Source organism: Methanothermobacter defluvii, from assembly GCF_003385755.1.
In the GTDB taxonomy this organism is placed as follows: domain Archaea; phylum Methanobacteriota; class Methanobacteria; order Methanobacteriales; family Methanothermobacteraceae; genus Methanothermobacter; species Methanothermobacter thermautotrophicus.
The window spans coordinates 97,501-153,900 of the sequence record NZ_QREL01000001.1; the positions used below are offsets into that span (position 1 = coordinate 97,501).

Here is a 56,400-nt window from a genome sequence, read left to right on the forward strand (position 1 = left end):
CCTCCACAAAGCCCCGTATAAGCACAATTACAGGGATTATCTCAAGCCTTCCAAGCCACATGCTCAGGATGAGGGCCATCTTCGGGACCACGGGTAAATTGAAGCTGGTTATACCCATGCTGAGCCCCACGTTTCCCTGGGCAGAGGCGGCCTCAAAGAGTGAATTTAGGGGGTCATAACCGTAGACCACAAGGACCGACCATGTGAAAAATAGAAGGACAAAGTAGAGGCTTATATAGGAACCCGCCTCCCTTATCTCGGTGTCACTCACAGACTTCCCTGATATCTTCCTCGGTATAACTGATCCCTCAGGGGCGAGTATTCGCATGATCTCCCAGTAAACCCCCTTGAGGACGGTTATCACCCTTATTATCTTGACGGCCCCCGTGGTTGAACCGGCAGCCATTCCTATGAGCATACAGGTTATGAGCACAACCTTGAAGTATGCCGGCCATGCCGCCATCTGGGGGGTTGAACTTATGCTTGAACCGGTACAGCTCAGTGCCGATATAACATGGTAGATGGACTCCAGGGGGGCAACACCCCCGACGTAGACTGCAAGGATGGTGAAGATGCTTATAAAGACCACGGTGGCCTGTAACTGTATATCATGAAGCACACTGAAAAACCTGCCCTTTATGAGCTGATAGTGGACAAGGAAACTCGTACCTCCCAGTATCATGAGGAGCATGGTTACAAGGTAAACGGCGGTGCTGTGATAGTATCCTATGTTCATGTTCTTGATTGACATCCCACCGGTGGACAGATTTGTCAGGGTATTGTTGATGGCGTCAAAGAGGGGCATCCCTGTGAGGCCGTAGAGGACGATCCCGAGAACGGTGTAGGTTATGTAGATCCACCAGATGGTCTTAACTGTATTTGCTATGCTGGGCTTTATTCTTTCATCCCTGGCCTCGGACTTGTAGAGACGCGATGCAGCGGTACCGGGCCTTATGAGTATTCCTATAACAACTATGACCACACCAAGGCCCCCTATCCACTGCTCAAGGCTTCTTAAAAACAGTATGGATTTAGGGAGGGATTCTACACTGGAGAATATGGTGAGCCCGCTTCCTGTCCATGCAGACATGTTCTCAAAGAATGCGTTTGTAAAGTCAATGTTGAGGGCCGATATCATTATGAGGCTCCCGATGAGCCCTGCCCATAGCCATGCCAGGCATGCAACCATCATCCCGTGCTTGAGGCGCACTGAACATTCCTCGGGCATGTACCTCTTCAGAACGGTTCCTGCGCCCAGAGAAATGAATGCAGGTATAATGAAACTCTGCAGGTTGCCCTCACCGTAGATGATGGCAACGAAGACTGGCAGTGCAACAACAAAACCCACTCCCTGCATTATCGTGCCAAGATACTTGCCCACTGTAAAAAGGTCCCGCTTTCCGATGTATCTCATAAGTACCAATATATGAATGGGGACATTGCAATATAAATTTTTAGAGCGGCAGTTTATGGGTGGATCGTATTTGAGTAGTGTCAGGACATTGCAATATAAATTTTTAGAGCGGCCGCTGGAATAATGCAGTATTGGTATCTGACGGATACTGTCTGAGCTGTCTCTATGCTGCTGTTTATGGGGGAATATCTAATCAGGGTTTAAAAGCAGCTGGTGTTATTATGGAAGAAAATAGCTTAAGAGCGGACCTGCATCCTACCGCTGAACCTGAACCAAAAAAATAAATTTCGATGAGTAGAAGAGTCTACTCCAGGTACATAACTTAAATCTATTCTACAACTTCAGCGAAAGCAAACTTGCGCCTGGTTGCACTTATCCTTATCTTGACCTCGTCGCCTACACCTGCACCAGGTACAAAAACAACAAAACCTTCGACACGGGCTATTCCATCACCATCTCTGCCAAGGTCTTCAATTTTAACTTCGTACTCCTCACCCACATTCACCGGTGTGGAGTATGTTTCCTTTCTATAGTAGTTATCTCCAAACAATTCATCACATCCTTAAGTAGGGACACACAAGAATCATGCAATTAATTCAAACCAAATTCAAACCAGAATCAGTAAGAATAATCAAATGACCATCATGCATCCCATACATAAACTTAAGCATCATAGTATATAAATGTATGTGGAGCCATTAACTACTATCACCGGGTGGTTTATTTGATCGGACTGATAGCAGATTCACATGATAATCTTGAGGCAATAGGGAGGGCGGTTGATTACCTCAACCGGGAATCTGTTGACCTTGTTATACATGCAGGGGACCTCATATCCCCCTTCACAGCCCCAGAATTCGGGAAGCTTGAAATGAAGTTCGAGGCGATATTCGGAAACAACGACGGGGAAAGGGATGGTCTGAGAAAGGCCTACAGTCACCTGACAGAGCTTTCCGACTTCAAATCTCTTCGATTTGACGGCCTCAGGATAGCCGTTATCCATGGCCACGAGCCGGAAATCCTTGAATGTGTGGTTGAGTCCGGGAGGTATGACCTTGTTGTGACAGGGCACACACATAAGAGGAAATTTTCAGATTCAGGTACTGTGACCGTAAATCCCGGCGAACTGTGCGGTTATCTCTCAGGTGAGAGGACACTGGCCCTCCTTGACACGGACACCATGAAATGTGAGTTTGTAAGTCTATGAGCGGCAGAAAACGGTTCAGAGCCATGCTGCTTTAAGGAGCAATTTCAGGAATCAGGTGTATGTTGGTTTAAATGAAACATAAAGGATCAATTTTAATAGTAATAGGAGTTGTGGCCCTTGCAGCGATGATACTGATAATAGGGCCCGGCGAGATTGAGGAGGCCCTCAGAAAGGCGGACCCAGTGTATGTGCTCATGGCTGTGGTCCTGGAGTTCATCATACTCGCCCTTTTCACCCTTCGCTGGTCAATAACAACAAGGGCGGTCTCAATAGATGTTGGCAAGAGGCACCTCTTCCCGATGCTCCTTGTGGGCATGGCCATAAACAACCTCACACCGAGTGCAAGGGGAGGAGGGGAACCTGTGAGGGCCTACATGCTTGGAAAGTATTCCAGGGCATCCATGGAGTCAGCCTTTGCAACCGTGATAGCTGACAGGGGCCTTGACACATTCCCCTTCATATTCCTGGCAGTACTCACCATAATAGGCATCGTGTTATATTTTGATCTCTCCCGGTGGATACTGGCTGCCCTGATAGCCTCTGTGGTCATCATTGTGGCGGCGTTCTTCCTTGCCCTGTATGTGTCCGTTGACAGGGATGCTGGTGAGAGGATAACAGGATGGATACTTGGGATTGTAAAGAGGTTCTACAGGAAGAACCATGAAAGGCTTGAGAGGAGAGTAAGGAGTGCTCTCCATGAATTCCAGAGTACTATGAGGATGATGCTGGCAGAAAAGAATGTCCTGGTTTATGGCATACCCATATCATTCCTCCTCTGGATCCTTGAGATCATAAGGGTTTACCTGATCTTCGCAGCCTTCGGAACAGACATATCACTGCTGGTAATCGCCGAGGTTTTCATACTCGCCACCCTTATAGGGATGATACCACTGCTCCCGGGAGGTCTTGGCGCTGTTGACGGCATAATGATTGTTTTCTACTCATATGCGGGTGTCTCACCATCTGTAAGTGCAGCTGCAACGGTGGTCGAGAGGCTCATATCCTTCTGGATGATCTCGGCCATGGGTGTGGCGGTCATACCCTACTTTGGATCATCTGTTTCAGAGAAGCTTATGGATAAACTGTGAACTGATATGGTTAAATTGAAATTATGGAAAATGATTTATTGTGCGATGATGAAAATTATACCCAGATGACCTTAAGGTTAGGGGGATAAAAATGCTTGAAAAGGTTTTTTTGACCGAAAAGGTTCATGATGAAAAATTGTATGAAAAACTGGTGGATGAGATACGCTCATCACCAGATTACCTCAATCTTATACTGGAATCTTCCGATCCATGGATCCTCCAGGATATAAATGGCTTCATACTTGACCTGAGCCAGTCCTTCGCGGATATGATCGGATATGAACCCGATAAATTGAGGGGCAGGTATCTTCCAAGCCTCCGGGCAGTACCACTGATACAGAAATCAAGGCTGAGGATTCTGCTTGACAGAATGGCAGAAGAGCCGCGTGAGTGCAGCGGTCTCTTTGAGTTCCTTGATTCAGATGGAAGGATGGTGCCACTTGAACTCAATCTCAGACCCCTTGAGATTTCCGGCCAGTTATTCGTGCTTTTAACTGCAAGGGACGCATCAGAAAGGCTCAGGGAGGTTGGAGAACTTGAGCAGAGAATAGATGAACTCAAAAACACGATAAACGGTCTTTACAGGCAGATCGACAGGAACCTCCAGCTGATCACCAGCATAGTTAACCTTCAGTTTCCATACATAAAGGACGAGGACGACTATGAACTTCTGAGGGACACCCAGAACCGTCTGAAGTCCATAAGGAAGGCCTATGAGAAACTGATATATGAGGGATCCTCTGACACCATAAACTTCGGGGCCTACGCCAGGAGCATTGTGTCAGGTATCCTGAGCACATACTCCCCTGAGCCGGGGAGAGTAAGGCTTGAGATGTACTTTGAGGATGTGGATATGGGCCTGGACCTTGCAGTACCATTCGGGATGATACTATCAGAACTCCTATCCAACAGCTTCAGGCATGCATTCACCGAAGACCAGGACGGCAGAATAAGGGCAGTTTTCATGGATAAGGGTGATCATTACATGCTTGAGGTGAGAGACAATGGAAGGGGCTTCCCTGAGGGCGTAGACTTCGAGGGCGCAGATTCACTTGGACTGCAGCTTGTTAAAAACCTCATCAATCAGATAGAGGCAAAGGTCGACTATACGCTATCCCCGGGCACCTGCTTCAAGGTGAGGGTCCTGAAGCCCTGATCATCACCGGTTACTGGAACATTAGCTTGATGGGGTCAGGCACTCTATCTCCTTAAAAAGGACGTTGACCACTAGTTACAGGGACATTAGCTTGATGGGGTCTTCGTGTCTGAGATGGGTATATAAATAATTTCTCTGGGCACCTGTAATAACCATATGATCTATCACCCGGTGTATACCTCTCTTATCATCCATAGGGGCCCTCAGATTCATGGTTTTACAGTTATTTCTAAGCTGAATTGAAAGTAGAAAAATATATTAAACATTCTCCCAGTAAATCAACTAGGTGATAGTTATGGAGATAAATGGTGTTGAAATAGAAGACACATTTGCAGAGGCCTTTGGCATAAAGGTTTCAAGGGTTCTTGTAACCGCAGCAACAAAAAAACTTGCCAAAATAGCAGCAACCGAGGCAACAGGTTACGGTACCTCAGTTATAGGGTGCCCCGCAGAGGCTGGCATCGACTGCTATGTTCCACCTGAGGAGACACCTGACGGAAGACCAGGGTACATTATAATGATATGCAACCCATCCAAGAAGAGCCTTGACCATGAGCTACTTGAAAGGATAGGGATGGGCATCCTCACAGCACCAACCACAGCCGTCTTCGATGCACTGGATGATGAGGATGAGAAGCTCAACATAGGATTCAAACTCAAATTCTTCGGTGACGGCTACGAAAAGGAACTTGAAATTGATGGAAGAAAGATCCACTCAATCCCAATAATGTCAGGGGACTTCCTGATTGAAAGTGAGTTCGGAATAAAGGATGGAGTGGCCGGCGGAAACTTCTTCATAATGGGCGACAGCCAGTCATCAGCGCTCCTGGCTGCACAGGCAGCTGTTGATGCCATAGCCGCAGTTGAAGGTACTGTAACACCCTTCCCTGGTGGAGTGGTTGCTTCAGGATCAAAGGTCGGTTCAAACAAGTACAAATTCCTCAATGCATCAACCAATGAGAAGATGTGTGTGACCCTCAAGGACGAGGTTGAGGACACCCAGATACCTGAAAACGTCAACGGGGTCTACGAGATAGTCATAGACGGTGTTGATGAAGAGGCTGTAAGGGAGGCCATGAAGGAGGGTATAAAGGCTGCCTGCACGGTTCCAGGTATAATAAAGATAAGTGCAGGAAACTACGGCGGCAACCTCGGGGCCTACAAGATAAAACTCCATGACCTGTTCTGATTGTTTTAATCAGATCCATATTTTTTGGACATCTGCCCTGGTACTCCAGGGATTAACCTTTTTATTCTATGCAGAATTTTTCCATCATCTCACTTTCAACTATTTCCCATATCTCGTCCTCGGTGAGGTTAACACCGAGCAGTATGCCCCTTTTCCTGAGATCCTCTTCAATTTTCCTTATAATCCTGACGTCGGCTGCAGCCACTGTGTGGGAGTGTATGTTCCGGGATATGCTGTAGAGGGCCTTCAGAGACCTTCGGGCGTCCGGGGTTTCCAGTTCCTCCATACACCTTTTCAGATCATCCATGTTCCTTATGTTGAGGTTCCTTGTAACGACCTGTTTAACCCCCGGGAGGTAGTGCTTTGAGTCAAGGATACGGCCACCCCTCTGGATTATTATTTCCTTGTCATCCATGTTTCCGAGGTCATGCTTCAGCAGCATCTCAACAACGCGGCCTGACTCCTGTATTATTGATTTGATTTCACTGAGCTTGAGGTTGACTCCTATCAGGAAACCCTCCTTTTTGAGTTCCCTTTCCACCAGCTCAAGGCTCTTTGAGTCAGGCCCTGAAATTCTGTGGGAGTGTATCCCACCACCTGAAAGGGTGTAGAGCCTGTCAAGGGATTCAAGTTTACGGGGTTCACTCCTGAGGGTCTTTATGAAACTGCCGATTTCTTCCATGGAGCTAACCCCCACATTCCTTCTGAGGGGTTCTGAGAATCCCGGGAGATAGTACTCTATATCCTCAATGGTGCAGCCATGATTTATTATGATCTCAGCCTCTCTCCTGATGTCATCGACCCCGTGGTTTTCAACGATGCTCATCTCAGGCTTTATTATTATTTCAACGAGACGACCGTGTTTCCTTGCAACATCCTTTATCTCCTCATCATTGAGGTTCACACCCAGCAGTATCCCCTCTGATTTGAGTTCATCGATAACAGCGTCTATGCTCTCCCTGTCAGGCCCGGATATCCAGTGGGAATGTATGCCGCTGACGGATTCATAGATCCTTTTAAGGGAGCTCTTCCTGGCCGGGTCCCTCTCAAGGATCTTCAGGAACCTTTCAAGTTCCCCGCCCTCAGATACACCAATCTTCCTCACCAGGGGCTCCTTGAATTCAGGGAGGTGGTATTCTATGTCCTCCAGTGTGCAGCCATGTTTCAGTATTATTCTGGCCTCCCTTCCAATGTCGTCAACATCATGCTTAACGGTTATCTTCACCATTGTTGGTTCCATGGCTGCGAAGTAGATGTCCTCTCCTCCACTGATTTCGGGTGAGATGACCCGGTTGGCCCCTGCACGGTACAGCCTTTTGATGTTCTCCCTCTTGCTGGCTCTTGTCACGATCCATATGTCGGGGTTAAGCTCTCTGCAGGTGAGTGTTATGAAGAGGTTGTCGACGTCGTCGCCTGTTGTTATTATAACCCCCCTGGCCCTTTTTATCCCGGCCGCCCTGAGGGTCTCCTCATCTGCGGCGCTCTCGGGTATCGCAAGGACATTGGGATCATCCCATAGTTCCTTTTCAACTATCTCACGGTCCTTCTCAATTATTATGCTCTTCTGGTTCCTTTTCTGGAGCTCCTTAAAAACAGCAGATCCAACACGGCCAAAACCACAGAGAATGAAGTGGTTGTTCATTGACTGCATCAACCTGCGTATCCGGGCGCCTGATATGGTATCCTGCAGGGTCATTGTAACCACCGAAACGGTTAAGCTGAAAACGTATGCAATCAGCCCCACACCACCTAGGGCCAGTGTCACGGAGAATATCTTCTGGGGTATGGTAAGAGGGATTATATCCCCGTAACCAACGGTTGCAATGGTTATAATGGTGAAGTAGACTGCGTTGTAGAAGTCAAGGCCCATTATGTAGATTGAACCCAGTATGCCATATACTATGAGGGCTGTCAGGGCTGCGAGGGCGTAGTATATGATTGAGATGGGAACGTACTGGATACTCTCCATTGGATTCCTTTGAGGTGGCATGGGAAACCTCGCTCTGGTATTGATATATTAATAATCTGCAGACAACAATATAAATTAGGAGTATTCCATCCGCACGGGTCACGAAAATCTGCGCCGGTGTACTGAATGACTGGAGTATTGATAAGCAAGCTTCAATAAATTTGAGGCTATCCTGAACACGGAGAGGGGGTTCTCTCTGCCGGGTAAGGAGGCTTCAATAAACTCAGGAAGCCTGACTGATCCTGTGCGGTGGAGGATATCCATCTTTGATCCCTGGTCAGGAGGATGTCAGATGAAACCGGTTGATATGGCTGCAGCAGACATTAACGCGGAATACCTGGGTGTTCCAAGACTATCCCTCATGGAGAACGCAGGGAGAGCTGTGGCAGAGGAGATAGGGAATGCGGTGGATGAGGGGAGGGTTGCTATATTCTGTGGTTCAGGAGGAAACGGAGGAGACGGATTCGTGGCGGCAAGGCACCTCCTTAACATGGGCTTTGACGTGGAGGTCCAGCTACTCAGTCACCCTGAAAGGATAGGCTCAGAGGAGGCCCTCGTAAACTGGAAGGTCCTTGGGGCAATGCAGCCCCATCCAGGCGGATTCAGGGTGGAGGTGGTCAGGGATTCATCTGAAATCAATCCACCGGATGCTGATGTTGTGGTTGACGCCATACTGGGTACGGGTGTACGGGGGTCTCTTAGAGAACCATCGAGGTCAGCCATTGAAATCATAAACAGGTCAGATGCCTTCAGGGTATCTGTGGATATACCGAGCGGTCTGAACCCTGAAACCGGCTCAGTCGATGACATCGCTGTGTCTGCAGACCTGACGGTGACCTTTCACCGGATGAAGGACGGTCTTAATGTTGCGGATCCTGCAGTCACAGGGGAGATCGTTGTGAGGGACATAGGCATACCCCCTGCGGCTGAGGTATTCATGGGCCCGGGTGATCTCCTGAGGATGCCCTCAAGGAGTCCTGGAAGTCATAAGGGCGAAAATGGAAGGGTTCTTATCATAGGGGGAAGCAGACAGTACTCTGGGGCACCGGCAATAGCAGCAAAGGCAGCACTGAGGGCGGGAGCCGATATCGTAATGGTGGCAGCTCCGGAGAGTGCCGCCAGGGCCATCAGGTCACTCTCACCTGACATCATAGTCCGGGAACTCGATGGGGGCTACATTGGAATGGAATCCCTTGATGAAATCCTTGAACTTGCAGAAAAGTCTGATTCAGTTCTCATGGGCTGTGGTGCAGGCAGGGAGACGTCAACGGCCAGGACGTTCCTGAGGGTCATTGAGGACCTCCATGAAATGGAAAAGCCACTCATACTCGATGCGGATGCACTCAGGCTCATGGATTACTCTGATGTCAGTGAATACAGGGAACTGACCGTGACACCCCACATGGCCGAGTTCCGCAGCTTCTTTAAGCTGAAATCCATGATATTTGATGACTTCAGGGAACGTGTATCTGCCTTCCAGTCAATCTCATCCAGGATAATGGGGACGGTCCTCCTCAAGGGGAGAATTGACATGATATTCCAGGGGGACAGGTCACGTCTCAACAAAACAGGGTGCCCTGGAATGACCGTTGGGGGTACTGGGGACGCCCTTGCAGGTTTAACAGCTGGTTTGCGTTCACTGGGCCTTTCATCCTTTGATTCCGCTTCACTGGCAGCGTTCATAAATGGGATGGCAGGTGAGCTGGCGATGGAGAAGTATGGCAATGGCTTCACAGCATCTGATATGCTTGATATGATCCCCCCTGTGATGGATATGGGGTTCTATGGTTTTTGATGCCTGCTATGGTCCCTGTGATGTCACTCCCTTCTCAAATTTAAAAATAATTAGCAGGGTTAGATCAGCCCAATTATATTGCCCAGGAGGAGAATCCCGACCCCGGTTATCCCCCCGAAACCCGCCACAAGAACCGTGAGGGGGTTGAGGGGAATGTTTATGAAGGGCAGTATGTTCACAGCAAGCAGAAGGATGAGGCCTGCCACCATGTTCCCTGCAACTGTGAGGACCCTCTTACCTAAACCCATAAGTATCCTCAGGGATGCCAGGCCCCCTGCAACAATGAAGGTGGCGATTACGATGAGTATGAGGAATGAGAGACCTTCCATCAGCTCTCCTTCCTGCAAACCCTGCTGTATATGGCAGCCTGGAGGGCATAGTTTTTGACCATCCCGGCCATCTCCCTCTGATCAAGGGTCTTATCCTCAAAGGATACTATTTCCTCACTGTATAGGCTGTAGGGTGACTTCCTTCCAGTGACACGCATGCTACCCCTGTGTAGTTTAACCCTGACTGTACCGGTGACACGCCTCTGCATGTGGTTTACTGCCATGTCAAGGTCCTCACGGAGGGGGTCATGCCACAGACCACTGTACACCAGTTCAGCATAGGTGCTGCTTATTATGTCGGCAAACCTGAGTTCACTCCTTGTGAGTGTAAGCTGCTCCAGGCCCCTGTGGGCCTCCAGGAGCAGGAAGGCCGCCGGTGTCTCATAGACCTCCCGGCTCTTCATACCTATTATACGGTCCTCCATTATGTCGACCCTACCAATGCCATGTTTTCCTGCCACCTCATTTGCAAGGCCTATGATTTCAAGGGGCTCCAGTTCCTCACCATTCAATGCAACCGGAACACCGTGGCGGAACTCAACTTCAAGGGTCTCAGGGTCCTCCGGGGTCTCATGGATGGGTCTTGTCCATTCAAAGGCATCCTCAGGTGGCTCAACCATTGGGTCCTCCAGGATGTCTCCCTCTATTGCACGGCCCCAGAGGTTCTCATCTATACTGTAGAGCTTGTCTGAGGGGAGTGGTATCCCACAGGATCTGGCGTATTCCATCTCCTCTGTCCTTGTGAGGTTAAGGTCCCTTATTGGGGCGATGACATCCAGGTCCGTTGTTGACCTTATAACAGCCTCGAAACGGAACTGGTCGTTACCCTTACCGGTGCATCCATGGGCTATTGCAGATGCACCCTCCTTCTCGGCCACTTCGACTATCTTTTTAGCTATCAGAGGCCTTGCAAGGGCAGTGCTGAGGGGGTAACCCTCGTAAACCGCATTGGCCTTTATGGCTGGAAATATGTAGTCCTCTGCGAACTCCCTCCGTGCATCTATTGTGTAGTGTTTGTAGTTTCCGAGTTTCTCGGCAACCATGGCGGGTCTTTCAATTTCATTCCGCGGCTGACCAACATCCACACAGGCAGTTATGACCTCCATGTTATACTTTTCCTCAAGGAGTTTGATACACACTGATGTGTCAAGGCCTCCACTGAAAGCAAGAACCACTTTATCCACAGCAATCACCTTCAACTTATAAATGGAATCATTCTGATACGCTCATGTTTTTATTACAACACTATAGATATTAATACGGGATAAGTTATAAGTGTATGTCCCATCTGCCGCTGGTTATACGGATTTTCCTGGAAGTGTGCCAGCAATTCAGGTGACCCTGATGTTTGTAAGTGAGGATTCAGTTGAGGTTTCACTGATACATGATGGTTCGGGAGGGGATATCACCAGGAACCCCTCATTAAAGCCTTATATACATGATAGGTATCCTCGGGTCATTGCAGAATACTCCCTCAAGGGGACTGTAATGCTTAGCCTGGGCTCTGGAAGGCCATCTGTCATGGTTGTGGCCGGTGTCCATGGAAACGAGATACCCCCACAGTTAGCGGCCATGCGCCTTCTGGAGCACCTCGCATCATCTGATATCTCTGGAAAGGTTCATGTTATACCCATCGCCGCCCCCTGGGCCACCATGAAGAACATTCGCTGGTGCAGGGGCCGTGACCTTAACCGTTCAGCCGGCACACCCGGCTCGGTTACAAATGCCATATTCAGGAGAGCACTTGAACTCGGGGTTGATGCCCTGGCTGACTTTCATTCAACTGCACCCGGGAGCAGACCCGGTGTTGAGGGAGTTTTCTGCTCAGAGGAACCTGAACCAGAGAGTGTTGAGATAGCCCGCCACATAACTTCAAGGACCTCATCCAGGGTCCTGTGTTATGAGAGGGCTTCCTCCAGTTACATGGGCGCCCTGGAGGACGAATGCAACCTTGCAGGCATACCATCTGTCACATGTGAGGTTGTATCTGAGAATGGAACTGTCAGGGAGGGCAGTTATGAGAGGTCCCTCCTCCAGATGAAGTTATTCCTGGAGTACATGGGAATCCTGGTGGAGGGGGTGCCTGGCTGTCTTTGAGGTTAATTGATGTGTGGGGTCCGGGGGATGTTGCATTCTGATGGATTGAGGTTCATTAACTGTATGGAGGTCCTGTGATTGTCATCTTACAGGAAACATGCTCTTATTTCAATTATAATGGCCATCCCAGTATTTCCGGCTGTTTTCCCGGTGGCACTGGCGCTTATAGGGGCCATGATACCTGATATGGACCATGAGGTTAAATCTGGGAGTGTTTCAACGATATTCCTCCTTGGACTTGTGATATTCCTGGTGTTCTACATCCTGGGGCTTCCGTACCTTGCTGGAATAGCCCTGATGGACCTGGCCCTGATATTTTACCTTTCAGGGCACAGGGGATTCACACATTCTCTTATCGGGGCGCTTATACTCTCAGCATGTCTGACGGTCTTTGTACTGGCATCGTTCTTCCTTCTGAGGTCACTGGGTCTTGATGGAAGGGCTTCTCTTGTGGTTATACTGACGGTCCTTGGATTCATAATTCTGAACAGGTTGCTGATTCTGCCCTTTGTGCTGGTGACACTCCTGGGGGTTTTCCTCACGGACTTCCCTGTCATGAACCTTTACACGATAATGGGACCACTGCTCCTGGGCTTCATAAGTCATGATATGCTTGACTCCTTCACACCCTCCGGGGTGCGCTTCATGAGGCCACTATCAGGGAGGACATTCCGCAGGGGCTTCGGGGTCCTGATGCTTGTTTTATGGGCGATTCTGGCGGTTTATTCTCTTTCAGGTGTTTAATCACGGGATCCCAGATTTTTATTACGATTTATATAGAAAACTTTATATTATCATAAATAATCATGTTAATTATTGATACCAAAGTGAAGGGAGCTATAAAATGTTTATCACGAGGATTCTGTACGGCATCGCCTACTTCCTGGTCCTGATATATGAAATACTCAAGGCAACGGTTGACGTGGCAGCAAGAACCCTGAATGGAAATGTAAAGCCTGTAATAGTTGAGATAGAGACGGAACTCACAAGGCCAGTGTCCCAGACAATACTCGCAAACAGCATAACACTCACACCGGGAACCCTTTCCATTGACCTGGATTCTGAAAACAGGATCCTGAAGGTTGCAGCCATCTACCCGCGGGAAAGGGAGGACATAATCCCCTTTGAGCCCTACATAAAGGGGATGCTTGAATAGGTGGTTCCCATGGATATACTGATGATCGCAGAGTACACGCTTCTCGCATCCCTTGCAGTATTCAGCATTGCAGCCGTGAGGATAGCAACACGCAGAAGTATAGGGATGGGTCTTGTGGGGATCTCAGGTCTGAGCATAGCCATTGCAACCATACTCATACTCATAAACAGGATGTACGGTGTCGGGTTCTGCCGTGACATAGCCTACGCCCTGGTCCTTCTTGGACCTGTTGGTACAATAGCATTTGCAAGGGTTCTGAGGGGTTGATAGAATGTATCTGGTAATCCTGAAATCAGCGGTTCTCTTCATATCATCCATACTTGTGATACTCGCAGCCCTGGGGATACTCAGGTTCAGGGATGACATCGAGCGTGTCCTGTATGCCAGGATCCATATCCTGGGGATAGCCGACGTGGCATGCATACTCGCCCTCCTTGCACTTGGCGAGCCACTTCTCGCAGCCACCTACTTCATACTGGTGCCCTTCGTGTCCCATGCAATAGCCAACGCCCACCACTATGGGGAGGGAGATTAGATGATTGAATACGTGATAATGATCATAGCCATACTCGGAGCTGTACTGGCCCTTGTCCAGAGGGACCTCCTCAAGGCAGCCATACTCACAGGGGTCCCGGGGGCAGCAATAGCCGCCCTCTACCAGTTACTCCTTGCACCGGACGTCGCCCTGACACAGGCAATAGTCGGGTCAGCGATAATACCGGTATTCTTTGCCCTTGCAGCCTACAAGACAATGAGAATGGAGGAAGAATGATGATATCCCTACAGCTGGCATCACTTCTGACGGCAGGAAGCCTCATGGTCATAGGCGCCGTTGCAGTGATCTTCATAGACAATCTCATAAAGAAGGTTATAGCCCTCTCCTTCATAGCCGACGGTGTTAACCTCTTCCTTGTGACCCTCGGATATAAACCGGGGGGCATAGTCTACATCTACCTGCCAGGAATGTCAGGGTCATGGTTTGCCCAGAACGCAGCCTACCCCCTCCCCTTTGCACTGGTGCTCACCAGCATAGTCATAGGGGCCAGCACCCTGGCTGTCATGCTCGGCATAATAATAATACTGTACCATAAACACGGCACCATCAGCGCATCGAAGGTGCTTGAAGAGTGATAAAATGAGGAATCTAACAGGTGAGGAACTATGAATCCACTCATACCGGTCATGGTGGTTTTACCGATTCTATGCGCACTTCTCCTGAACCTCCTGCATGGAAGGGACAGGACTGTACGGGCACTGGCAGTTGCAGTGGCGGTCCTTCTTCCCATAATACCCCTACTTGCAGGTTACGGTGTCCATTACTTTGGAGGATACGCGCCTCTATCTGAAAATTCAACAATTGCAGCGGGTCTGCCGGGTTCCATAAAATCGTCCTATCTGTACTCATTCCACCCGGCGATAACCTATGTGTTTGGAAGCGCCCAGAGGATATTTCTCCTGATACTCTCAGTGGTAACATTCCTGGCGGTTCTAACCTCACTCAATGAGGTCAGAAGGCCATCCGGGGTCTATGCATTCCTGATGTTCATGGGGACCGCCGCTGTCACAGCAATAGTCCTCACGGACGACATATTCAACCTTTATGTCTTCTTTGAGATAGCGGCCCTGGCACAGGTGGGTGTGGTCCTGTGTTCGGGGGTGGAGCGTAACTATGAAACCGCCCTCAAGTACATGATGATAGGGGGTGTTGCGGCCCCCATGCTGCTGCTGGGTGTGGCCATCCTCCTGGCTCTGACAGGTAACGTGAACATATCTGACATCGTATATTCCATGAGGAGCGGTCTCGTTAACCCGGGAAGCCCGCTGTTCCTCCTGGCATCAGCACTGCTCATCTTCGGATGGCTTTATGGGACAGGATTGCCACCGTTCCACACAATAAAATCTGCCATCTACAGCAAGGCCCTCCCCCACGGATCCGCACTCCTCCAGGCCTTCTCTGTCTTCACATTCACGGCCCTGGCCATTGTGATACTCAGAATGTTCTACCATGTCCCCCTCGTCAGGTGGGTCATGGTGTTCTTCTCCCTGGCGGGGATGGTCCTCGGTATAAGCATGGCACTCATGCAGACCGATCTGAGGAGGATGATAGGTTTCCTTGCAGTGGGGGAACTGGGATACATAGGGATAGGTCTTGGACTCGGAACAGCCGCCAGCATATCAGCCGGACTATTCCAGGCAGTAAACGAGGCCCTGATAACAGCATGCATATTCCTGGGCTTTGGAACCATATTCTACATGACGGGTAAAACAGACCCGGAGGGCATGGGGGGCCTACTGGCATATAAGCCAGGACTCGCGGGCCTTGTGATGCTGTCAGGGTTCATAATGGCAGGTGTGCCCCCATTCAACGTATTCCAGAGCAAACTCCGTCTGATCCAGGCAGCGATCCAGGCAGGGTTCCCTGAGCTCGGCATCCTCATGATACTCCTCAGCATAGTAACCTTCATGACATTCATGAGGGCATTCTATTCGGTTTACCTCAAACCGGAGCCTAGGGGGATGGAACTTGAATCCAGGTCCGTGCCCAGGTCAACGGTCTTCTCAATGGTGGTGCTCATCATAATCTGCACCGTCCTAGGAATCGCACCATGGCTTGCAACCTCACAGTTCACGGCACTCATACAGGGTCTTATAATATGAGAGGGGATGGAATGAACTTCTATGATGAGATAATCAACAGGATAAGGAAGGTCACAGAAGAGAGGGGAGACGGTGAGAGCAACATCTCAGTCTCAGCCGCCCTAACAGCCGAGATAACGTTTATATCAGCGGTCCTCATAGCCGCGGTGATGCTCAGGAAGCTGAACTTCATCCTGATGGTCATCGCGGTTCTCTTACTTGCAGCGGTTCTGCTGACATCCTTTCCGCTGTCGGCGAGGCTCAGGACCGAGCAGGGGGATGGTTTCAGTACAATGATGTTCTACGTACTCCTGACACTGGGGATACTTGTATCCATATTCTACTGGGGTGGTGCCGGTGTCTGAATCACTGAGGGGCCTCATGGCCACCGTGGCACTGGGACTCTTTGGAGTGACACTCTTCGACGCCATAATAGACCTTAGCGGGATGATAAACCCCGGTATAAGCATCATATACAACTACCTCGGGACAAAGATAGCCCCCAACATGGTCACCGTTGTGGTGTTTGACTGGAGGGCCTACGATACCCTGGGGGAGGCCCTCATACTCGTCACAGCTGTACTGGTAACCCTTCTGGTCTTTGGAAGGGGTAAGGTTCAGATTGGGAGTTCAGATAAGGGAGGGAAGGAGAGATGAGTACCATACTTAAGATATTCGCATTCCCTGCAGCCATATTCATAATGTGTCTCGGAATCCTCACAGTACTGGGAGGGCACATAACACCCGGCGGAGGATTCCAGGGCGGTGCCATGGTTGCAGCAGGGTTCATATTCTGTGCAGTTGTCTATGGAATTGAAAAGAGCCCCTTCCAGTTTTCCCATGAATTCATGTCTGCAATGGAGAGCATAGGAGCCCTCGGGTACGTTGGTCTCGGACTCTGCGGCCTCTTATTCTCAGGTTTCTTCCTTTACAACCTGGGAGTTGACCTGTACGGAGTATCTCAAGCTGTCAGCGGGTTCTTCAACTACCCTGACCCCACAGATGCAGGTATAATACCCTACCTGAACATCGTGGTCGGCCTGAAGGTCATGGTGGGTCTCAGTGCAATTGTTATAACCTTCATGGAGTTCAGGGGTGAAGAGGTCACCGAATAGAGGGGAGTTGAGAAATGTTCACAGGACCAATAATCTTTGGATTCATACTGGGATTCATACTCGGAAGCAGGATAAGGGATGACAGGTTCCCGCCGTCATCCTACATAGTGCTGATCCTGGCCCTCATCCTCGTGGCCTGGAACCTTGGTCCATTCCCTTACTACACGGACCTCCCGGTCGCCACAGGATTTGTGGCTGCAGCAGTGGGTATAATGGCAGGCAGGATCTTACTTGGACGCGGATAATCTCATGGGGTTATGATCATGTTCATATCAACAGGAAAATGTGAGGGACTCGGGGAATGTGTTAAGGCATGCCCTACAGAAGCCATAAGGATGATTGATGGCAGGGCCTTCAGCTGCATAACCTGCGGCGCCTGCATGGAGGCCTGCCCCAACAAGGCAATACGCAGGAACAGGTACGGTGGATACGTTGTTGACAGGGCCAAGTGCAATGCCTGCGGTGTATGTGAGATGACCTGCCCTGTTAACAGTATAAAGATAGAGGATGGTGTTGTTAAGGGCATATGCGCAAGGTGCGGTCTCTGCGTGGACGCATGTCCCCTCGGTGCAAGGGTGGACGCCTTTGACCTCATAGAGGACAGACAGCTTCGATTCCTTGAATCACTGAACCTTGCAGTTAAACCACCGGTTAAGAGGACTCCAAGGAGTCATGAGGCCACCAGGGTCAACGTGGTCACCGACACCGAAAGATGCACCCTCTGCAGGAGGTGCCAGTACTACTGCCCCACAGGCGCCATTATTGTTGATACCGGGGAGGGCGTATGCACGGAGTGCCGTGTCTGTGAGGATGTCTGTCCGGTCGGTGCAATAGAGGACCTCAAAATCGACCCTGAAAAATGCACCCTCTGTCTCAAATGCATGCGGGAATGCCCCAGCAATGCAATATACCTTGACGACTTTAAGGTGAAAATAAGAGGGGCAGAGGATAGTCGGGAGGGCAGCATAGTGTCATGCCTCAACTGCGGCCTCTGTGCAGAGTCCTGTGAGAGGGGCGCCCTCAGGATGGTTGATGGCAGACTAAGATATGACCCGACACTCTGCAGGGACTGTGATGAGACACCCTGCATTGAGGCATGCCCTGTGGGTACGCTGCGGATGGTTGATGGGGAGCTCAGGGGCTACTGTGTTTCATGCGGCCGCTGCGTTAATGCCTGTGATGTTAGCGAGGCAAGGAGCTTCCAGACGGTCAGATGGGATGGATCAGTCTCAGAGGACTGCATATCATGCGGTATCTGCTCTGAGATATGCCCTGTGGATGCCATAACACTGCGCAGGGGATCCATAGAGGTGGACACCGACAGATGCATACTCTGTGAGAAGTGCGGGATACACTGCCCTGTCGATGCGATACCGAGAACAACCATGAAGAAGAGAAGTATAAAGGGTGGATTCACCCTCATAGACCCGAGGCTCTGCATAAGGTGCGGCCTCTGTCTGGATGTGTGTCCAGAGGATGCCATATCAAGGGATGAAAGCGGATTGATGGTAGTTGATGATGATAAATGCATACACTGCGGGGCATGCTCCAACATATGCCCTGCAAGGGCAGTGATATTTGAGAGGGAATTTGCATCAGATTAATGGATGGTGGATCATGTGAAGAATCTTCTAAGGATAATGCTGGAGGGATCCTACACCAACCTTAAGAGGATATTCCTTGCAGCTGACCGTGTGACAGATATGGAACTGCGAAGGAGGATCCTTGAGGGGCGGGTGGAACCTGAACCCAAGGTCGCTGAGGTCTCATGCATAGGATGCGCAGGGTGCTCCAACGCCTGCCCCACAGGGGCCATTGAGATGAGGGACCTGGATGAACCCGTTGAGATAATTGAGGGGCTCGTGAAGAAACAGATACCGGTACTGAACAGTGAAAAATGCGTGCACTGTTACTACTGTCACGACTTCTGCCCCCTCTACGCACTCTTCGGTGAACCCGGAACCATACACCCCAACGATGTGGGGGAGGTTGACTTCGACGCCGGGAGGGTGCTGCAGAAACCAGTTAAGATATCAGAGGATAAGCTCAGATTCATATCCCAGTTCCTGGCTGATAAGAGTGTTATGAAGAGCACTACCCTTGCAGAGGCTGCAAGGAGGATCAGGTGATGCAAAATGGGACTTAAATCATTTTCAAGGGCAAGGGCGGTACATGCAATGCTCGTATACACAGGGGGATGCAATGGCTGCGATATAGAGATCGTGAACGCAGTTTTCTCACCGAAATATGATGCTGAACAGTACAAAATATTCCTCACATGGAACCCGAGGGAGGCTGATGTCCTCATAGTAACGGGTCCGGTTACAAAGCAGAACGAGGAACCACTGAAGGCAATATACAATGCAATACCCGAACCAAAGGCGGTTATAGCTGCAGGTGCATGCGCACTCATGGGTGGTGTCTACAAGAACATACATGGGGATATACCCTCTGAGGAGATCTGCGGTCCGGTGGACCAGGTCATACCCGTTGATGCCAGGGTCCCGGGCTGCGCGGTGAGGCCAGAGGACGTACTTGCAGGTGCAGTTGCGGCACTTCCAAAACTGCTGGAGGCGGATTGAACAGATTCAGGTGCTTACAATGGATGGAAAACAGGAGATAATAGAGACAGAAATAGCAATGGGGACCGTGCATTCAGCAGCCATAGAACCATACCGTGTAAGGCTCTTCGTGGAGGATGAGATAGTACGGGACGCCGAGATAACGGTTGGCGTGAACCACAGGGGAATCGAGAGGATAATGGAGGGCCTCCCGGTTGAGAAGGCCAACAGTCTCACCGAGAAGGTCTGCGGTATCTGTTCAGGCGTCCACCTCTGGAACTCGGTACTGGTTGCAGAGAAGGGCCTCGGGGTTGAGATACCTGAGAGGGCATCCTACATTAGGATCATCGTGGGTGAACTTGAAAGGATCCACAGCCACCTACTTTACCTTGCACATGGAAATGAGGTTCTGGGACATGAGACATTCTCCATGAGGCTCTTCTACATAAGGGAGACTGTCATGGAACTTCTAAGACTCATAGGGGGTAACAGGGTACAGTACGGCGTCCCCATAATAGGTGGAATAAGGCCCCGGGCTGACCTTGATGAGATGAAGATACAGAGGATAAGGGAGGGTATTGACCTCATCGAGGAGAAGGTGGAGGCCTTCGCAGAGAGGTTCACCTCCGATCCCATGATAATGTCCCGTATAACAGGGGTCTGCCCCATAAGCAGAAAGGATGCGCTGAGGTTACACGTCACAGGACCAACCCTGAGGGCAACCGGCGTGGACCTTGACATCAGGCGTGAAATGCCATGCTACGACCCCTTTGAATTTGATGTGATAACACAGGATGGTGGTGATGTGAGGGCAAACCTCCTCATGCGTGTCCTTGAGATATTTGAATCGGTGAAGATCATAAGACAGGCCCTCAGGGATTTACCCGGGGGCAGGGTTGTTGACAGGAGCTGGGAGATGCAGGACACAGGCATTGTCAGGAGCTATGTGGAGGCACCGCGTGGCAGACTCTACCACTCATATGCCATAGAGGATGGAAGGGTCAGGGGCTCGGTGATAAGGACGCCCTCCATGTCAAACATAGGGGCAATGCAGTATGCATGCATAGGCCACCACATCACGGACGCCCAGCTGGGCATAGTGCAGTGCGACCCCTGTTTCACATGCACAGACAGGGCCATAGAAATTGTAGATCTGTCTGATAATCCTCGCAGGTGATTTAATGGATCCATCATACGCAGTTGTAACGGTTTTGGGAACAGTAATCCTGGGATTGCTTGTGAGCCTCTGGCTCCCTGGTATTGAAAGAAAATTTGTGCATGCAAGGATACAGCAGAGGATAGGACCACCTGTCTCAAGCCCGGGGCTTATGGCGGCCCTGAAGTTCTTCTATAAAAAGACGGTTAAGCCATGCTCACCCCTGCCAAGGCTCTACAATTCACTCCCGATAGTAGGCTTCATATCAGCCCTCCTAATACTGCTCTTCCTCATACCACCCATGTACACTCTGGGGGCCCTGGCAAGCCTTGTCGCCATCGTCGGGTTCCTTAAGATAGAGGAGGTCATATATGTATTCATGGGTTCCCTCTCAAGGTCTGTCATGTCCATGGGGATGCCCTTCCCTGACCTTGCAAGGGGGGCGAAGCACCCGGATCTTCAGAGGTATTTCCTCGAGGATCTGAGCTCAATGAGGGCATTCCGTTTGATAGCCTTCGGCTCCTTCCCAATTTACCTTGCAATCTTTGTGCCGGCTGTGATGTCAGGTAGCATCTTCCTGAAGGACATAGTGGCATATCAGGCGATCCATGGACCCGTCCTATTTACCCTGGCCGGTGTGGTGGGGGCCGTTGTCTTCTTCATAGGATACATGATACTCCTCAACGAGTACCCCTTCGCAATCCTCAAGACAAAGGCTGATGTGATAGAGGGGCCATACATGGAGTATGCCGCACGCTACCGGGCATTTGTCTACATAACCAGGGGGTTCCTCATGTTCACACTGGGGTGTCTCTTCTCAGTCCTCTTCCTGGGAGTGCCACCGAACATACTCAGCTGGGGCATACTGGTTAACATTGCAGTTGCGGCGGTTTTCCCGGTCCTCATGGCCATATTCAGCGCCTTTGCACCGGTATTCACATTCAAGCAGTTCTACCCTGTAACGGCGGCGGCTTCGGTGCTCGGGGTCCTGGCACTGGTCACAGCATTTGTTTGAAGGTGATAGTATGAAGATAGTGATAAGACCAAGGCACATGATAAGCCTCGGGGGGTACATAGTTGAACTTGAGTTCCCCTACCGTAACCTGATAGTTGTAAACCCCACCGATGAGCACATAAAGATAGAGGTCCCTGTATTTGATGAGGGATGGATAGAGGAGCACCGGAAACTTGGACTTAAAATAGTGCCTGTGGGGGATGATGATAACTACCTGAGCCTCTGGAGGAGGGAGAAGGCCCTCCTTGAGGCATCAGATTGATCCAGTGATTTTAATGAGTTCAGTGGCTCTGAGCATAAAGACCGTGGAGAGGCCAGGTGTTCTCAGTGAGATAACCGGCATGATAGCCTCAAGGAATATAAACATCACCTACGCCCACCTCTACGTTGAAAGGGATGGGCATGGCGCAATATACATGGAACTTGAGGATATAGATGACCGGGAGTCCCTCATTGATGAGCTGAAATCCTCCAGCACGGTACTGGATGTGAAGGTACACAGGTCACTGGAGGAGATCTATGGTAAGAGGATAATCATAATCGGTGGGGGAGCCCAGGTCTCCCAGGTTGCAATGGGGGCCATCAGTGAGGCCGACAGGCACAACATCAGGGGTGAACGTATAAGCATCGACACCATACCCCTGGTTGGAGAGGAGGAGCTTGCAGAGGCAGTGAGGGCTGTGGGGAGACTACCGAGGGTGGCGGCCCTCGTACTTGCAGGGTCCCTCATGGGCGGTGAAATCACAAGGGCCGTTGAGGTGGTTAAGAGGGAACATGATATTACGGTTATCAGCCTCAACATGCCGGGGAGCGTCACCGATGTGGCTGACCTCGTTGTAACAGACCCCATACAGGCAGGGGTTATGAGTGTCATGGCGGTGGCTGATACCGCTGTTTTCAGTATAGAAAAGGTAAGGGGTAAAAAATTTTAGAAAAAAGATTCAGCTCATCTCAATTGCCCTTATGAGCTTGCTTGCAGCGTTTTTGAGTTCGGTGTCCTTTATGTCACCGCTTTCCCTTATTTTGAGGGCAAGTTCCAGGACCTTTGAGACGTCTGATGGTTTCAGGTTCTCTGCCATTTCAAGGTAGCTCTGGTCCTCCTCAGGTATCTCATCCTTCTTCTTCTCAGCAAGTTCCAGGAGAACACGGCAGCTGCTCATTATATCCGGACTGTCCAGATTTTCACACTTTTTAAGAAGTTCCTCCTTCATAGCATCACCATAGGTATTATATTGAAACAATTATTTAAACTCTGGGAAATTATCTCAAAAAAATCACCGGATCTGGTTCAGAGTATGGTAATCTTTGCAGGCCCCACATCCTCTGATGAAAATCATGTATTCTGATCCCGGGTGACCTTCATCCGCCAGGTAACCTGGGTCAGTACAGACCCTCCCTGGAGCAGACCTCTGCAAGGCTGCAACCGGCACATCTTGATGGGTTCAGATCCACTGAGGGAACCTCACCATCCTCGGTTATCCTCCTTATCTCATCAAGCACATCGAAGAGGTACTCCCTCCTGCGGTAATCTATCACCACCGGCCGCCGCTCTGCAGGCAGGATATAGTCTATGAAGGATACCATGACCTCTGTTTCAAATTCCCTCTCAACCAGAATTGCCTGGGCCGTTATTTCAAGGCTGTCAGAGGGCCATACCCCACTTGCAGGTGGCAGGGATGTCCTGAACTTGAGGGGGTGATATGAACCACCACTTATCTCCATGCTGACACGGCCATGCAGTTCGATGGACGGATCATATATGGGGTAGTCCCTGATGAGGGGTGGGAAGAGGAGGGAGGCCACCCTGTCGCACTGGCCCCCCAGGATGTTCATGGCCCTCCCTATACGCAGTGCCATGGTCCTCACCTCAAATACCAGGGGTTCAGCTATCAGATCCCTTTCACCCTCATTAAGGTCCCCCAGAATTCTCTCAAGGTCCTCCATCAGCATTGATTCCAGTTCATCCACCCCAACATCATCTTCCAGTTTCCGGGTGATGCTCTCTGCCGCTGCCCTGAAGTCAAGGTAGGCCTTCCTGAGGTGTACTGCCTCGGGTCTCATGGGTTCCCTCACCCCGAGAACCTCCCGGAGGTACAGTTTGAGGGGGCAGAACATGAATTCAGATATCATGGACACAGCAACCGACATCTGATCACCACACCTTATAATATTAATTAATATTAAATTATTACTAACATTTAAAAAATTATTGGTTCAGAGTATCCGGAGGCGCAGGGGTTCACCCCTCACCCACCTGATCTCTGATATCTCAGAGAGGGCCCCCTGGATAGCCCCCTCACTTGCCTCATGGGTTACGATGTGGATCGGCACAGTTTCACCCTCATGGGTGCCCTTCTGGGTCACAGATTCTATACTTATACCGTGCCTGCTGAAGGCTCCGGCTATTTCATGGAGCACCCCTGCCCTGTCTACGGCATCAAGCCTTATGTAGTACCTTGAGGATGTCCTGGAGAAGTCCCTCACTGACTCAACAACCCTGACGCCTGGACCTGTGGGCATTGATCCCTCAGGGTTAACTGCAATATCCATGCAGTCTGCGACAACTGCGCTTGCAGTGGCCCTCCTCCCTGCACCCTTTCCATAGAACATGACTGGCCCTGTGAAGTCCCCGGTTATGTATATCCCGTTGAATACACCGTTCACAGAGGAGAGGAGGTGATGATGTGGTACCAGGGTTGGTGTAACACCCAGCTCCAGTTCACCATCATTGAGCCTGGCTGTTGCAAGGAGCTTCACACTGCATCCAAGCTCTGCAGTGGCATATTCAATGTCATCCCTCCTTATACTGCTTATACCCTCAACATGGAGTTCATTCTCTGGTACATGGACACCAAAACCAAGCAGTGTGAGTATTATTAGCTTCTGTGCGGTGTCATGGCCCTCTATGTCGAAGGTGGGATCCCTTTCAGCATATCCGAGCCTCTGGGCCTCCCGCAGGACATCATCAAATTCCATGCCCTCTGAGGCCATCCTGGTCAGTATGTAATTGGCGGTACCGTTTATTATTCCATATATGGATTCTATTCTGTTGGCTGCGAGGGACTCGTTGAGGGCCCTGAGGACGGGTATACCACCACCAACACTGGCCTCAAATGCAACCCTCACGCCATGCTTGCTGGCAGCATCCATTATTTCATCCCAGTGCCTTGCAAGGAGGGCCTTGTTGGCTGTTACAACGTGCTTACCATTTTCTATGGCCTTCAGGATGAAGCTACGCGCCGGTTCATAGCCACCTATGAGTTCTATGACGATGTCTATTTCAGGATCCTCGAGAATGTCATCTGCGTCGGTTGACAGGATCCCCGGATCTATTTCAACGCCACGGTCGGTTTCAATGTCAAGGTCAACCACCCTTCTGAGCCTGAGGTCCATCCCTGTCTTTTTCATTATGATATCAGGGTTGGTGTTGAATATTTCCACCACACCTGCCCCTATTGTTCCAAATCCTATGAGTCCAATGTTCACACAAAAACCTCCACATATTTCTGTTTACTCCAGTCTGAGATCCTTCAGCTTTATGAATTCATTCATGGCTTCTCTGGTTGTTCCAACAACTACCCTGTAACCCTCTGATTTTCCGGTGAACCTTTCAAGTTTACCCCTTGCAACTATGCGCTCCCCCTCCCTGGCCTGACCCGCATAGGTGTGGGTGAAGGATACGACCTCCCCTATCTCAACTGAAGGGCCCTCAATCACATTGACATCCTCCACAAGGTACCTTGAGGGGTTGTCAAAGGCCTCAAGGGCATCAGTGACTGTGCACTCAATGGTTATGGTCCCATGGGGCTCATAGGTTGTATCACCCCAGTAACCATCTATTTCACTCCAGTCCCTGGCTGCAAGGATATCGAAGAGGGTTCCATCTACCCTTCCACGGTTGTTCTTGCGCATCTCATACCAGCAGAACTCCCTGAAGGATAGGGTGTCGTCAACGATCCGCTTGCTGTAGACCCTCCTGAGGAGCTCTTCATCGAGGCCCATGAGTGGCCAGGAGGGGTCATCCTTAAGTTCACCGAAGGCCTCCATGGCCAGACGGTGGTTTTTGAGTCCATAGACAACAAAGTCAATGTCGGAGTTCTCGGGGTCATAGAGCCCGGGCAGTATGGATCCAGAGACTCCCATGGACCTGTAGGGGATCCCGGCTGCATCGTGGAGTGTATCTGCTATTTTAACAGCCTTTTCGAGGAGTGGATCTGATGGGGACTCCATTATCTCCTCCAGACGATTTTCAGGCCTCAGTATCTCCTCGACCCTATCGTGGGGCACGCCCATCATGAGAACCCCGAGCTCATCATAGTGGTGAAGGTACTCAGGGTGCGCATCCTCAAGGAAACGGTATGCCACGTCCGAGCTGACCTTTGAGTATCTTGCAGAGTCCAGTGATCTTTCACCATGTCTATCCGGTATGTAACGTAAAAATGATATGATTCTCCCATCAGGATGAAGGTATGAGGTCACAGCAAAGAAAAGGTCATCAGTGGTGTGTATGAAGTCACGGATTCTGGCTCTCATAGATAAATTAAATGCTTGATGTGACTATAAATCTTTTCATATGATTCTCATAAGACTTGAACCGGGCATGGACCTCATGGAGGAGATGAGGGCAGCTTTTTCGGAAGGCGTGGTGGTGACGGGCATAGGAAGCCTCCACCGCGTCAGGATAAGGACGGCTGATGAATCAGAACTCACGGTTGAGGGGCCCCTTGAGATCCTTTCACTCCAGGGGACCATCTCCCCTGATGGAGTGCACATACACATTGCGGTTGCAGATTCAGAGGGCAGGGTTACCGGGGGCCACCTCAGGGGGGACTCCCCGGTGAGGACAACTGCGGAGATAGCCGTGATCCCATACCAGGGAGTACTGAGGAGGGTTATGGACAGGAGGACAGGTTACCGGGAACTCCTGGTCCTTGAGTGAGCACCCAGAAGTTTCACTCAGGACCTCCAGCCGGGGCCTCCGTGCATGGATTCATCCAGTGGATTCATTGATACTGTCATCCATGGAGGAGGATGGCAGTCCCGGCATCCTACTTATTAAATAGATTAAATAGGGGCAGCTCCAGATATAATGCTGGTGATGTAATGTTATATGAGCACCTTGAAGATCCCCTCCTCTATGATGGGAGTCAGATAGAACCTGCATGGGCCCTCAGTGAACTGGGAATAAAGGGCTCAAGCATAATAACATGGATAGGCCCCATGGACGTTAAGAATATAGTGGACTATGAGGACGTTGAACTGGAGATAAGATCTGAAGAGGTCCTCCATTTCATCGTTGAGCACTTCGATGAACAGCCATCCAGCCTGAGGCTCGCATACCACAGGCAGAGGATTCTGGTGATGTTGCTCATGGAGGAACTCATGAGAACTGGTGTGCGGACAAGGCGGGAGGGTGATGACCTCTACATAGGTTCATCTAAGCTCACGGTTTCAATAGCAACGGCCTCTGTCTCAAGCATGAAGATACATCTGGGCGTCAACATCCATGAGAGGGGGACACCAGAGGATGTCGACACCATTGGGCTCCTGGATGAAAAGCCTGAGCTGTCAGCTGATGACATTAAGGGAATAGCTGAGAACGTTGCAATGGCGTATATACACGAGATAGATTCCATAGAGGATGATATAGCCAAGACCCGGATCTTTTAAGGTGTCGGGGGATGCTGCTGGTGTCTGGATACTGGTGTGTCTGAGGATATGGCCAGGACCCTGATCTTTTAAGGTGTTTCAGGATAGGCTACCCGGCTCCCCATTCAACAGTTGAAGTGGTAATGATGAAGATAGTTATAAATGGAATACACGCAAACCTGAGGTTTTCAGCCGCCCACATGATACCCGAACATGAGTCATGCGGCTGCATACACGGTCACTCCTACATAGTTGATGTTAAGGTTGAGGGTAAGAGGAGCGGTACGCATGGTTTTGTAGCTGACTTCAAGGATGTTAAGGATATAGTCAGACGAATATGCAGCGAATTTGACCATAAACTCCTGATACCCCTCAGGAACCCCCTCATAAACTTCACATCCACCACCAGAACAGTTAAATTTGAAATAGCGGGTAAGAAGTACAGCATACCCGAGGAGGACTGCTGCCTCCTGGACCTTGAATCCAGCTCTGCAGAGGAGCTTTCAAGGTACTTTGCCGCAACCCTCTTCAAGGAACTGAGCAGTAAGTATGATATATCCTCCGTCGAGGTCTGTGTGAATGAGGGTATAGGGCAGGGGGCCATATACACGATATCCCGGTGATCTTGATGAGGGCACCCATCGTGGAGGTCTTCAGCAGCATCCAGGGCGAGGGCCTCCTTGTGGGAAGGAGGCAGATCTTTGTGAGGTTCGCCGGCTGCAACCTCAACTGCAGCTACTGTGACACACCAGAGAGCAGGGACCCCTCAGCCGGGAGGCTCTTCACAGCCCCTGAACTTACAGAGATTATTGAAGGGTTAATAACGCCTGATTTTCATTCAATCAGTATCACAGGAGGTGAACCTCTCCTCTACCCTGATTTTATCACAGAACTCCTTGAAGAGAGCCCTCACAGGACCCTTCTCGAGACCAACGGGTCCCTGCCCGGCAATGCAGAGAGGATAGCTCACCTCTTTGACTACGCCTCAGTTGATATAAAAATATCTGAACATTTTTCAGATAATTTAAGATCAGGTACTACAGAATCCGATATATCCAGCCCCGGTGACCTCATTGATCGGGAGATTCAAGTCATAAACATATTAATATCAAGAGGTGTAAATACATATTGTAAGGTGGTTGTGATGCCCACAACGGGGGCAGACTACATCGGGGCTCTCGCAGAGAGGCTCCTTGAATGCGTTGATGAGCTGGAAAGACTTCCATTGGTTATACAGCCATGCAGTCCCCCTGAGCAGTGGGCTCAAAACACTCCTCGCCTGCTGGAAATGTCTCAGGAAGCCGGAAAGTATATGGATGTTTACGTGATACCACAGATGCATAGGGCCCTTGGCCTTAGGTAGGAGGTTTTCAGATGGAAATGGAAACAAAGGTTACAGTCCATGATGCCATGACATCGAATGTTATAACAGCAGACCCTGGCATCAGCGTTGCAGAAGCAGCATCAATAATGACCGAAAAGAAGGTTGGAAGCATCATCGTCAAGAGCAACTCCGAACCAGAGGGACTCATAACCGAGAGCGACATCATAAGGAAGGTTGTTTCCAGAGACCTGCAGGCCAGTGAGGTTACAGTGGGGGAGGTAATGACCCGCAACCTTATAAGCATAGAACCTGACAGGGAGCTCAGCGAAGCAGCGAGGCTGATGGCCAAGAACAGCATAAGGAGGCTTCCGGTGGTCAGGGACGGCGCGCTCGTCGGGATCCTGACATCCTCCGACGTCATGATGGTGGCCCCGGAACTCACAGAGATCCTTGTTGAGAATGCAAGGATTGAGGAGAACAGGGTACAGCTACCTGAAAATGAGAGGTCAGTTCCAGGTGTCTGTGAGATCTGCGGCAACTTTGAGGAGTACCTTGAGGAGTACGACGGTAAATACATATGTGAGGAGTGTAAAGAGGACTTAGAGGGTGAATGATTTGTTTGTAAGAGACGTAATGACATTAAATCCTGTCTCAGTCTCACTTGAAACCGCCGCCACAAGAGTAAGGTCTATTTTAAGGGATGAGGATTTCAGGTGCGTCCCTGTAGTCGCCGGGGAAAAACTGAGAGGTATTATAACCCGGGGTGATGTGCTTAACATCACAGCGACAAAGTCCAACCTTGAGGCAAGGGGAATAATGGAAAGGCCCAAGCTTATCCTGACCCCTGAAATGGAGGCAATGAAGGCTGCAGCCGACCTGGTGAGGGCGGGTGAAATACAGGCCCCGGTGGTTGAGTCAACAGAGAGCATGAAACTTGTCGGGATAGTCAGTACCATAGACTTCATCGCAGGGTTCCTTGAAAATGGCTATGAACCAGTTAAGAGTCCTGTGATGGAGATAATGACACCTGAACCTGTCACCTGCCAGCACAGCGACCCTGTATCAGCTGTATGGGATAAGATGGATGAATCAGGATTTTCAGGGCTTCCGGTGATGAAGAACGGCAAACTGATAGGTATCATAACAAGGAAGGACCTCATAAGGTACGGCCATGCCAGGATTCACAGGGAGTCCGGGGATGTGAGATCAGTGGCGGTTGAGAAGATAATGAAGACACCACCCATAGCCATAACACCAGATACGCCTTCTGAAAAAGCTGCTTTTCTGATGCTGGAGAGGGACATCGGCAGGATCCCGGTGGTTGAGAAGCCGGTGTTCATAAAGAGTGACCCCAGCATGGTGAAGGAAGCCGATCTTCTGGGCATAGTGTCCAGGGAGGACGTCCTCAAAGCCTATATCAAGTGAAATGGTGGCCCATGATAGGAGAAGGATCCATCATCCAGAACCCAGTTTTTATTAATAAAATTATTTTAAGTAATAACGATACTTACTTCATGTAAGTATATCTCCCAGAGAGGTGTGTAAATGAGAAAAAAAGACACCATAAACCTGGTAAAGTCTAGGGACCGTGGTCCCGTCGAATTCGAGAGCAGAAACTTCGACCATGAAGGCGATGTGATGGCCATCGCCAGGAAGGAAGTTATTTCCATACCACAGACAGCCACCATCAAAGAAGCAGCGGAGATAATGGTTAAGAACAAATTCAGGAGGCTTCCAATAACAAACCCCGGGACAGGTAAGCTCCAGGGGATAGTCACGGCCATGGATATCCTGGACTTTTTAGGAGGGGGAGATAAATCCAAGATCATCGATAAAAAATATGATGATAACTTCCTTGCAGCTGTCAACGAACCCGTTAAAAGCATCATGACCCGGGACGTCATCAGCATAACCACCAGGGACTCAATTGCAGATGCAGTGAGCATGATGCTTGAGAACAGCGTCGGCGCACTACCGGTAGTTGATGATGACGAGAAGATAGCAGGCATAGTATCTGAGAGGGACTTCGTGCTTCTCATGGCAGGAGTATTCAATGACGAGGTGACAGAGGAGCACATGACAGCAAATGTGATAAGCACAACACCAGGAACACCCATAGAGGGTGCCTCAAAGATAATGGTGAGGAACAGGCTAAGGAGGATACCTGTTCTTGGCGAGGAGAGAAAAACTCCACACCCTGAGGAGGAAAAACTTGTCGGGATAGTGACATCCACTGACATACTCGAGTTCCTTGGAAGGAACCAGGCCTTCAGTGCAATGAAAACCAACAGTGCCGAGGAGGTCCTCTCAACACCTGTAAACGAGATCATGGAGACACAGGTCTGCATGGTAACATCCACAACACCCCTGGGAAGGGTATGTGAGCTCATGGAGGAACATGGAATAGGAGGACTTCCCGTGGTGGACTACGGGGAACTGACAGGAATAATAACTGAAAGCGACTTACTGAGGGCAATAGCAGGGTAGGTGGTTACAGTGGATATAGGGAGCATAATGACAGATGAAGTCATCGTCATGGATGAGACACAGCAGGTTGCCTATGCAAGGAACCTCATGCTGAGACACGGGATAAGCAGGGTCGTGGTTGTTGATGCAGATGGTAAACCGGTCGGCATAGTGACTGAGACCGATATAACCAGAAAACTCCGGGTTAACGGCCCCGACTGGAGGAGGAGACCAATAGATAAGATCTCAATAAGGAGGGTGATGACAGAGAACCCCGTAACCGTGAATGTTAATGACACCCCCCGGGATGCAGCGGAGCTCATGCTCAGGAAGAATGTGGGGTCCCTCCTTGTAATGGATGGAGAGGAACTTGCAGGCATAGTAACCAAGAAGGACCTTCTCAGGTTCTTCAAGGACAGATGCGCCGGCAGATGGAAGGTGAGGGACCTCATGACAGAGGACGTTAAAACGGTGACACCCAACCACACACTGTCCCATGTAATAGGCGTCATGGAGGAGAACAACATCTCAAGGGTGGTCGTAACAGATAACGGCGCAGTTGAGGGGATAATAACCTCAGAGAACCTCTCATTCGCAACCTTCGAGGACCCTGAGAGGGGCATACCCGTCGAGAGGGTCTACTTCATAAGCAGAACCTCAGAGGAGAAGAAAAGGGTCCGTACCATCGCGATGCTAACAGCAGGGGACATAATGACTGAGGACGTGATAAAGGTGGAACCATCTGTGGATGCATCCAGCGCAGCAGCCATGATGCTTGAAAACGGTATAAGCGGCCTTCCAGTGGTTGAGGACGATGAACTGGTGGGTATAATAACAAAAACAGATATAATAAGCGGAATCCAGTAGGTGGAGAGTATGATAATCAAAAACATCATGTCAGAGGATCCTGTCTGCATCGATAAGGATCAGAACATATGTGACGCCCTGAGACTCATGGATAAAAGGAACGTCTCAAGGCTCCTCGTTATAAACACCAACAGCGACCATGAGAGGGAACTTGTTGGTATAGTTACCGAGAAGGACATAGCACTCAAGCTCGGATCCTCAAGGTACGGCAACATGGCACCCTCCCACTTCCATGTCTCAACGGTCATGACACCGGAACTCATAACCGCAGAGCCAGACATGGACGCCGGAAACGCAGCAAGCGTGATGCTCGAAAACAACATCGGAAGCCTTCCGGTTCTCCATGACGGTGAAATCATGGGTATAGTCACAAAATCAGACCTCCTTGACATCTGCAGGGGAAGGGCCTATGAGAAGTACACTGCAGCCGATGTCATGAGCACAGAGATGATAACGGTGTCCCCGGCAGAGAGGGTCGTCCATGCAAGGAGGATAATGATCGACGCAGGCATAGGCCGCCTGCTGGTCATGGAGGAGGACGAACTTGCAGGAATACTCACAGCCAGGGACATGACAAGGGCCGTCATAAACTTCAGAAAGCTCGTCCCGGACAGGCACAAACCCTCAAGGATAAGAAACCTCCTCGTGGAGGATATAATGAAACAGAACGTGAGGACCATTGAGGAGGAGACTCCGGTAACTGAAGTGGCATCACTAATGCTGGAGACAGGCTACGGGGGATTCCCTGTAATCAAACAGGAAGTTGAGGGTATAGTAACGAAGACAGACATCCTTGACCTCATAGTTGAGATAGAGGGTGTCTTCTAAACCTCCTTTTTTTAAGACGTCTCAAGTGAATTCAATGAACAGTGACATCCCCTTCGATTTGATCCAGGAAAGGACAGGGGTACCATCCTCCAGGTTGAAGGTTGCATTTGCCCGGGGGAGCGTGAGGCTACTTGAATCTGCGGGTATGCAGGCCCTCCTCTTCAAGAAGTCCCTGGGGGACCTGGAGGCAGGGACGGTGATCTACCTTGGAGATGAAACTGAGGTCATAAGGGGATTTCCAAAGATAAGGAGGACACTGCTACTCTCACCCACCATCCAGGAACACTTCAGGGACAGGGTTGCTGTAGAGGAAAAGATGAACGGCTACAATGTCCGTATAGCATGCCTATCATCGGGAGAGACCGTTGCACTCACAAGGGGGGGTCATGTCTGCCCATTCACCACCCGAAAGGCCCAGGAGCTCCTTGACCTTTCTGAATTCTTCAGGGAACACCCGGACCTTGTTATATGTGGAGAGATGATTGGAAGGGACAACCCCTATGTTTCACAGGACTACCCTGAGGTCGGACCCCTCGGATTCAGGGTATTCGATCTGAGGGAGAAGAACACGAACAGACCCCTCCCTGTTGAAGAGAGGAGGGCGCTCCTGGATTCCTATGGACTTCCTAATGTGCGCCTCTTTGGGGTCTACCCCATTGAGGAGGCCGCCAGTGAGGTCGCGGATATAATAAGAGCCCTGGGAATGGCTGGAAGGGAGGGTGTGGTTATGAAGGACCCCAGCATGGAGGTGCCTCCCCTGAAGTACACCTCATCACAGGCCCATGCACGTGAACTCGCATACGCCTTCAGCTATCCCTTCGACTTCGGAAGACCCTTCTTCTTCAGCAGAGTCATAAGGGAGGGCTTCCAGGCCTATGAACTCGATGAATCAGATGATGAAACCCGTGAAAGGGCACGCCGCCTCGGGGAGGCAATAATATACCCCATGCTTGAGAGGATAAAGAGCATATCAGCTGGTGAGGCCGCCTATGAGGACACGGTCATCGACGTTGAGGACAGGGAGGCGGCAGAGGAATTCATACGTCACCTTGTCCGCCTGGGGGTCTCAGCCACCCTTGCAGATTACCGTGACGGCAGGGCAACCATAAGGCGATTCTATCAGTCAACAACAGACAGGATAAACAACTACCTTAAGGGGGGTCTCTACTGACATCTCTTCCCATAGCCTATCTGGGCCCTGAGGGGACATTCACAGAGGAGGCAGCCCGGAGGGTCGGTGAGGAACTCATCCCCTTCGACTCAATACTCGAGGTGCTGGACGCAGTGGCAACTGGAGTGGCCTCAAGGGGTGTTGTACCTATCGAAAACTCAATAGAGGGCCCGGTGGGGGTCACCCTTGACCTCCTTGCCTGGGAATATGATCTCTGCATAGAGGGGGAGATAATACTCCGTGTAAGGCACAACCTCCTCGTTAACAGGGGTGTCGCCATGAATGAGATCCGGGAGGTCTACTCCCATCCCCAGTCCCTTGCACAGTGCAGAGGATTTCTGGAGAAACTTGGGGTCTCAACACACTCAACACCAAGCACGGCTGCAGCTGCAAGGACCATAATGGGGAGGATGGAGTGGGCGGCCATAGGAACGAGAAGGGCTGCGGATATATATGGCCTCGAGGTGATTGCAGAGAACATCCAGGACTTTGACCCCAACTTCACAAGGTTCATAGTCCTTTCAGAGGGTGACCATGAACCAACAGGAAGGGATAAGACCTCCATAGTCTTCTCACTATCAGAGGATAAACCAGGGGGACTCCATGAGATCCTGGGCTTCTTCGCAGATGCGGGAGTCAACCTCACCAAGATAGAGTCCCGCCCATCAAAGAGGGGTCTTGGCAAGTACATATTCTTTGTGGATTTCCAGGGACACCGGAAGGACCCGCATGTAATGGACATACTCAGGAGTATATCTGATAGGACCCCATTCTTCAAGATTCTGGGTTCATACCCTGAAATGACTGATTATTGATTAATTCTGATCCCTCAAAGGAGATTAAAACGTGAGTAAGAGCAATGGGCGGGTCATTTTAAGGGTGTGGCGCGGCACTCTGTAAATTTATATACTGGTGAGTACAATATAGATCCGTTTATTATCACTGATTTAATTCAGGAGATGGTGATGATTAGTCAGGATAAGAAAATGATCCTGAGACAGCTCAAGAAACTTGAAAGGGAACGTGAAGAGGGAAGCATTTCAGAGAAGGAGTACAGATCACTCAGGGAACAGTACACACGTGAACTTGAAACCCTGGAGGCAGTGGAGAACATAAGAAGGCTTCAGGGACAGGAGACTCCTGAAAAGCCCCTTGACCACTGGGTGGAGGAGTCAAGAATAAAGAAGGACAGGAAAGAGAAAGAGGAGCTCATTGAAAGGTATGTCAGGACAGATGAGACCAGAAGGAGGAAGAGGCCGAACCTGTCCCTGATAGGGGCCATAGTCCTTGTGGTGGCATTCCTCTTCGGCACGGGCTTTGGTCTTTACTTCATGAATATTCAGCCAGAAACTCCGGCCACGGGGACAGTCACGGTGAATGAGAGCGCCTTCCCATCCTCCAACGACACAGTGAAGAATGTAACTTTAACATCCAATAAAACATTCAGTCAGGAGAACACAACACCACAGACACCATCCACACCACAGACGCCATCAACGCCATCCACACCATCAACGCCACAGGATAACCAGGGGACAGGAGGCACTGGCGGCACTCAGAATCCGCCATCATCACCCTAGCGAGGTTAATGATATGAAGAGGTACATGTTAATCCTTTTCATGGTCCTGGTTGTGTCTGTATCCGGCTGCACATCAGAGGATGCAGGCTCTGAAAACCAGACAAAAACGTTTACAGGGAATAATGTTTCATTTGAGTATCCATCAGACTGGGTAACAGCGAATTCACTTGCCAATGACACAGTTGCAGCGGTTGGAGACCCATCATCCGTTGATTCCTCAGGTCTTGCCCGGGTCTCTGTGGTTATCCAGTCAAAGGACCTCAAGGGGAACCTTTACGACATGTACAGGGCGAATTATGAAGCCCTTTTCACAAATTCAAGTTACAGGAGAGTCTCAGAGACCAACACGACCATAGGCAGTTACCAGGCAATCGAAAACCTTTACATCATCACAGACAGCGGAATACAGAAAAAGCAGAGGGCAATATGGATAGAGAACAATGGAAGGGTCTATGTGATACTTTGCACAGCTCCGGCAGATAAATTCGATGCCGAGAGCCGGAACTTCGACCTCATTGTCAGGACCCTGAGGTTCCTCTGATTTTCACACCAGCCCCCAAATCCCTTCTTATTTTTTTGCCATCCAAAACTATAAATTTATATTTATCAAAGTAATTAATTAACCATAGGGTCGCTGCAGTGATAAATAGACGGGCTCTTTTTATTTTATCTCCAGAGGTTTAAGGGCTGCTAATGGCTTTTTAAACCTTGATTATACAGTGTGACCTTGTTCACGATAATCACGGTAACCACTAAAGAAAAGGAGGAAGAAGCAATGGTATTGCCAATATGCGATGTCTGTCTTAAAAGCGGAATTTTATGTCAGGGCTGTGAAAATAAACTTAAAACAGGGGAGGTAACTCAAACTGAACTGGAGATTGCGAAGGTTCTATACAGGATTGGAGAAGGTAAACTGGGATTTAAAAGGGCCATAGACCTTGACGGGATAGTTATAATAATCACAGAAGCTGGTGAGGTCGGTAAACTCATAGGCAAGGGCGGTAAAATTGTGAAGGCAATATCAAGGGCCATAGGAAAGAAGGTCCGGGTTGTTGGAGAGAAATCAGACCTCAAATCAGTTGCAGAGGATGTTCTAGCACCTGCAAGGATATCAGGGATCAACATTGTATTCGGGAAGGATGGGGAAGAACGCTTCAAGATAAGGGTCATGAGGGAGGATGCCAGGAGAGTGCCTGGCAAACTGGAAACCCTCAATAATATAATAGAAATGCTGACCGGTGAGAAGACGGTTGTAGTTATAGATGATACATGATGGGGATTCCATGGAGATCATACTGTGCGTCACAGGGAGTGTTGCAGCCATCGAGGCGGTGAAGCTTGCAAGGGAGCTTGGGAGGCAGGGAGCCGAGGTTAAGTGCTTCATGAGCGAGGACGCCTGCCGGATAATACACCCCTATGCAATGGAATTTGCAACCGGAAGCAAACCTGTACTGGAACTTACAGGGGAAATTGAGCACGTTAAATACGCAGGCGCTGACCTGATCCTTGTGGCGCCGGCAACAGCCAACATTATAGGTAAACTGGCATACAGGCTGGCTGATAACCCCATATCGTCCCTCCTCCTCACAGCATCAGGCATGGGCACCCCAATTGTCATGGTGCCCTCAATGCATGAGGCCATGTATGCCGCCGCAGCCGAGAATATCACGAGGCTGAAGGAAGAGGGAGTTATCTTTATTGAGCCCCGCATGGATGAGGGAAAGGCCAAGTTCCCGGACATTGACACCATCGTACTAGAGGCAATGAGACAGACCTCCAGACAGAGACTGCAGGGTAAAAGGGTCCTTGTGAGTCTTGGGGGGACCTATGAACCCATAGACCCCGTCAGAGGGATTACAAACAGGAGTTCAGGGAAGATGGGTCTCGCCATAGCCAGGAGGGCCTACATAGAGGGCGCTGATGTCACGGTTGTGGCCGGCACAGTATCTGTGGAGATACCCCCACAGTTAAGATCCTTCCGGGCAGAGACAGCAGAGGAAATGGCCGAAAGGGTCAGGGAACTCGTTGCTGATCATGATGTATTCATATCTGCGGCTGCAGTGGCTGACTTCAAGCCGGTCTACACTGAGAGAAAGATATCATCCTCAGAGGAGTTTTCAGTTGAACTCAGACCCAACCCCAAGGTAATAGGGATCGCAAGGGAGATTAATCCTGAAGCGTTCATCGTTGGATTCAAGGCAGAGTATGATGTGGACAATGAGGCACTGGTGGAATCTGCAAGGAAACAGATAAGGGAATCAGGTGTTGATATGGTGGTTGCCAACGACGTGTCCGTTGAGGGTTTTGGCTCAGACAGGAACCGGGCCATCATTGTCTCAGACATGGTAACCGAGCTTCCCCTTATGGAAAAGGATGAACTTGCGTCCATCATAATTGATGAAGTGATAAGGAAGGTTGGAGACAGCCTGGACCAGTTATTATAGAATTAGAAAAATATTTTTACGGGTTAGAAACAGTTTAACTGCAGTTCTGGCTGTTCTATCCCCTCTCAGCTTTAAATATTATTAAAACTCACCTTTACATCATGATATTAACGCAAAAAATTAAAATTCAACTCCAGGTTATTGTGAACAATAACCCGGAGGTGAAATTATGGCCTGCAGTTGGGATTGAAATTATGTAATTAATCCAATATATACCTTTTTTTACTAAAAATATATCAAAAAATCATATGCTCTTCTAAACATCCCTTTTAACCAGAACCGCCATATGATCCTTTTCGTAGGGATTGAGACCCACCTGATCAATTATTCTGAAACCAGAAGACTCAAGCTTCCCTACTTCCTCCCGGAAGATCTTTCTGGGACTTCTTGTAACATCTATGCTCCTGGCCTTTATCATTATGAGTCCATAACCATCCCTCTTCAGGAAGCAATCCATATTTTCAGTGAATAACCTGGTCTGGTCAGGCTGTGCAACATCGCAGTACACGAGATCAGCGGCCTCAACCATCCTGAGGTAACTGAGGGGTCTTGAGGCGTCCTCAAGGAGGGGGGCCATGTTTTTTCTGGATTCACACACACCCAGGAGTTCCCGCATCATCCTGGGAGAGAATTCGATGCAGTAGACCCTCCCATCCGTGACGATATCAGATATGTGTGAGGCAGTTGTCCCGGCCGATGCACCCAGATAGAGAACCCTGGAGTCTGAATTCAGACTGAAACCCCGCAGACCGTTAAGTATGGCCGCGGCAAGCTTGGACCGCCGGGGATCCCAGACCCGGTACTCCCGGCCGCCCCACTCAATGATCCTCTCACCATAGACCTTCACACCGGGGTTGGGGTTAATGGTGAGGAGGGAGTTGTTCATGATAAAGACACCATCAATACCCTTAACTTCCTTCACAGCATACACCTGCCCGCGATCATTTCCTCTTCCTTCTGAAACCCTTCTTCCTTGCCGGGGGCTTCGGGTTATCACTTTTAATGGCTTCAAACCTCTCATTGAATGATTCAACTATTCCCGGATCAAATTCTCTGCTGAAAACGTCCTTTCTAACTGCGATGGCTATCTTACCCGCCAGCAGCCTTGCAACCTTTCCCCTGATCCACCAGGGGGATGACCTTATCGAGGGGTGCTGGAATATAACCCCATGCTTCGGTGGCCTTGCACCGGATTTCAGGTGTCTGAAGAGGGCCTTCTCAGCTCCAAGGACCTGTATTGTGGAGGATGGTAGCATGGCAAGTTCCCTCAATCCCCCGGCATGGGCAATGAGCCTCGCACCAACATTTGACCCTGCAAGGGCCCTGAGGTTGGGGGCAAGCTTCTCCATCTTGATGTCAATGTACCTCTCTGTCTCCTCCCTCAACCTCTGAAGACCCCTTATACTCTCTGCAAGGCCCCTGAGGATGTGGAGGTCCTCGGAGGTGATATCTGAGCCAAGACTCTCATCAACGTCCATCCTGAAATTTTTCAGTATCTGGTCCCGGTCACCGTACTCTGCAATGAGCTCAACGTACTGTTCATGACTCTTAATACCGTCGAGTTCAGGGAAGTGGAGGGAGTACCATTCTCTCAGCCTTTCTATGAGCTTCCCGGTCTCCTCATCAAGTTCATCAAGGGCATTTATGGACTGTATTATGAACCTGTCTGTCTCCCGGAGGGACTCCCTCAGCCTTTCACGCGCAACCGACATGAGGGCGTCATGTATGAAGTCCCCGGCGGGCATATCAAGGATTTCTGCCAGGATGTCCTCAAGGTTCTCCCTGAGGTGGATGCCTGCCCTGCTTGGAACCTCAAATCTGAGGTTCCTGAACCCGGCATACTCCGGAGAGGGGGAGGCCTCAACCACAACCTCGTCGTATTCAGGGGTGAGCCTCTCGAGCATAATCCTCTCCTCCGGTGAAACACCACCCATCTGTGACTCAGCAAGCCTTCCGGGGATTTCATCAACCGGGAAAGGTTCATAATCTATGAGCTCCAGATCTTCACTGAAGGCAAGAGGACCTGCAATGCAACCTGTAAGATAACACTTCATAGGGGTACATCTATAGGTGACGGATATAAATATATTTAGCAGAAGGTGTTTTTCATGCTTGAGACCAGCATATGTAATATTGAACTCCGGAACCCGACCATACTGGCTGCAGGGGTCATGGGTAGCATGGCATCGTCCCTTAACAGGATTTACCGTGGGGGTGCAGGGGCTGTTGTGACCAAGTCCTTCTCACTCAGGCCCAACCCGGGATACAGAAATCCCACAACCGTGGAGGTCACAGGCGGGGTCATAAACGCAATTGGACTCTCAAACCCAGGTGTTGAGGCATTCAGGGAGGAGCTGAAGCTGGTGGATGAGGAGGTACCTCTGATAGCATCAGTCTATGGAGCCTCACCCGAGGAATTTGCCTCAGCAGCGGCTTCAGTGGAGGAATACGCTGACATGATTGAACTGAACGTCTCCTGCCCCCACGCCATGGCAGGGTGCGGAGCCTCAATCGGACAGGACCCTGAACTGACCTTCAGGGTTGTTTCTGCTGTTAAGGATGCAGTGGACGTCCCGGTATCCACGAAGCTCACACCAAACGTCACAGACATCGTTGAGATAGCAGGGAGCGCTGAGGAGGCTGGTTCAGACGCCCTTACTCTCATAAACTCCCTTGGCCCCGGGATGAAGATCGATATAAAGACAGCAAGGCCCATACTCTCCAATGCCTTCGGAGGCATGTCAGGCCCGGCAATAAAACCCGTCGCGGTCAGATGCGTCTATGACGTTTACCGCAGCGTGGATATCCCCATAATGGGTGTGGGAGGTGTCAGGGACTTCCAGGATGCAGTCGAGTTCCTCTTTGCAGGTGCAAGGGCCGTTCAGATTGGAACAGCCATAATGTATGATGGCCCCGAGGTTTTCATGAAGATATGCAGGGGCCTTGAGGCCTTCATGATGGCCGAAGGATTCTCATCGGTGGATGAGATGGTGGGGCTGGCACATGATTAGGGAGATGGATTCCATGAATGTTCCAGAGGTTCTTGAGATTAAGAGGATAGTTGAGGAATCTGAAAGCGTGAAGACCTTCATATTCAGCTGGGACTTCAGACGGGAGGTTAGACCGGGACAGTTCGTCATGGTCTGGGATTTCAGGGACGAGAAACCCATGTCTGTCTCCCTCATCGACCCTGTGAGATCTGAGATAGGGATATCCATAAGAAGGGTGGGTGAATTCACAGGCAGGGTCCATGGACTCAGTGAGGGCGACCTTCTGGGTATCAGGGGACCCTATGGCAGGGGATTTGAGCTCATGGGAAGGGACCTCCTCCTGGTGGGGGGCGGGATAGGGATGGCGCCCCTGGCAGCCCTGGCAGATGAGGCCACCGCAAGGGGTATGCGTGTGGATGCACTTGTGGCTGCAAGGACAGCAGATGAGCTCCTCTTCCTGGACAGGCTTGAGGCTGCCGGCGTGAATATCAGTACGTGCACGGATGATGGTTCCTGCGGGTTTAAGGGATTTGCCCATGAACGTCTCCTCACACTTGAGGGGGACCATGACATGGCTGCTGTCTGCGGCCCGGAACCCATGATGTTTCAGGTTATGAGGATACTTGATGAGAGGTCTGTCCCGGCCCAGCTCTCCCTTGAGAGATACATGAAGTGCGCTGTGGGCATCTGTGGCCAGTGCTGCCTTGATGATACCGGCTTCAGGGTATGTGCAGAGGGACCTGTATTCTGGAGTCAGGAACTATCCAGGGTAAGGGAGTTTGGCCGTTACAGGCGGGACCCGGCTGGCAGGAGAGTGCCCTGGTGAATCTGGTGGTAACATGATAGAGAGACTGAGGGGTGCACTGACATCGGCGTCATTCCCTGTGATGGCCCTTTTACTTCTCTCAGCAATTGTGGTATACCCCCTCTGGACCATGCTATTCCTTGGAGCCGTATTCGCCTACATTGTAAGGCCCGTGGCCCTGAGGATAAACCGGAGGATACCCTACCTCTCGGTATCCATCATCCTTGCAATGATTGTGGTTATAATGCCACTGGTGGGTATCCTGGTGTTCACAGTTGATTCCATAATAAATTCAACCCCATCTCTCCTTTCACTCGCAGGGAGCATCCACGTACCCGGGGCCGGAAATCTACAGCCCTCGGCGGAGAACACACTTGCAAGCCTGAGAACGGTTCTGAGGGACATCCTAAGTGGTTCACTCAACTATGTCGTGGCCATCCTCCAGTCTGTACCAATGATATCCCTTCAGCTCTTCGTATTCCTTTCATCAACCTTCTACTTTGCAAGGGATGGTAAGAGACTTTTGGGGTACATCAGGACCCTGATACCGGAGGAGACAAGGCCCTTCATGGAGCGAATGGCCTCTGAGACCGAGAGGGTTCTCCTCAGCATATTCTATGGGCACTTCCTGACAGCCCTTGCAATAGGTTTAATGGCTGCAGTTGGCTTTCATCTTCTCGGATACCCCTACGCCATACTCCTGGGTATAATGACGGGCCTCTTTCAGCTGATACCTGTGATAGGGCCATGGGCTGCCTACACACCCCTCTCCATCTATGACTTTGTCACAGGAAACATCCTGAGGGGAGTACTTGTCCTGATATTCGGTCTCTTCCTCAGCACCATTGACATATACCTGAGGCCCAAGCTATCCGGTAAGTACGCGGATATCCACCCCATGATATTCCTGGTGGGATTTCTGGGAGGACCTGTGGTCTGGGGTGTTGCAGGCTTCATTGTGGGGCCACTGGTCCTTGGTCTTGCATATGCAGCCCTTGAGGCCTACCGTATGGAGTCAGGTGGAGAGGAACTGCAATAAGCGCTGTATATCCCAGCCACAGACTTTTTTTGAAATTACTATGATCACATACAGGGAAATCGTATTCTGATCAGTGAAAACTGTATGAGATAGTGTTGTAAATTGCAGCTTCTTAACAGGTCCTTTATGGCTTTTATCCACTTCTTTCTTACAGATGCGAGGTTTTTTTGGTTTCTCTGAGTTGGTTGAAAGAGTAGTTTTATTAATGCTTAAAAAAATTACATTGGTTGAGATGGGAATGTTCCGCAGTTACAAGGATATTCATTTCTGATATTCTACAGGTTTTTATTCCTCTGAGAAGTAGTCTGTGTCTATTTTTTTGATCTCGTAGGATGTCACCTTTGATACACCGACGTCGTGGTCGATCATCAGCTGGGCCAGTTCATCTCCATCAATCAGGACTATTCTGTTATCGATGCTGGATGCGTATTCCCTGGCCTTATCTGAGAATTTGGACGTTGTGATAAATACTCCTTTTCTGGCTTTCTGACCCTGCAAAGCGCCTGCAAATTTCTGTATTTCAGGTCTGGATACGGTGTCCTGCCATCTTTTTGCCTGGATATAGATTGTGTCAAGACCTAATTTGTCCTCTTTTATGATGCCGTCTATTCCTCCGTCTCCAATCTTTCCTATGGCTTTCCCTGCATCTCTTCGTGAGCCACCATACCCCATTTTCAATAAGAGATCCACCACCAGTTTCTCGAAGAATTCAGGGGAGCATGACATGATCTTTTCAAGCAAATCCGCGGCTAGCTCATTCCTTAATGTCTGGTAACTGTATTCTAGTGATTCTTCGGGAGTGAGATCTTCACCTGAATGATTATTCCATTGCGCCGTGAAAGTTTTGACTTCCGGTTTTTCTTTCCCGCCCCCCCTAAACGCAGCAAAATCAGGGAATTGCTTCAGAAAATCATCGTCAAGTTCAACGGGCTTTCTTTCTAAAAACCTCAAACCTTTAGGGGTTATTCTGATATAACCTCTTCTTGGAGATTCCATCATGCCAGCCTTTTTCAGGGTTGTACGGGCCCAGTTCACGCGATTATCAAAGAATCTGCCCTTTCCACTGGGTATAAGTCTCTTTCTTTCCTCATCAGTCAATTGAAATTCTTCGGCAAGCTCATCATAGACATCTTTAATATAATGCTCTTTTCCATCCCCTACAAGTTTTAGCAGAGGTAACATTACTTCCTTATAATTTGGCAGAGCCATGTTAATCACCTCTAAACGCTATCTTAAGTTTGGGCTCCTGTCCAGAACTATTCTAGTAAGACCCGCAAAAAACGTCCTTTCCTCCCATCATGGATCTTTTTGCATACTCAGCAAGCACCGGATGTTTAACTCCCTTAACCATACTCTCTACCTCGCCGCGTATTAATTACTGATCACAGGCTTAAACTGTTCATTTAATGCCAGCAACTGAGAATGCTTATAAGTTCAACACCCCCCACGAAATCTTAAACAATATATCTTAATAGTGCTACTTAAGTGTTTATTGTGCTATGTGGACTTGTGGAACAGTAAAGCGAACATAAAGTCACCGGGAACACTTTATTAATCTCACATAACAGAATAGGTACATGGAAGATTACAGAATGGTTCTCCTCGACATAGACTACGTGACCGTCGATGAGGTCCCGGTTATCAGACTTTTTGGTAAGGATAAAAGCGGCGGAAATGAGCCCATTATAGCCCATGACCGCTCATTCAGACCCTACATATACGCAATCCCCACCGACCTCGATGAATGCCTCAGGGAGCTTGAGGAACTGGAACTGGAGAAACTTGAAGTCAAAGAGATGAGGGACCTTGGAAGGCCCACAGAGGTCATCAGAATCGAATTCAGACACCCCCAGGACGTGCCGAAGATCAGGGACAGGATAAGGGACCTGAAATCTGTCAGGGATATAAGGGAACATGACATCCCATTCTACAGGCGCTATCTCATAGATAAATCCATAGTACCCATGGAGGAGCTGGAGTTCCAGGGTGTTGAGATGGACTCAGCACCATCGGTGACAACCAATGTCAGGACGGTGGAGGTAACCGGCAGGGTCCAGAGCACAGGTTCAGGGGCACATGGACTCGACATCATGAGCTTTGACATCGAGGTGAGGAACCCCCATGGCATGCCTGACCCTGAAAGGGACGAGATAGTGATGATTGGTGTCGCCGGTAACATGGGCTACGAATCTGTCATATCAACGGCCGGCGACCACCTTGACTTTGTTGAGGTGGTTGAGGATGAAAGGGAACTCCTTGAGAAATTTGCAGAGATCGTAATTGATAAAAAACCGGACATCCTGGTGGGATACAATTCAGACAACTTTGACTTCCCCTACATAACAAGGAGGGCGGCTATCCTGGGCGCGGAACTCGACCTCGGCTGGGATGGTTCAAAGATCAGGACCATGAGGAGGGGCTTTGCAAACGCCACAGCCATAAAGGGAACGGTGCACGTGGACCTCTACCCGGTCATGAGGAGGTACATGAACCTTGACAGGTACACCCTGGAGAGGGTCTACCAGGAACTCTTCGGCGAGGAGAAGATCGACCTCCCCGGTGACAGGCTCTGGGAGTACTGGGACCGGGATGAGCTGAGGGATGAACTCTTCAGGTACTCCCTGGATGATGTTGTTGCAACCCACAGGATAGCAGAGAAGATACTCCCCCTCAACCTGGAGCTCACCCGGCTGGTGGGCCAGCCACTATTCGACATCTCCCGCATGGCAACAGGTCAGCAGGCTGAATGGTTCCTTGTCCGCAAGGCATACCAGTACGGGGAACTGGTACCAAACAAGCCATCCCAGTCAGACTTCTCCAGGAGGAGGGGTCGCAGGGCGGTCGGCGGATACGTCAAGGAACCAGAGAGGGGTCTCCACGAGAACATAGTCCAGTTTGACTTCAGGAGCCTCTACCCCAGCATAATAATCTCAAAGAACATCTCACCGGACACCCTGACAGATGACGAGGAATCTGAATGCTACGTGGCACCTGAATACGGTTACAGGTTCCGCAAAAGTCCCAGGGGATTCGTACCCTCTGTTATAGGTGAAATACTCTCAGAGAGGGTGAGGATCAAGGAGGAGATGAAGGGATCAGATGATCCCATGGAGAGGAAGATACTCAATGTGCAGCAGGAGGCCCTCAAGAGACTTGCAAACACCATGTACGGTGTATACGGGTACTCAAGGTTCCGCTGGTACTCAATGGAGTGCGCTGAGGCCATAACCGCATGGGGCAGGGACTATATCAAGAAAACAATAAAAACTGCAGAGGAATTTGGGTTCCACACGGTCTATGCCGACACCGATGGTTTCTATGCAACCTACAGGGGATAGCTAATTAAAATCCGGTACATGTTTCAATCCTCAGTGGCTCCCCGGACCTCCTTAATGAAGCGTTCTATTATCTCCTCTGCATCAAGATCGATGACAGGGACATCGGCGTTCCTTGGCTTCACAGGGACATGGGCAAAAACAGGACCATCCATCGCCAGTGCCTGTTCGAAGTTCAGATCATCGGCGAACCTGATCACATTGAAGCCCATGGACTCTGCAACGGCCCCAAGGTCTATCACATCGGCGTAGGTGCACTGTGAGCCGGTTGTTGCGTAGCACCTGTTGTCGAGGAGGACTATGATGAGGTTTCCAGGGGACTGTGCAGCTGCAGTGACCAGGCCTCCAAGGTTCATGAGGATGGAACCGTCACCGTCCAGGACAACCACCCTCCGCTCCTGTGAAAGCGCGAGTCCAAGCCCGATGGAAGATGCCATCCCCATGGATCCAAGCATGTAGAAGTGCCTTGGCGAGTCCCTGATACTGTAGAGCTCCCTTGAAGGAAACCCAAGGTTACATATGACGAGCTCATCCTCAAGGACACTCGTTATCCTTTCTATGGCTTCAATTCTCTCAAGCATCATATCACCAGTAGGATACATCCAGCAGGACTGCCACGGCCTTATCAGTCCGGAGGGAGATATCTGTAAGTTCTCCTATGGATTCCCTGGCCTCAGCAGGAGTTCTGGGGGTCCTGAAGGGTATTTCAAGGATCCTCAGTATATCCCCGGTGGCCCTTCCCATGGGCACCTGGGCCTCCATGAACTCTCCCTTGGTGCCCCGGTGACTTACAATCATGGTTATGGGGATATGGTATAGGCTGTAGAGGGAGGCCAGGACGTTCACTGAGTTACCGAGGCCTGAGTTCTGCATCAGTATGGCGGTTGTCTTTCCAGCCATGTGGGCCCCGGCTGCAACACCGAAGCCCTCCTCCTCCCGGGTAACCGGTACGTGCATGATGGCAGGGTCGGCATCCACCATTTCAAGGACCGTCCTGAGATTCACACAGGGGACGCTGACGGCGAAGTCTATCCCTGCATCCTTCATGCCCGCGTAAACAGCTTCGCTGCTATCCACTTTCATAACTCCTTAATTTCGAGATTTATATCAAGTTCTCTGGCTATTCCAAGAATCCTCTCAAGGAGCTTTTCATCCAGTTCGATACCCTCAGCACGCCTTCTCTTTATGTTCATGCTCTCAATGTCCCCGGGTATGAGGACGTCACCGCTTGATTTAACCTCCTCAATGAATTCATCAACCTGGGTCCTGAACTCATCGGGGTCAACCATCTTTGATGGGTCGATGGCCATCATGAGGTCTCCCTTGGTGCAAATCTCCTCAGGGTTCGCTGTTCCGGTGACAGCGGTTCCGAAGGCAGCACCAACGAGGGGCCCTGCAAGTATCTCTATCATGAAGGAGAGGGCGTATCCCTTGTGTCCACCGAAGGGGAGGATGGAGCCCTTAAGGGCCATTTCAGGGTCGGTGGTGGGTTTACCCTCTGCATCCAGGGCCACATTTTCAGGTATGCTCTCGCCCTTCCTGGCGGCCTCCAGGAGTTTGCCTCTGGCCGATGCGGAGGTTGCCATGTCCACGGAGACGTAGTACCTGTTTGATGGGATGCCAATGGCCACCGGGTTTGTCCCAAGGATGGGTTTCCTGCCCCCGATGGGTGCGACGGCCGGCTCGGTGTTTGCTATAACAACACCTATCATGTCATTCATGACGGCCATATCAGAGTAGTAGCCGGCGACCCCGAAATGGTTGGAGTCATGGACACCGACAAGGCCAACACCAGTATTCCTGGCCTTCTCAATGGCAAGCTCCATGGCCCTGTAGGCAACAACGTGTCCGAATATGTGGTTACCATTTATGAGGGCCGTTGACTCGGTTTCCCGCTCAATGGTTATGTCACCATCTGCCCTTATTGTTCCATGCCTCAACCCCTCAACGTACTGGGGGAACCTGCCGATTCCATGTGAGCTGAATCCCTTCAGGTCAGCGTCCAGTGTGACGTCTGCAACTATATCTGAGCTCTCCTCCGGAACATTCATGGCGGTGAGTATTTCCTTTATGATTTTAACTTCCTCTTCAGGGCTTATCCTCATAAAAAGTCCTCCTAAAGTTTTATGGTTTCACCGGTGCAGGCTTCGAGTTCAACCTCTGATCCCCTATCTGTAACCTCCCCGATGGGGTGGGCTCTGTCTCCGAGTATGCTGAGGGCTTCATCCACGTCATCCGGAGCTATAACTGCACAGAAACCCACTCCCATGTTGAAGACCCTGTACATCTCCCTTATGTCAACTCCTGCCTCGTGGATAACTCTAAATATCTGCTGTGGTTCTGGCAGGGAGTCCAGGCGGTACCCGACATCCTTTCTCAGTCTCTTGAGGTTGCCAAAACCTCCCCCGGTTATGTGGGCCAGTCCATGGACATCAACATCTGATTCAATCAGTTCCATGATGGGCTCCACGTATATCCTTGTGGGTCTGAGGAGTTCGTCCCCAACGCTGCTGCTGGATCCGGGCATTTCATCCTCCGGGGAAAGTTCAAGTTCATCAAAGAATACCCTGCGCGCGAGGCTGAGGCCATTGCTGTGTATCCCGCTGCTCTCAAGTCCTATGACAGTGTCGCCGGGGGACACATCCTCCCCGGTTATGATCCTGTCCACATCAACAAAGCCGATCCCTGTGGCTGCAAGGTCAAGGTTCCGGATTATGCCTGGAAGGGATGCTGTCTCCCCACCTATTATGGCAACCCTTGCCATTTCAGCACCCCTTGCAAGTCCCTTTCCTATCTCCCCGGCCACTTCAGGGTCCGGACGTTCGACTGCAAGGTAGTCAACCAGGGCAGCCGGCCTTGCACCCACGCAGAGGATGTCATTGACCACCATTGCAATGCAGTCTATACCCACGGTATCGTAACGGTTCATCATCTCCGCCACAAGGATCTTGCTCCCGACACCATCGGTGCTCATGGCGATGGCCAAATCACCCATCCTCACCAGGGCCGCGAAGTGGCCGGCTCCGGTGATAACGTCACAGTACTTAAGGGTGTCACTCAACCTGGAAGTTAAGCTGGAAATGGTGAGCTCCTCCAGGTCTATATCCACTCCAGATTCTGAATAGGTTACCATTAAATCACCACTAAAGAATAGTTTAAGGTTATCTAAATAGTTAGCCTCACTGGATACGCACGGTTTCCAGGTTCAGGGGGGTCTTGGTCTCTATCCGGTATGTCCTGTAGATACTTGATGCCAGGTCAAGGGTCTTGTAGTTGTCTCCGTGACACAGGAGTATCTTCTCTGGTTTCGGTGATATCCTCTTAACGTATTCCATGAGCTGCCTCCTGTCTGAGTGACCGCTGAAACCCTCAATGGTCTTTATGTTCATCCTGACATTGTAGACCCTCATCTTATCATCCTCATCCTTGAGGGGGATCTCCTTCCAGCCCTTCTGGATCCTTCTACCAAGGGACCCCTCGGCCTGGTAACCGACAAATACAAGGGAATTGTCCGGGTCCTCACATAGCCACTTGAAGTACTCCAGTGAGTTACCACCGGTCAGCATACCTGAAGTTGAGAGGATTATGGATGGTTCGCCCTCAACTATTTCCCTCCGCTCATCCATACCGTTCACCTTGTGGAAGATGTCTGAGATGAAGGGATTGTGGCCCATGTGGAATATCTGGTCCCTCAGGTCCTTGCTGAGGTACTCAGGCCTTGCAGTGTGGATTGCATTGGCCTCCCAGATCATACCATCAATGTAGACAGGTACCTCGTCGATTATACCGGTCCTTATGTACTCCTCAAGGACTATCATGAGTTCCTGGGCCCTTCCAACAGCAAAAACCGGTATCAGTATCTTACCCCCCCTCCTGAGGGTTGAGTAGATGGTCTTAACGAGTTCCTTCTCTGCACGGTTCCTTGATGGCTGGACATCCTCATGGCCCCCGTAGGTGCTCTCCATCACAAGGGTTTCAATCCGGGGGAACCTGTTTGCTGCAGCCTCCAGAAGTCTGCTCTGCTCATACTTGAAGTCCCCTGTGTAGACCATGTTGTGCTGCCCGTCCCCTATGTGGAGGTGTGCCATGGCAGACCCCAGGATGTGACCCGCGTTGTGGAGTGTCAGCCTTATATCAGGGGCTATGTCTGTCACCTCACCATAGTCGAGGGTTATCGTGTGCTTCACGCTCTTCTTAACGTGCTTCACATTGAATGGGAGGGGTTCATCCTCCCTGTGGGCAATGTCGATGTGGTCCAGCTGCAGGAGCGTCATGAGGTCCCTTGTTGGTGCCGTGCAGTAGACGGGCCCATCGTAGCCGTAGTGGTAGAGGTATGGGAGGAAACCTGAGTGGTCAAGGTGTGCATGGGTGATTATGACTGCGTCAAGGCTGTCAAGGGTGAATTCAGGGACATTGAGGTAGGGATAGGAGTTCTTATCATCTCCACCCGCAACGTTGACACCACAGTCCAGGAGGACCCTGCTGTTGGGGGTTTGAAGGTAGAGGCAGGACCTTCCAACCTCCCTGAAACCACCCATGGCGGTGAGCCTTGCCCAGTCATTGTCATACTTTGGCTTCTGATGTATCCGGTTCCCAAGTTGCTGCAGAATCTTCTTTCTTTCCTTGCTGTTCTTCCTCAGTGTTCTACGTATTCTTTCTATTATCTCAGAGGATATTGGTGGTGTTCTCAGTATCTTGGGTGCCCAGCCAGTGTTCTTGACTATTTCCCTTGACGTGGATCCGTACTTGCCTATCACAAGTCCTGGTTTCCGGGCCTCAATTATCACCTCACAGGTGACATCATCAAAGGATATGTTGGTTATCTTGGCCTCCTCGGGCACTATCTCATGTATCTTCCTTATGGCCTTCTCAGGGTCCATGAGGACGGACCTGTCGGATCTTATAATTATCCTCTTCCGGATATCCTTTGCAATGTCCCTTATGAGGTTGCCGTTCTCGGTTATTATCTCCGGGTTCTTGGTGTATATTACCACCTCGGGCCCCTCGAATTCCACCTTCGCAACCTGGACCCTCTCGGGAAGTCTCTGCATTATTGTCCTTTTGATTTCTTCAAGCATCTCTGAAACCATAAGATCACTTCTAAAAAACAGGGAGTATCAGTAAACAGGTGTTTACTGCAATTAAAAATAGGAGAAAAATCAGTTGAGGTTTTCAATCCTTTTCTGGATTTCCTCTTCACTAAGCATCCTGAAACCTTCCTCCTCTGTGACGGTCGCCACAAGGATTCCGTTACCTGAGTAGGTGTCCCTCTCCATGGCGGATTTTACGGCCCTTATGGCCACGTCCACTGCCTCGTCCACGTACAGTTCATCACTGTATCTGTCCTCAAGGACACCGTAGGCAACCGGTGAACCGGAACCCGTTGAGACGAACTTGTCTGGTATCATCCCCCCTGACGGGTCAAGGGAGTAGATCTTTGCACCGTTCTCGTCGACGCCTCCAAGGAGTGTCTGTACTATGAATGGATAGAAACGTGATGAGTGTAATATATTAGCTGCAAGTGCAGCGGCGGCCTCTATGCTTATTTTTTCTGAGTTTCTCATGCGGTAAAGTGCAGCCTCAGCCTTGAGGTACTTCATGAGGCTCTGAGCATCCGCCACTGAACCTGCGATGGTCGCGGCTATGTGTTCATCTATTTTAAAAATCTTGTCTGTAGCCTTATGGGCTATGAGGTTGCCCATACTGGCCCTTCTCTCTGTGGCAAAAACAACTCCATCCTTGCATGTTATGCCAACAGTTGTGGTGCCTTTCAGCGTGTTTTTATCGTTCATAGATACACCTCTAATAAAAATAATAAAAAACCAGTCCTAGATCCCATTGTGTTTTTATGGTATATAAAGGGTTTTCATTTAACCCTGCAAAGGGCTGTCCCCATGGACATAAAAGTTCTGTACCAATATATAACAGGAGGTCCTTATTAAACTTTGCGATTTTTTTATAATAGATAGGGCTCCCTGAGGGGTTGGACACAGGTTATCCTGTCATTAAAAAGGAATAAGGGTGGGAGTATCAGGTTATGATCTCTGGAAGGCGGTCCTGCTCTGCGGCCACCATGATCTCCCTTGCAACGCGACGGCCCATGCTCATGCCCTCACCGTGGAGGAGGTAACTGTAGGTTGAACCGTGCATGAAGGTGTTTGTACCCCCATCTGTACGTGCGCTCATCTCAAATGTCACAATCTCAAGGTTATCTGTGCACATGGTCTGGAGACAGAAGGGGCCGTTCATGCCAGGCGGAACAATCTTGTTTGCTGCTTCCACCATCCGGTCTCCTATGTCAAAGACCTGTGGGAGAAGGGATTCCCTCATGGCAACCGGGTGGTTACCGGTTATCACGTAGGAGGGGTCAAGGTTTATGTCAAGCTGGTCCCTTGCAGGTATCCTTACGAGGCCGTCGATGTTTGACTCAAATCTGCTGTCCATCCCCATTAGTTCGACCTCATCGTTCATGATTGAGTAGAAGTAGTGGATGCAGAAGTTGGTACCTGCTACGTATTCCTCTATGTGGGCATCTTTAACATCGTCCTCAGTTATCCAGCCCCTCTCCAGCATGGAGTCGATCTTTTCATTGAACTCCTCTGTACTTGAAGCCACGAAGTATCCACGACCACCCCTGGCACCAGGGAACTTGACCATGACAGTCCTGTCTATTTCATTAGGGTCAGTGTACTTGAAGGGTATCCTTATACCTGCCTCCTTCATGAGCTTCCTCTCAAGGTCACGTTCAGATTCCCATCTCAGTATATCCCTGTTACCGAACATGGGGACATAGAAGTCATTTTCAATGTGATCAAGACCTGCATAGGCCACAAATGAGCCGTGAGGGACTATTATGCTGTTCATTGACCTCAGTTCGTCCTGAACATCATCATTCACTATATCACTGAATTTATCAACCATTATGAATTCATCTGCAACTTTGAATCGCTGATATGGAACTTCACGACCCCTCTCACAGACAACTGCTGTCTTGAAGCCCTCCCGCTTTGCCCCGTTCAGTATGTGCAGTGATGTGTGGCTGCCCAGGGTTGCTACTGTTATATCCTTTTTGCTGTATCCTTCAAGGATCTCGAGTATCTCTTCACGGTTTACCTTACCCATAAAAAACCCCCTTGTTTTTAGAGTTGTATATTAGTTTAGTTTCATGATAATTATCTTTTTTGCCTTTTGTAGAAGGCATTAAATACTTGAAGTGAAAAATAACATTCAAGGATTTATTTTTTAAGAACCCCCCAACAGTGAAAACCATGAAATGGGCAAGGATAGGAGATATTATAGTCCTCAACAGGGAAGCGGATGATCCAGAGGCTTTACTTGATATGGAGGGGGTCAGGAGTGTAATCCAGGTGCAGGGTATACATGGTCCCCTCAGGAGGCCGAGGGTCAGGGTACTTGCAGGCAGCGGCACAGAAACGGTTCACAAAGAGAACGGCTGCCTCTTCAGGATAGACCTCTCAAGGGTCATGTGGTCACGGGGTAACATAAACGAGAGGGCCCGGATACCGTCACTTGTGGAGGAGGGTGAGACCGTTGTCGACATGTTCGCGGGTATAGGGTACTTCTCCATACCGGTGGCTGTCCATTCAGATCCAGGCAGGGTTTACTCAGTGGAGTTAAACCCGGACTCATTTGAACTCCTCAAATCCAACATAACCCTCAACAGGGTTGAAGGGGTAATAGAACCCATCATGGGGGACTGCCGTGAAGTAGCCCCCGAACTTGATGCTGACAGGGTTATAATGGGTTACGTTGGAAGGACACACCACTTCCTTGACGCCGCGATGGAGTGTGTAAGGGATGGAGGCGTTATACATTACCATGAAACCGCACCGGAGGCCATAAGATTCTCAAGACCCCTCAGGCGGATTGAGAGGGCGGCGCATCCAAGGAGGGTCTCACTGCTTGATAAGCGCGTTATAAAGAAGTACTCTCCCGGTGTCTGGCATGTCGTGCTGGATGTCAGGATACACTAGCTGCAGGCAGGAACTGAGGGTGCCATGATACAGGTGGAGTAAATGGAATGCATCGTATATGAATAAATGGGTTTAAAGCATTCATAGAAATAACTTCATGGTATGTAACCGCTGGGGCTATTCATAGATTTAGAAGGTGATATTCTGGTACCTAAGGTTGCGGGTGTGGATCCGGCGGCAGCGGATGGAAGGGAAAGCGGTATTTTTATCCTGGAGGGCGACAGCTATGAACTATTGAGTGCCTTCCCCCTCCGGGAGATAATAGATGCAGTTAAGTCTGCAGATGTGGTGGCAGTCGACGCACCCCTATCCCTCCCGGCCGGGCGCTGCTGCCTTGAACATGACTGCAGCTGCAGCAGACATGGCCACTTCAGAAGGGCCGACCTGGAGCTGAGGCGGTATGGCTCCGTCCTTCCCCTCACATGGAGGGGTATGAGGGAGCTCACCATGAGGGGCATGAAGATGGCAGAGACACTGGGATCCATGGGGGTGAAGGTAATTGAAACCCACCCGAGAACTGCAGATTCAGTGGCAGGTCTCTCGGGATGGATGATCAGAAAACTGGGAATTGAAGATCTGGAGATGAGTGTACACCAGAGGGACGCCCTCATAGCCGGAGCGGTCGCCATCCTCTACTGCAGGGGAGACTTCATTGAACTTGGAGATCCAGTGGAGGGCACAATAATTCTACCATCCCCTGGCGTGGAATTGTAGGATTCAGTGTCATGGTAGCCAGTGGCCGGGACTCACAGAGTCTCGATGAACCGGGGATAAAGCTCTTCTATCCGTTCCATCACACGGGGGCTCAGAAACTCCCTGGATATGAATTTTCTGTATACAGGGAGCCTCTCCTCAAGAGCAAATCCAGCAGATTCGGTGATCCTTTTAAGTTCATCTATCTCTGGCCATGGTGCCTCGGGATTCACATAGTCCCGGCTGATGGGTGATACACCACCCCAGTCATCTGCACCGGCCAGGAGGAATACCTCACCGGTTTCCCTGTTCAGGTTCGGAGGGACCTGTATGCTCACATCAGGGAACATTATCTTTGCAGCCGCAACCATCTTCACCATTTCAAGGAGGGAGGGTTCCCGCTGGTTCTCCATGGGGATTCCAGGTTTTGAGCGGAAGTTCTGGATTATTATCTCCTGTATATGCCCGTACCTGTCCTGTATTCGCCTAAGCTCAAGGAGGGACTCGGCCCTCTCCTCGAGGGTTTCACCTATACCTATGAGCAACCCGGTGGTGAATGGTATCCTGAGTCTCCCAGCGTCCTCTATCATCTTTATCCTCAATCTGGGGTCCTTACCGGGGCTTTCACGGTGGGCCTCTGTTTCCATGAGCCTGGGACTCGCTGATTCGAGCATGAGGCCCATGGATGCGTTTACCTCCTTCAGCATCCTCAGTTCGCGGTAGCCTATCACACCCATATTGGTGTGTGGCAGGAGTCCAGCATCAAGTGTCAGCTCACAGAGGTGATATGTGTAATCAGTCATATCTCCAAAGCCAAGGGATTCAAGCTTGTCCCGAACCCCTGGGAACTCATGGGCATCCTCACCGAAGGTGAAGAGGGCCTCAGTACAGCCGAGGGAGAGGGCTCTCCTCACCTCACCCATAACGTCTTCAGGTTCAAGCAGGGGGGGCTCAGGGGTGTCCGACCTGAAGGTGCAGTATCCGCAGCGGTTCCGGCAGGCCCTTGTGAGGGGTATGAATATGTTCCTTGAGTAGGTCACGCTTCCAGGTTCACAGGCCCTCTTCATGAGGTCCAGTATATCAGGTCCCTTCATGAGGAGGACTTCGAGTACTTCGTCCTTTGAGTGGAGCATGGGAGCACCGTTAAAATTAGATTATTCAGATAGGTCAGAGACAACAGCCTCAACAAAGCAGGGTCCGACTCCGCTCCGGTCCCTGTAGAGAACAACAAAGAGGCCTGTCTCGTCGGCCATGCAGAGGCGGTAGTCAACACTGAAGTTCATATCCTCAAGGGATTCCTTCAGACGGTGTATTCCTCCTATATCGGTTTC

66 protein-coding genes (2 of these 66 cut by a window edge) are annotated in these 56,400 nt (G+C 50.2%); 45 read left to right on the forward strand and 21 right to left on the reverse strand.

What is annotated here, in order from left to right; genetic code table 11:
* On the reverse strand, positions 1-1,414 hold the 5' portion of the coding sequence (locus tag C7452_RS00585) for a TrkH family potassium uptake protein (protein WP_048175812.1). It extends 17 nt beyond the left edge of the window; only the first 1,414 of its 1,431 coding nucleotides appear in the window; its start codon is at positions 1,412-1,414; its stop codon lies off the left edge, out of view.
* Positions 1,415-1,742: 328 nt separating this feature from the next.
* Positions 1,743-1,964, reverse strand: a complete 222-nt coding sequence (locus C7452_RS00590) for a TRAM domain-containing protein (RefSeq protein WP_010876887.1) — start codon at positions 1,962-1,964, stop codon at positions 1,743-1,745.
* A 165-nt stretch (positions 1,965-2,129) separates the two neighbouring features.
* On the opposite strand from C7452_RS00590, the gene C7452_RS00595 reads away from it, so the two are divergent.
* The 4 genes from C7452_RS00595 to fhcD all read left to right on the forward strand — a co-directional run bounded on the left by C7452_RS00595 (position 2,130) and on the right by fhcD (position 6,054).
* Positions 2,130-2,621: a metallophosphoesterase gene (locus C7452_RS00595; protein WP_084126250.1), complete on the forward strand. Its 492-nt coding sequence runs from the start codon at positions 2,130-2,132 to the stop codon at positions 2,619-2,621.
* 71 nt (positions 2,622-2,692) lie between these two features.
* Positions 2,693-3,709, forward strand: coding sequence for a UPF0104 family protein (locus C7452_RS00600; RefSeq protein WP_048175810.1), 1,017 nt, complete (start codon positions 2,693-2,695; stop codon positions 3,707-3,709).
* A 91-nt stretch (positions 3,710-3,800) separates the two neighbouring features.
* Positions 3,801-4,865, forward strand: a complete 1,065-nt coding sequence (locus C7452_RS00605) for a sensor histidine kinase (RefSeq protein ID WP_048175809.1) — start codon at positions 3,801-3,803, stop codon at positions 4,863-4,865.
* A gap of 295 nt (positions 4,866-5,160) precedes the next feature.
* Positions 5,161-6,054, forward strand: coding sequence for a formylmethanofuran--tetrahydromethanopterin N-formyltransferase (gene fhcD / locus C7452_RS00610; protein ID WP_048175808.1), 894 nt, complete (start codon positions 5,161-5,163; stop codon positions 6,052-6,054).
* Positions 6,055-6,115: 61 nt separating this feature from the next.
* Here the strand turns inward: fhcD and C7452_RS00615 are convergent, their stop codons facing one another.
* Positions 6,116-8,044: a 3H domain-containing protein gene (locus C7452_RS00615; RefSeq protein ID WP_170130267.1), complete on the reverse strand. Its 1,929-nt coding sequence runs from the start codon at positions 8,042-8,044 to the stop codon at positions 6,116-6,118.
* Between the two features lie 271 nt (positions 8,045-8,315).
* Between C7452_RS00615 and C7452_RS00620 the strand changes: the two genes are divergently transcribed.
* Positions 8,316-9,818: a bifunctional ADP-dependent NAD(P)H-hydrate dehydratase/NAD(P)H-hydrate epimerase gene (locus C7452_RS00620; RefSeq protein WP_048175806.1), complete on the forward strand. Its 1,503-nt coding sequence runs from the start codon at positions 8,316-8,318 to the stop codon at positions 9,816-9,818.
* 59 nt (positions 9,819-9,877) lie between these two features.
* Here the strand turns inward: C7452_RS00620 and C7452_RS00625 are convergent, their stop codons facing one another.
* Both C7452_RS00625 and C7452_RS00630 read right to left on the reverse strand, forming a co-directional pair.
* Positions 9,878-10,147, reverse strand: a complete 270-nt coding sequence (locus tag C7452_RS00625; protein WP_048175805.1) for a pro-sigmaK processing inhibitor BofA family protein — start codon at positions 10,145-10,147, stop codon at positions 9,878-9,880.
* Positions 10,147-11,331: an argininosuccinate synthase gene (locus tag C7452_RS00630; protein ID WP_115891936.1), complete on the reverse strand. Its 1,185-nt coding sequence runs from the start codon at positions 11,329-11,331 to the stop codon at positions 10,147-10,149. Before C7452_RS00630 ends, C7452_RS00625 begins: the two co-directional genes overlap by 1 nt.
* A 160-nt stretch (positions 11,332-11,491) precedes the next feature.
* Between C7452_RS00630 and C7452_RS00635 the strand changes: the two genes are divergently transcribed.
* The 19 genes from C7452_RS00635 to C7452_RS00725 all read left to right on the forward strand — a co-directional run bounded on the left by C7452_RS00635 (position 11,492) and on the right by C7452_RS00725 (position 22,816).
* Entirely contained in the window at positions 11,492-12,244 is a 753-nt protein-coding gene (locus tag C7452_RS00635) for a succinylglutamate desuccinylase/aspartoacylase domain-containing protein (protein ID WP_052457373.1), read from the forward strand.
* A 78-nt stretch (positions 12,245-12,322) separates the two neighbouring features.
* Positions 12,323-12,988 (forward strand): metal-dependent hydrolase, encoded by a 666-nt coding sequence (locus C7452_RS00640; protein WP_048175803.1) that lies wholly within the window; start codon positions 12,323-12,325, stop codon positions 12,986-12,988.
* 100 nt (positions 12,989-13,088) lie between these two features.
* On the forward strand, positions 13,089-13,400 hold the full coding sequence (locus tag C7452_RS00645) for a monovalent cation/H+ antiporter subunit E (RefSeq protein WP_048175802.1): 312 nt from the start codon (positions 13,089-13,091) through the stop codon (positions 13,398-13,400).
* 9 nt (positions 13,401-13,409) lie between these two features.
* Entirely contained in the window at positions 13,410-13,667 is a 258-nt protein-coding gene (locus tag C7452_RS00650) for a monovalent cation/H+ antiporter complex subunit F (RefSeq protein ID WP_048175801.1), read from the forward strand.
* Positions 13,668-13,671: 4 nt separating this feature from the next.
* Positions 13,672-13,935: a monovalent cation/H+ antiporter subunit G gene (locus C7452_RS00655; RefSeq protein WP_048175800.1), complete on the forward strand. Its 264-nt coding sequence runs from the start codon at positions 13,672-13,674 to the stop codon at positions 13,933-13,935.
* Positions 13,936-14,172, forward strand: a complete 237-nt coding sequence (locus tag C7452_RS00660) for a DUF4040 domain-containing protein (RefSeq protein WP_010876872.1) — start codon at positions 13,936-13,938, stop codon at positions 14,170-14,172.
* Positions 14,172-14,531, forward strand: a complete 360-nt coding sequence (locus C7452_RS00665; protein ID WP_173402647.1) for a cation:proton antiporter subunit C — start codon at positions 14,172-14,174, stop codon at positions 14,529-14,531. The genes C7452_RS00660 and C7452_RS00665 overlap by 1 nt, the downstream gene beginning before the upstream one ends.
* A 30-nt stretch (positions 14,532-14,561) precedes the next feature.
* Positions 14,562-16,058 carry an energy conserving hydrogenase EhbF gene (ehbF, locus tag C7452_RS00670; protein ID WP_048175798.1) on the forward strand — a complete coding sequence of 499 codons (1,497 nt, stop codon included), beginning with the start codon at positions 14,562-14,564 and terminating at the stop codon, positions 16,056-16,058.
* Between the two features lie 11 nt (positions 16,059-16,069).
* Positions 16,070-16,402 carry a hypothetical protein gene (locus C7452_RS00675; RefSeq protein ID WP_048175797.1) on the forward strand — a complete coding sequence of 111 codons (333 nt, stop codon included), beginning with the start codon at positions 16,070-16,072 and terminating at the stop codon, positions 16,400-16,402.
* Positions 16,395-16,694: a hypothetical protein gene (locus tag C7452_RS00680; protein ID WP_048175796.1), complete on the forward strand. Its 300-nt coding sequence runs from the start codon at positions 16,395-16,397 to the stop codon at positions 16,692-16,694. Before C7452_RS00675 ends, C7452_RS00680 begins: the two co-directional genes overlap by 8 nt.
* Complete coding sequence (locus C7452_RS00685; RefSeq protein ID WP_048175795.1) at positions 16,691-17,152, forward strand: MnhB domain-containing protein; 462 nt, start codon at positions 16,691-16,693, stop codon at positions 17,150-17,152. The genes C7452_RS00680 and C7452_RS00685 overlap by 4 nt, the downstream gene beginning before the upstream one ends.
* A gap of 14 nt (positions 17,153-17,166) precedes the next feature.
* Positions 17,167-17,397, forward strand: a complete 231-nt coding sequence (locus C7452_RS00690) for a hypothetical protein (RefSeq protein ID WP_048175794.1) — start codon at positions 17,167-17,169, stop codon at positions 17,395-17,397.
* Positions 17,398-17,415: 18 nt separating this feature from the next.
* Complete coding sequence (locus C7452_RS00695; RefSeq protein WP_048175793.1) at positions 17,416-18,756, forward strand: 4Fe-4S binding protein; 1,341 nt, start codon at positions 17,416-17,418, stop codon at positions 18,754-18,756.
* A gap of 15 nt (positions 18,757-18,771) precedes the next feature.
* Positions 18,772-19,281 (forward strand): 4Fe-4S dicluster domain-containing protein, encoded by a 510-nt coding sequence (locus C7452_RS00700; RefSeq protein WP_048176645.1) that lies wholly within the window; start codon positions 18,772-18,774, stop codon positions 19,279-19,281.
* A gap of 6 nt (positions 19,282-19,287) precedes the next feature.
* The gene (locus C7452_RS00705) at positions 19,288-19,734 is read left to right on the forward strand and encodes an NADH-quinone oxidoreductase subunit B family protein (protein WP_048175792.1); all 447 of its coding nucleotides are present in this window, start codon (positions 19,288-19,290) and stop codon (positions 19,732-19,734) included.
* A 19-nt stretch (positions 19,735-19,753) separates the two neighbouring features.
* Complete coding sequence (locus tag C7452_RS00710) at positions 19,754-20,890, forward strand: hydrogenase large subunit (RefSeq protein WP_115891937.1); 1,137 nt, start codon at positions 19,754-19,756, stop codon at positions 20,888-20,890.
* Positions 20,891-20,894: 4 nt separating this feature from the next.
* Entirely contained in the window at positions 20,895-21,884 is a 990-nt protein-coding gene (locus C7452_RS00715; protein ID WP_048175790.1) for a respiratory chain complex I subunit 1 family protein, read from the forward strand.
* A gap of 10 nt (positions 21,885-21,894) precedes the next feature.
* On the forward strand, positions 21,895-22,146 hold the full coding sequence (locus C7452_RS00720; protein ID WP_048175789.1) for an energy-converting hydrogenase B subunit P: 252 nt from the start codon (positions 21,895-21,897) through the stop codon (positions 22,144-22,146).
* 13 nt (positions 22,147-22,159) lie between these two features.
* Entirely contained in the window at positions 22,160-22,816 is a 657-nt protein-coding gene (locus C7452_RS00725; RefSeq protein ID WP_048175788.1) for a DUF5612 domain-containing protein, read from the forward strand.
* A 9-nt stretch (positions 22,817-22,825) separates the two neighbouring features.
* Here the strand turns inward: C7452_RS00725 and C7452_RS00730 are convergent, their stop codons facing one another.
* The 4 genes from C7452_RS00730 to C7452_RS00745 all read right to left on the reverse strand — a co-directional run bounded on the left by C7452_RS00730 (position 22,826) and on the right by C7452_RS00745 (position 26,417).
* Entirely contained in the window at positions 22,826-23,095 is a 270-nt protein-coding gene (locus C7452_RS00730; RefSeq protein ID WP_048175787.1) for a hypothetical protein, read from the reverse strand.
* Positions 23,096-23,264: 169 nt separating this feature from the next.
* Positions 23,265-24,032, reverse strand: a complete 768-nt coding sequence (locus C7452_RS00735; RefSeq protein WP_048175786.1) for a CRISPR-associated protein Cas4 — start codon at positions 24,030-24,032, stop codon at positions 23,265-23,267.
* Between the two features lie 66 nt (positions 24,033-24,098).
* A complete protein-coding gene (locus tag C7452_RS00740) occupies positions 24,099-25,370 on the reverse strand; it encodes a homoserine dehydrogenase (protein WP_048175785.1) in 1,272 nt (423 codons plus the stop codon).
* A 24-nt stretch (positions 25,371-25,394) separates the two neighbouring features.
* Positions 25,395-26,417: a DNA polymerase subunit beta gene (locus tag C7452_RS00745; RefSeq protein WP_115891938.1), complete on the reverse strand. Its 1,023-nt coding sequence runs from the start codon at positions 26,415-26,417 to the stop codon at positions 25,395-25,397.
* 40 nt (positions 26,418-26,457) lie between these two features.
* Here C7452_RS00745 and C7452_RS00750 point away from each other — a divergent pair, with 40 nt between their 5' ends.
* The 15 genes from C7452_RS00750 to coaBC all read left to right on the forward strand — a co-directional run bounded on the left by C7452_RS00750 (position 26,458) and on the right by coaBC (position 38,213).
* Positions 26,458-26,823, forward strand: a complete 366-nt coding sequence (locus tag C7452_RS00750) for a PPC domain-containing DNA-binding protein (RefSeq protein WP_010876854.1) — start codon at positions 26,458-26,460, stop codon at positions 26,821-26,823.
* 164 nt (positions 26,824-26,987) lie between these two features.
* On the forward strand, positions 26,988-27,554 hold the full coding sequence (locus tag C7452_RS00755; protein WP_048175783.1) for a DUF366 family protein: 567 nt from the start codon (positions 26,988-26,990) through the stop codon (positions 27,552-27,554).
* A gap of 125 nt (positions 27,555-27,679) precedes the next feature.
* The gene (locus C7452_RS00760) at positions 27,680-28,156 is read left to right on the forward strand and encodes a 6-pyruvoyl tetrahydropterin synthase/6-carboxytetrahydropterin synthase family protein (RefSeq protein ID WP_048175782.1); all 477 of its coding nucleotides are present in this window, start codon (positions 27,680-27,682) and stop codon (positions 28,154-28,156) included.
* 5 nt (positions 28,157-28,161) lie between these two features.
* On the forward strand, positions 28,162-28,896 hold the full coding sequence (locus C7452_RS00765) for a 7-carboxy-7-deazaguanine synthase QueE (protein ID WP_048175781.1): 735 nt from the start codon (positions 28,162-28,164) through the stop codon (positions 28,894-28,896).
* An 11-nt stretch (positions 28,897-28,907) separates the two neighbouring features.
* The gene (locus C7452_RS00770; protein ID WP_048175780.1) at positions 28,908-29,471 is read left to right on the forward strand and encodes a CBS domain-containing protein; all 564 of its coding nucleotides are present in this window, start codon (positions 28,908-28,910) and stop codon (positions 29,469-29,471) included.
* Positions 29,464-30,282: a CBS domain-containing protein gene (locus C7452_RS00775; RefSeq protein WP_048175779.1), complete on the forward strand. Its 819-nt coding sequence runs from the start codon at positions 29,464-29,466 to the stop codon at positions 30,280-30,282. The genes C7452_RS00770 and C7452_RS00775 overlap by 8 nt, the downstream gene beginning before the upstream one ends.
* A 120-nt stretch (positions 30,283-30,402) precedes the next feature.
* Positions 30,403-31,344: a CBS domain-containing protein gene (locus tag C7452_RS00780; protein ID WP_115891939.1), complete on the forward strand. Its 942-nt coding sequence runs from the start codon at positions 30,403-30,405 to the stop codon at positions 31,342-31,344.
* 9 nt (positions 31,345-31,353) lie between these two features.
* Positions 31,354-32,190, forward strand: a complete 837-nt coding sequence (locus C7452_RS00785) for a CBS domain-containing protein (protein ID WP_048060997.1) — start codon at positions 31,354-31,356, stop codon at positions 32,188-32,190.
* Between the two features lie 9 nt (positions 32,191-32,199).
* Positions 32,200-33,018 carry a CBS domain-containing protein gene (locus C7452_RS00790; RefSeq protein ID WP_048060996.1) on the forward strand — a complete coding sequence of 273 codons (819 nt, stop codon included), beginning with the start codon at positions 32,200-32,202 and terminating at the stop codon, positions 33,016-33,018.
* Between the two features lie 34 nt (positions 33,019-33,052).
* Complete coding sequence (gene mthRnl, locus C7452_RS00795; protein WP_048175777.1) at positions 33,053-34,189, forward strand: ATP-dependent RNA/DNA ligase MthRnl; 1,137 nt, start codon at positions 33,053-33,055, stop codon at positions 34,187-34,189.
* 11 nt (positions 34,190-34,200) lie between these two features.
* Positions 34,201-35,004 (forward strand): prephenate dehydratase, encoded by an 804-nt coding sequence (gene pheA / locus C7452_RS00800; RefSeq protein WP_369798277.1) that lies wholly within the window; start codon positions 34,201-34,203, stop codon positions 35,002-35,004.
* Between the two features lie 150 nt (positions 35,005-35,154).
* Positions 35,155-35,769: a hypothetical protein gene (locus C7452_RS00805; protein WP_231855272.1), complete on the forward strand. Its 615-nt coding sequence runs from the start codon at positions 35,155-35,157 to the stop codon at positions 35,767-35,769.
* A 13-nt stretch (positions 35,770-35,782) separates the two neighbouring features.
* Positions 35,783-36,310, forward strand: a complete 528-nt coding sequence (locus tag C7452_RS00810) for a PsbP-related protein (RefSeq protein ID WP_245942733.1) — start codon at positions 35,783-35,785, stop codon at positions 36,308-36,310.
* A 234-nt stretch (positions 36,311-36,544) separates the two neighbouring features.
* Positions 36,545-37,042: a transcription elongation factor NusA gene (locus tag C7452_RS00815; RefSeq protein ID WP_048060993.1), complete on the forward strand. Its 498-nt coding sequence runs from the start codon at positions 36,545-36,547 to the stop codon at positions 37,040-37,042.
* Between the two features lie 10 nt (positions 37,043-37,052).
* A complete protein-coding gene (gene coaBC / locus C7452_RS00820; protein ID WP_115892495.1) occupies positions 37,053-38,213 on the forward strand; it encodes a bifunctional phosphopantothenoylcysteine decarboxylase/phosphopantothenate--cysteine ligase CoaBC in 1,161 nt (386 codons plus the stop codon).
* 256 nt (positions 38,214-38,469) lie between these two features.
* On the opposite strand, the gene C7452_RS00825 is transcribed toward coaBC, so the two are convergent.
* Both C7452_RS00825 and C7452_RS00830 read right to left on the reverse strand, forming a co-directional pair.
* Positions 38,470-39,144, reverse strand: a complete 675-nt coding sequence (locus C7452_RS00825; RefSeq protein ID WP_115891940.1) for a fibrillarin-like rRNA/tRNA 2'-O-methyltransferase — start codon at positions 39,142-39,144, stop codon at positions 38,470-38,472.
* A 10-nt stretch (positions 39,145-39,154) separates the two neighbouring features.
* The gene (locus tag C7452_RS00830) at positions 39,155-40,267 is read right to left on the reverse strand and encodes an NOP5/NOP56 family protein (protein WP_115891941.1); all 1,113 of its coding nucleotides are present in this window, start codon (positions 40,265-40,267) and stop codon (positions 39,155-39,157) included.
* Between the two features lie 54 nt (positions 40,268-40,321).
* Here C7452_RS00830 and C7452_RS00835 point away from each other — a divergent pair, with 54 nt between their 5' ends.
* The 3 genes from C7452_RS00835 to C7452_RS00845 are packed head-to-tail and all read left to right on the forward strand — an operon-like array spanning position 40,322 to position 43,047.
* Positions 40,322-41,224 carry a dihydroorotate dehydrogenase gene (locus C7452_RS00835; RefSeq protein ID WP_115891942.1) on the forward strand — a complete coding sequence of 301 codons (903 nt, stop codon included), beginning with the start codon at positions 40,322-40,324 and terminating at the stop codon, positions 41,222-41,224.
* A gap of 4 nt (positions 41,225-41,228) precedes the next feature.
* The gene (locus C7452_RS00840; RefSeq protein WP_115892496.1) at positions 41,229-42,029 is read left to right on the forward strand and encodes a dihydroorotate dehydrogenase electron transfer subunit; all 801 of its coding nucleotides are present in this window, start codon (positions 41,229-41,231) and stop codon (positions 42,027-42,029) included.
* A gap of 13 nt (positions 42,030-42,042) precedes the next feature.
* Positions 42,043-43,047, forward strand: coding sequence for an AI-2E family transporter (locus tag C7452_RS00845; protein ID WP_048175771.1), 1,005 nt, complete (start codon positions 42,043-42,045; stop codon positions 43,045-43,047).
* Positions 43,048-43,332: 285 nt separating this feature from the next.
* Here C7452_RS00845 and C7452_RS00850 read toward each other — a convergent pair whose 3' ends face one another.
* Complete coding sequence (locus C7452_RS00850) at positions 43,333-44,256, reverse strand: restriction endonuclease (protein ID WP_048175770.1); 924 nt, start codon at positions 44,254-44,256, stop codon at positions 43,333-43,335.
* Positions 44,257-44,624: 368 nt separating this feature from the next.
* Between C7452_RS00850 and polB1 the strand changes: the two genes are divergently transcribed.
* Positions 44,625-46,385 carry a DNA polymerase PolB subunit 1 gene (gene polB1, locus C7452_RS00855; RefSeq protein ID WP_048175769.1) on the forward strand — a complete coding sequence of 587 codons (1,761 nt, stop codon included), beginning with the start codon at positions 44,625-44,627 and terminating at the stop codon, positions 46,383-46,385.
* Positions 46,386-46,408: 23 nt separating this feature from the next.
* Here the strand turns inward: polB1 and comE are convergent, their stop codons facing one another.
* The 7 genes from comE to C7452_RS00890 all read right to left on the reverse strand — a co-directional run bounded on the left by comE (position 46,409) and on the right by C7452_RS00890 (position 53,504).
* Positions 46,409-46,966, reverse strand: a complete 558-nt coding sequence (gene comE / locus C7452_RS00860; RefSeq protein ID WP_048175768.1) for a sulfopyruvate decarboxylase subunit beta — start codon at positions 46,964-46,966, stop codon at positions 46,409-46,411.
* A gap of 1 nt (position 46,967) precedes the next feature.
* Positions 46,968-47,465, reverse strand: a complete 498-nt coding sequence (gene comD / locus C7452_RS00865) for a sulfopyruvate decarboxylase subunit alpha (protein WP_048175767.1) — start codon at positions 47,463-47,465, stop codon at positions 46,968-46,970.
* Positions 47,462-48,487, reverse strand: coding sequence for an L-sulfolactate dehydrogenase (gene comC / locus C7452_RS00870; protein ID WP_048175766.1), 1,026 nt, complete (start codon positions 48,485-48,487; stop codon positions 47,462-47,464). Before comC ends, comD begins: the two co-directional genes overlap by 4 nt.
* A gap of 11 nt (positions 48,488-48,498) precedes the next feature.
* Complete coding sequence (gene purM / locus C7452_RS00875; protein ID WP_048175765.1) at positions 48,499-49,515, reverse strand: phosphoribosylformylglycinamidine cyclo-ligase; 1,017 nt, start codon at positions 49,513-49,515, stop codon at positions 48,499-48,501.
* 46 nt (positions 49,516-49,561) lie between these two features.
* Complete coding sequence (locus C7452_RS00880) at positions 49,562-51,472, reverse strand: beta-CASP ribonuclease aCPSF1 (RefSeq protein ID WP_010876827.1); 1,911 nt, start codon at positions 51,470-51,472, stop codon at positions 49,562-49,564.
* A 69-nt stretch (positions 51,473-51,541) separates the two neighbouring features.
* Positions 51,542-52,174 carry an archaeal proteasome endopeptidase complex subunit beta gene (gene psmB / locus C7452_RS00885; RefSeq protein WP_048175764.1) on the reverse strand — a complete coding sequence of 211 codons (633 nt, stop codon included), beginning with the start codon at positions 52,172-52,174 and terminating at the stop codon, positions 51,542-51,544.
* A 238-nt stretch (positions 52,175-52,412) separates the two neighbouring features.
* The gene (locus C7452_RS00890) at positions 52,413-53,504 is read right to left on the reverse strand and encodes a formate--phosphoribosylaminoimidazolecarboxamide ligase (protein WP_048175763.1); all 1,092 of its coding nucleotides are present in this window, start codon (positions 53,502-53,504) and stop codon (positions 52,413-52,415) included.
* A 146-nt stretch (positions 53,505-53,650) separates the two neighbouring features.
* Between C7452_RS00890 and C7452_RS00895 the strand changes: the two genes are divergently transcribed.
* Positions 53,651-54,376 carry a class I SAM-dependent methyltransferase gene (locus C7452_RS00895; RefSeq protein ID WP_115891943.1) on the forward strand — a complete coding sequence of 242 codons (726 nt, stop codon included), beginning with the start codon at positions 53,651-53,653 and terminating at the stop codon, positions 54,374-54,376.
* Positions 54,377-54,541: 165 nt separating this feature from the next.
* Complete coding sequence (locus C7452_RS00900) at positions 54,542-55,090, forward strand: DUF429 domain-containing protein (RefSeq protein ID WP_115891944.1); 549 nt, start codon at positions 54,542-54,544, stop codon at positions 55,088-55,090.
* A 32-nt stretch (positions 55,091-55,122) separates the two neighbouring features.
* Here C7452_RS00900 and cofG read toward each other — a convergent pair whose 3' ends face one another.
* Both cofG and C7452_RS00910 read right to left on the reverse strand, forming a co-directional pair.
* The gene (gene cofG, locus C7452_RS00905; protein WP_048175760.1) at positions 55,123-56,202 is read right to left on the reverse strand and encodes a 7,8-didemethyl-8-hydroxy-5-deazariboflavin synthase CofG; all 1,080 of its coding nucleotides are present in this window, start codon (positions 56,200-56,202) and stop codon (positions 55,123-55,125) included.
* A 21-nt stretch (positions 56,203-56,223) separates the two neighbouring features.
* On the reverse strand, positions 56,224-56,400 hold the end of the coding sequence (locus tag C7452_RS00910; protein ID WP_115892497.1) for a DUF2120 family protein. 261 nt of this gene lie beyond the right edge of the window; the window shows 177 of its 438 coding nt (coding positions 262-438); the start codon falls outside the window, past its right edge — the gene reads right to left on this strand; the stop codon is at positions 56,224-56,226.

Bases quoted from the DNA above. Each gene is read 5' to 3' on its own strand.
- polB1 (WP_048175769.1), top strand. From the start codon at position 44,625: ATGGAAGATTACAGAATGGTTCTCCTCGACATAGACTACGTGACCGTC.
- C7452_RS00835 (WP_115891942.1), top strand. From the start codon at position 40,322: ATGCTTGAGACCAGCATATGTAATATTGAACTCCGGAACCCGACCATA.
- C7452_RS00665 (WP_173402647.1), top strand. From the start codon at position 14,172: ATGATATCCCTACAGCTGGCATCACTTCTGACGGCAGGAAGCCTCATG.
- purM (WP_048175765.1), bottom strand. From the start codon at position 49,515: ATGGTAACCTATTCAGAATCTGGAGTGGATATAGACCTGGAGGAGCTC.
- C7452_RS00600 (WP_048175810.1), top strand. From the start codon at position 2,693: ATGAAACATAAAGGATCAATTTTAATAGTAATAGGAGTTGTGGCCCTT.
- C7452_RS00755 (WP_048175783.1), top strand. From the start codon at position 26,988: ATGTTATATGAGCACCTTGAAGATCCCCTCCTCTATGATGGGAGTCAG.
- C7452_RS00710 (WP_115891937.1), top strand. From the start codon at position 19,754: ATGGATGGAAAACAGGAGATAATAGAGACAGAAATAGCAATGGGGACC.
- C7452_RS00770 (WP_048175780.1), top strand. From the start codon at position 28,908: ATGGAAATGGAAACAAAGGTTACAGTCCATGATGCCATGACATCGAAT.
- C7452_RS00880 (WP_010876827.1), bottom strand. From the start codon at position 51,472: ATGGTTTCAGAGATGCTTGAAGAAATCAAAAGGACAATAATGCAGAGA.
- C7452_RS00645 (WP_048175802.1), top strand. From the start codon at position 13,089: ATGTTTATCACGAGGATTCTGTACGGCATCGCCTACTTCCTGGTCCTG.
- comD (WP_048175767.1), bottom strand. From the start codon at position 47,465: ATGAAAGTGGATAGCAGCGAAGCTGTTTACGCGGGCATGAAGGATGCA.
- psmB (WP_048175764.1), bottom strand. From the start codon at position 52,174: ATGAACGATAAAAACACGCTGAAAGGCACCACAACTGTTGGCATAACA.
- C7452_RS00850 (WP_048175770.1), bottom strand. From the start codon at position 44,256: ATGGCTCTGCCAAATTATAAGGAAGTAATGTTACCTCTGCTAAAACTT.
- C7452_RS00715 (WP_048175790.1), top strand. From the start codon at position 20,895: ATGGATCCATCATACGCAGTTGTAACGGTTTTGGGAACAGTAATCCTG.
- fhcD (WP_048175808.1), top strand. From the start codon at position 5,161: ATGGAGATAAATGGTGTTGAAATAGAAGACACATTTGCAGAGGCCTTT.
- comE (WP_048175768.1), bottom strand. From the start codon at position 46,966: ATGATGCTTGAGAGAATTGAAGCCATAGAAAGGATAACGAGTGTCCTT.
- C7452_RS00735 (WP_048175786.1), bottom strand. From the start codon at position 24,032: ATGTCGGTTGCTGTGTCCATGATATCTGAATTCATGTTCTGCCCCCTC.
- cofG (WP_048175760.1), bottom strand. From the start codon at position 56,202: ATGCTCCACTCAAAGGACGAAGTACTCGAAGTCCTCCTCATGAAGGGA.
- C7452_RS00730 (WP_048175787.1), bottom strand. From the start codon at position 23,095: ATGAAGGAGGAACTTCTTAAAAAGTGTGAAAATCTGGACAGTCCGGAT.
- C7452_RS00840 (WP_115892496.1), top strand. From the start codon at position 41,229: ATGGATTCCATGAATGTTCCAGAGGTTCTTGAGATTAAGAGGATAGTT.
- C7452_RS00845 (WP_048175771.1), top strand. From the start codon at position 42,043: ATGATAGAGAGACTGAGGGGTGCACTGACATCGGCGTCATTCCCTGTG.
- C7452_RS00895 (WP_115891943.1), top strand. From the start codon at position 53,651: ATGAAATGGGCAAGGATAGGAGATATTATAGTCCTCAACAGGGAAGCG.
- C7452_RS00705 (WP_048175792.1), top strand. From the start codon at position 19,288: ATGGGACTTAAATCATTTTCAAGGGCAAGGGCGGTACATGCAATGCTC.
- C7452_RS00605 (WP_048175809.1), top strand. From the start codon at position 3,801: ATGCTTGAAAAGGTTTTTTTGACCGAAAAGGTTCATGATGAAAAATTG.
- C7452_RS00790 (WP_048060996.1), top strand. From the start codon at position 32,200: ATGATAATCAAAAACATCATGTCAGAGGATCCTGTCTGCATCGATAAG.
- C7452_RS00690 (WP_048175794.1), top strand. From the start codon at position 17,167: ATGTTCACAGGACCAATAATCTTTGGATTCATACTGGGATTCATACTC.
- comC (WP_048175766.1), bottom strand. From the start codon at position 48,487: ATGAGGATAAGCCCTGAAGAGGAAGTTAAAATCATAAAGGAAATACTC.
- coaBC (WP_115892495.1), top strand. From the start codon at position 37,053: ATGGAGATCATACTGTGCGTCACAGGGAGTGTTGCAGCCATCGAGGCG.
- C7452_RS00725 (WP_048175788.1), top strand. From the start codon at position 22,160: ATGAGTTCAGTGGCTCTGAGCATAAAGACCGTGGAGAGGCCAGGTGTT.
- C7452_RS00805 (WP_231855272.1), top strand. From the start codon at position 35,155: ATGATTAGTCAGGATAAGAAAATGATCCTGAGACAGCTCAAGAAACTT.
- C7452_RS00750 (WP_010876854.1), top strand. From the start codon at position 26,458: ATGATTCTCATAAGACTTGAACCGGGCATGGACCTCATGGAGGAGATG.
- C7452_RS00625 (WP_048175805.1), bottom strand. From the start codon at position 10,147: ATGGAAGGTCTCTCATTCCTCATACTCATCGTAATCGCCACCTTCATT.
- C7452_RS00615 (WP_170130267.1), bottom strand. From the start codon at position 8,044: ATGCCACCTCAAAGGAATCCAATGGAGAGTATCCAGTACGTTCCCATC.
- C7452_RS00890 (WP_048175763.1), bottom strand. From the start codon at position 53,504: ATGGGTAAGGTAAACCGTGAAGAGATACTCGAGATCCTTGAAGGATAC.
- C7452_RS00695 (WP_048175793.1), top strand. From the start codon at position 17,416: ATGTTCATATCAACAGGAAAATGTGAGGGACTCGGGGAATGTGTTAAG.
- C7452_RS00675 (WP_048175797.1), top strand. From the start codon at position 16,070: ATGAACTTCTATGATGAGATAATCAACAGGATAAGGAAGGTCACAGAA.
- C7452_RS00815 (WP_048060993.1), top strand. From the start codon at position 36,545: ATGGTATTGCCAATATGCGATGTCTGTCTTAAAAGCGGAATTTTATGT.
- C7452_RS00760 (WP_048175782.1), top strand. From the start codon at position 27,680: ATGAAGATAGTTATAAATGGAATACACGCAAACCTGAGGTTTTCAGCC.
- C7452_RS00635 (WP_052457373.1), top strand. From the start codon at position 11,492: ATGTTTGTAAGTGAGGATTCAGTTGAGGTTTCACTGATACATGATGGT.
- C7452_RS00655 (WP_048175800.1), top strand. From the start codon at position 13,672: ATGTATCTGGTAATCCTGAAATCAGCGGTTCTCTTCATATCATCCATA.
- C7452_RS00620 (WP_048175806.1), top strand. From the start codon at position 8,316: ATGAAACCGGTTGATATGGCTGCAGCAGACATTAACGCGGAATACCTG.
- C7452_RS00765 (WP_048175781.1), top strand. From the start codon at position 28,162: ATGAGGGCACCCATCGTGGAGGTCTTCAGCAGCATCCAGGGCGAGGGC.
- C7452_RS00720 (WP_048175789.1), top strand. From the start codon at position 21,895: ATGAAGATAGTGATAAGACCAAGGCACATGATAAGCCTCGGGGGGTAC.
- C7452_RS00810 (WP_245942733.1), top strand. From the start codon at position 35,783: ATGAAGAGGTACATGTTAATCCTTTTCATGGTCCTGGTTGTGTCTGTA.
- C7452_RS00780 (WP_115891939.1), top strand. From the start codon at position 30,403: ATGAGAAAAAAAGACACCATAAACCTGGTAAAGTCTAGGGACCGTGGT.
- C7452_RS00685 (WP_048175795.1), top strand. From the start codon at position 16,691: ATGAGTACCATACTTAAGATATTCGCATTCCCTGCAGCCATATTCATA.
- C7452_RS00830 (WP_115891941.1), bottom strand. From the start codon at position 40,267: ATGAAGTGTTATCTTACAGGTTGCATTGCAGGTCCTCTTGCCTTCAGT.
- C7452_RS00745 (WP_115891938.1), bottom strand. From the start codon at position 26,417: ATGAGAGCCAGAATCCGTGACTTCATACACACCACTGATGACCTTTTC.
- ehbF (WP_048175798.1), top strand. From the start codon at position 14,562: ATGAATCCACTCATACCGGTCATGGTGGTTTTACCGATTCTATGCGCA.
- C7452_RS00650 (WP_048175801.1), top strand. From the start codon at position 13,410: ATGGATATACTGATGATCGCAGAGTACACGCTTCTCGCATCCCTTGCA.
- mthRnl (WP_048175777.1), top strand. From the start codon at position 33,053: ATGAACAGTGACATCCCCTTCGATTTGATCCAGGAAAGGACAGGGGTA.
- C7452_RS00660 (WP_010876872.1), top strand. From the start codon at position 13,936: ATGATTGAATACGTGATAATGATCATAGCCATACTCGGAGCTGTACTG.